The sequence below is a fragment of the Agromyces sp. GXS1127 genome, assembly GCF_050565425.1.
In the GTDB taxonomy this organism is placed as follows: Bacteria; Actinomycetota; Actinomycetes; order Actinomycetales; family Microbacteriaceae; genus Agromyces.
The window spans coordinates 57672-112859 of the sequence record NZ_JBOCIG010000001.1 but is presented as its reverse complement, the minus strand read 5'-3'; the positions used below and the strand labels follow the sequence as shown (position 1 = coordinate 112859).

The window sequence follows — 55188 nt, the reverse complement described above, 5'->3', positions numbered from 1 at the left end:
CGTCGAAGCCCGCCCGCACCGGCGTGACGGCGATCCTCCCGCGCGGTCGTGACGGCGTCGGCGTGCCGTGCGCCGCGGGCACGTACTCGCTGAACGGCAACGGCGAGCTCACTGGCCGCACCTGGATCGACGAGGTCGGCGCACTGTCGCTGCCCATCGCGATCACGAACTCGCACTCCGTCGGGGCCGTGCACCAGGGGGTCGACGAATGGGTGCACCGCACGCACCCCGAGGTCTCGGCGCAGTGGATGCTGCCCATCGTCGGCGAGACGTGGGACGGCTACCTCAACGAGATCAACGCCCAGCACGTGACCGCCGCGCACGCGGGCGAGGCGCTCGACGCCGCCGCCGGCGGTCCCGTCGCCGAGGGCAACGTCGGCGGTGGCACGGGCATGAACTGCTACGGCTTCAAGGGCGGCACGGGCACGGCCTCCCGCGTCGTACGCGACGGCACCGGCGACGGCGCCGCGCAGTACGCCGTCGGCGCGCTCGTGCAGGCGAACTTCGGCGAACGGAGCGAGCTCCGCCTCGCCGGCAGGCTGCTGGGACGCGAGTCGACCGCACCCAAGCCCATCGAGGACACCGACTGGTTCGAGCGCGACGGCGAGCGCGCCCGGCGCTCCAGGCCGGGCGCCGGCAGCGTCATCGTCGTCATCGCGACCGACGCGCCACTGCTGCCCGGCCAGTGCGAGGCGCTCGCGCGCCGCGTCCCGCTCGGCCTCGCCCGCACGGGCACCGCGGGCAGCCACTTCTCGGGCGACATCTTCCTCGCGTTCTCGACCGCGAACCCCGGCTCGATCACGTCCCGGTTCACCGACCTGGACGCCGCGGGCCCGCTGCCCGTGGAACGACTCGAGTTCCTGCCGTGGGGCCGCATCGACCAGCTCTGCACCGCGACCGTGGAGGCCGTCGAGGAGGCCGTGGCGAACGCCCTCGTCGCCGCGCGCGACATGGTCGGCCGCGAGGGCCACGCGAGCTACGCGCTGCCGCACGACGAGGTGCGCGCGGCCTTCGACGCACCGGCCGTGCACGCCGCGGGGTGACCCGGCCGCCGGCCCGGCGGCGCGTCACGTCGACGTGACCTCGCCGTCGCGGTCGGCCGGAACCCGGAGCGCGGCGACCGGCTCGAGTCGCGGGTGCGCCTCGTCGCCGCCGTCCACGACGCCCGTGTGCCAGGACAGCCCGAGCTCATCGGGCGCATCGACCAGCATCGCGAGGTTGTTGGCGAACCACGGGCCCTTGACGGTCCTCCAACGGAACGGCGCGTCGGGCACCTTGGCGGACCGGGCGGCCAGCCTCCCGACCGGCGTCGCCGCGCCGTACGACATCACCACCGAGAACCAGCGCATGACCCGCGGCAGCGGGTTGCGGATGGGGGAACAGACCGCCTGGAGGACCCGCGACCCCGGGACGTCATCGCGATCCACCTCTGCGAGGTAGGAGTAGTGCACGTCGCCCGCGAGGAACAGCACGTTCTGCGGGGCCGATCCGCGCTCGCCGCCGGCCAGTTCCCGGATCATCCGTGCGACCTTCTGGAACGTGTCCTGCCAAGCCGCCCAGTGCTCGAGGTCGACCGCCTGTCGCAGCACCTCCCCGGCCCGTGCGGCCCGACGACCCCAGGCGCCCTGGGAGATCGCCTCGTCCCAGGCCTCGACGTGGTGCAGCCCCATGGGCAGGAGGAACGGCAGCGAGGTCGCGATCAGCACGTGCCGGAACCCGCCGCGCAACTGCGCGTCGAACCAGTCGAGCTCGTCGGGGTCCAGGAGGGCGCGGGCGTCCGGGTCGAGCCTGCGGGCGGCGCGCGAGTCGACCACGACCAGCCGGATGTCGTCGAAGTCGCGGGTGTAGCTCCACCGCACGCTCATCGGTTCCCGGTCGCTTCGGTCGGCGAACGCGTCGACCTCGTCGGTGAGGTCGGGCTCGTCATCGCCGTCGTGACGGGCGATCCGCTGCCAGAGCTCGTCCCCGGCCCGCTCCTCGGCCGTGAGGTTGCCGAGGTGCTGGTACACCCAGTACGAGCCCAGCCCGGCGACGATGCGGCCATGCCACCACGAGGTGGCCTCCATCCGGCGCTTCCAGTCCTGCGAGGCGTTCCAGTCGTCGCGCACGTCGTGGTCGTCGAAGATCATCGCGCTCGGCACGGTGGAGAGCAGCCAGCGATTGGCGGGGTCCGACCAGGCCAGCCGGTACAGGTGGGCGTACTCCTCGTAGTCCTTCAGCTCCTCCCCGGGCTCCTCGTCGATGTCGCGCTTGTCGCGGATGAACTCCTGCATCTCCTGCGAGGTGATGTCGGCGTAGACCTGGTCGCCGAGGAACATCAGGAGGTCCGGGCGCTCGGCGGAGCCCTCGGCGAGCGCGAGTGCGAACGCACGCATCGCGTCGACTCCGTGCGTGAGGTTGCCCGCGAGGTCGTGCGGCACGCTCGTGCGGCACGACCCGTACGCCAGGCGAAGACGCCGACCGGACTCCCAGGTGGCGACGACGGATGCCGGGTACTCCGAGTCCGGTTCCGGCCAGGCGCGCTCGCCGTCGACGTCGACCTCGTACGGCAGCACGGCGCCGGGCTCGAGGCCGTCGAGCTCGACGAGCGCGTAGTGGTGGTCGTGCACGGCGAAGGTGCGCGCCTCCCAGGCACGGCCGCCGGCCCGCACGCGCACGCGCCCGGCGTCCTCGGTCTCGACCCAGATCGTCGCGGAGGTCTCGTCGACGTGGCGGAGCATCGGTCCGAGGATCAACGGGGAGGCCATCTCCCTGTTCTACCGCTCGACCCGTGCGGACGTCACGGGGTTGCGAGGCACCTCGGCGAGCGTCGAGCGGGGATCATGGGGGCGCCGCCCACGCGCGCCCCGGGGGCCGGAGGCGGAGCGATCAGGCGACGGCCGCGTCACCGGCCGCACCGGCCGACGGCGGATCGACGGTCTCGATCCGGAACGTGCGCGCGAAGCGCGCGACCCCGTCGGCATCGCCGGCGAGCACGGGCACCCCCGCGGCATCCGCCCGGCCTGCGACGAGGTCGCGCAGCGCGGACGGCGCGAGCGCGAACTCGACCGTCGCGGTCGCGGCATCCGCCGGGGTGGTCGGTCGGGGCTGCGGCACGGCGTCGGGGCCGATCGGCACCACCTCGAGCACCGGGCCGTCGACCACGGCCGCGACCGACGCCCTGCCGACGTGCAGCACGTACTCGGTCGGCGGCAGCGCCGCAGCGGCATCCGGACGGAAGGCCGAGCGCAACGCCATGGCGAGCGCCTCGTGGCTCATCGCCTCCGCGTCGCCCGGGTCGCCGAGCACCGACCACCCCCACCGCTCGAGCGCGAGCACCACCGGCTCGAGCTCGCGGCCGAGCGGCGTGAGCTCGTAGCCGCCGCGGACGATGGGAACGCGGCGCACGAGCCCGGCCTCCTGCAGTTCCCTGAGGCGGTCGCTCAGGATGTTCGTCGGGATGCGCGGCAACGCCGCCTTGAGGTCGCTGTAGCGGCGCGGGCCGACGAGCAGGTCGCGGAGGACGAGCAGCGCCCATCGCTCCCCGACCCGCTCGAGGGCCCGGGCGATCCCGCTGTACTGGCCGAAGCCGCGCGGGGATCGTGCCGCCACGACGTCAGGCGCCGGCCGCGGCCGTCGCCGCCTCCTGCTGCGCGAGGTACGCCTCGGGCCCCATCTCCGCCGCGGCGGGCTCCATGAACAGGAAGCCGAGGATGTTGCCGTCGGGGTCCTCGAGGTCGCGCGAGTACATGAAGCCGTAGTCCTGCGCCTCGCGCGGCTCGGTGCCGCCGGCCGCGAGCCCCTTGGCGAGCATGTCGTCGACCTCCTCGCGGGAGTCGCGGGTGAACGAGATGGCGGTCTGCGCCTGCGTGGTGGTGTCGATGATCTGCTTGTCGGTGAAGGTGCCGAGGTACTCGCGCGTGAGCACCATGAAGTAGATGTGCTCGTCGAGCACGACGCAGGCCGCGTTCTCGTCGGTGAACGCCGGGTTGATGGTGAAGCCGAGGGCCTCGTAGAACGCCTTGGACCGGTCGAGGTCGACGGTCGGCAGGTTGACGAAGATGCTGGTGGTCATGGTCTCCTCCCCTGGAGTGGATGGGCCGGTCGATCGGCCGGCCACCCTCAGCTTGCTCTTCGCAAGTAAACGTGTCAAGAACAAGTGAACGGATGCCGCGGCGGCGGTCTCAGCGCGCCCCGCTGCGCCGCACGAGCAGCGCGAGGTGCAGCGCCGTGAGGGTCTCCCCGTCGTCCAGGTCGGCGCCGAGCAGGTCGCCGATGAGCGCGAGCCGCTGGTAGAACACCGAGCGCGACAGGTGGCTCGCCTGGGCCGCCGCCGTGCGGTTGCCCGGGTGCGCGAGCATCGCCGCGAGCACGTCGAGCAGGTCGCCGCCGCGCGCGAGGTCGTGTTCGATGAGCGGCGCCAGCATGCGCTCGCCGAGCTCCTGCAGGCGGTGGTCGTCGCGGAGCGCGGTCACCAGGCGGACGAGCGGCCGGTCCTGCGAGCGGCGCACGATCGGCCCCCGCGCGCCGCGCGGGATCGGGCTGCGCGAGAGGTCGAGCGCCTCCTGCACCGAGACGAGCAGGCCGTCGAGGTCGACGGCGCCTGCGCCGATCGCGAGCGCGGCGCCCGAGGCATCCGCGGACTCGCCCCGCCGCGCGAGCAGCGCGACGAACCGTGCCGCGGCCTCGTCGTCGAACCGGGTGCCCGCCGGCAGCGAGAGCAGGAGCACGCGAGCGGATGGGGCCGCCCCGACGCCGACCGGACGGCCGTCGAGCGCACGGCCGCCGAGGCTCCGCGCCGCGGCATCCGCGTCGCCGTCGAGGCCGCGTCCCGTGGCGACGACGCCGTAGAGGTCGCAACCGCGCACGGGCAGCCCCGCCGCCTCGAGGCGTGCGACCGCACCGGCCGGTGTCGCGAACCGGCCCCCGAGCAGATGCTCGACGAGCCGCTGCCGGCCGATGCGCGCCCACGTGTCGTCGTCGCCGTCGGCCAGGCGGCCGAGCGCGAGCGCGATCGCGCCCTGCTCGAGCACGCTCGTGCGGCCCGCCGCGTGCGAGGGGCCGGGCAGTGCGATGAGGTGACCCCACCGGCTGCCGCGGGCCTCGACCGGCACGATCAGCCACGCGTCCGGACCGGCTCCCCCGCGGCGGTGCGCGTCGCGCGAGCGCAGCTGCCACCCCGCGAGCAGTTCCTCCTCGGACTCGGGCGGCAGGTCGGCGGCGACCACCTCGTGCGAGAGGTTCTCGAGCAGCACGGGCGCCGCGAGGGTCTGGGCCAGCTGCTGCACGATGTAGTCGGCCGGGGCACCGCGCAGGGTCAGCGCCGTGAAGCGCTCGCGCACCTCGTCGCGGGCGTGCAGGGCCGCGGTCTGCTCCGAGATGATCCGCCGGTGGACAGCTTGGGTCAGCCCGACGAACTTCACCTCGCGGTGCAGCGCGGCGAGCGCGAGGCCGTGCTCGGCGGCGGTGCGGTGCACGACGGCCGGCACGTACCGGTAGTGCGCGCCGAGCTCGAGCACGAGCCCCGAGACGCCGACCCCGACGAGGCCGGCGATGAACGTCCGGAGCTCGTCGGGCTCGGTCGGCCAGCCCGACCCGGTCGACAGGAGCAGTTCGCCGCCGTCGAGCAGGCGGGCCACTCCCGCGCTGTCCGACACGTGCACCCAGCGCACGCGCGCGTCGAGTGCGGCGTCGCCCACCAGCACCTCGGGGACGCCGGCGGCGACCGCGTCGAGCGCGAGGATCTCGCGGACCGTCGGCAGCGCGTCATCCGTCGCAAGCCCGCCGACGCCGTTCATCGTCGTCGTCGGAAGCCCCGGACGATCCGTTCGATCTACTTCGTCTTCGCGACGCTCTGGCATCGGCTGGGCCTCTCCAACTCTGTAAGACTGGGGAAACGCCAGCCTAGACGACGTCGGTCGATCTGTCCGGTCCCGACGACCGAGCGGCGATCTCCACCCCGCGACGCGGTGCCGAGGCATCCGTCGCCACGACCCACCGAAGGAACGCCATGAGCCTCACCGAGACCGCCTCGTCGCCCGCCGCGACCACCGACGTGCCGCAGATCGGGCACTGGATCGACGGTGCGCTGCGTGCGTCCGCCTCGGGGCGCACCGCGCCCGTGTACAACCCCGCCACCGGCGCCGTGCAGGCCGAGGTCGCCCTCGCCGACCAGGCCGAGATCGACGAGGCCATCGCCTCCGCGGAGCGCGGCTACCGCCTGTGGAGCGGGTACTCGATCGCGAAGCGCCAGAGCGTCCTCTTCGCGTTCCGCGAGCTGCTGAACTCGCGCAAGGGCGAACTGGCCGCGATCATCACGCGCGAGCACGGCAAGGTGCTCTCCGACGCGATGGGCGAGATCCTCCGCGGGCAGGAGGTCGTCGAGCTCGCGACCGGGTTCCCGCACCTGATCAAGGGCGCGTTCTCCGAGAACGCCTCGTCGGGCATCGACGTGTACTCGCTGAAGCAGCCGCTCGGCGTGGTCGGCGTCATCTCGCCGTTCAACTTCCCCGCGATGGTGCCGATGTGGTTCTTCCCCATCGCGATCGCCGCCGGCAACGCCGTCGTCCTCAAGCCGTCCGAGAAGGACCCGTCGGCCGCACTGTGGCTCGCCGAGCTGTGGAAGGAGGCCGGCCTGCCCGACGGCGTGTTCACCGTGCTGCAGGGCGACAAGCTCGCCGTCGACGGCCTGCTCACCTCGCCCGTCGTGCAGTCGATCTCGTTCGTCGGCTCGACCCCGATCGCGCAGTACATCTACGAGACCGCGTCGAAGCACGGCAAGCGCGTCCAGGCCCTCGGCGGCGCGAAGAACCACATGCTGGTCCTGCCGGACGCCGACCTCGACCTCGTCGCCGACCAGGCCGTGAACGCCGGGTACGGCGCCGCCGGCGAGCGGTGCATGGCGATCTCGGTCGTCCTCGCCGTCGAGCCCGTCGCCGACGAGCTCATCGAGAAGATCCGCGAGCGCATCGGTCGGCTCCGCATCGGCAACGGCGCCGGCGTCGACGGGGTCGAACCCGACATGGGCCCGCTCATCACCGACGTGCACCGCGACAAAGTGTCCTCCTACGTCGACCTCGCCGAGCAGGACGGCGCGACCGTCGTCGTCGACGGCCGCGGGTACACCGTCGACGGCCACGAGGACGGCTTCTTCTTCGGCCCCACCCTGCTCGACCGGGTGCCCACCACGAGCCGCGCCTACACCGAGGAGATCTTCGGCCCGGTGCTCTCCGTCGTCCGGGTCGCCTCGTACGACGAGGGGCTCGACCTCATCAACTCGGGGCAGTTCGGCAACGGCACCGCGATCTTCACCAACGACGGCGGCGCCGCCCGGCGGTTCCAGAACGAGGTGCAGGTCGGCATGATCGGCATCAACGTGCCGATCCCGGTCCCGGTCGCCTACCACTCCTTCGGCGGCTGGAAGCAGTCGCTGTTCGGCGACAGCAAGGCCTACGGCGTGCACGGCTTCGACTTCTTCACGCGCGAGAAGGCCGTGACCAGCCGCTGGCTCGACCCCGCCGCCCACGGCGGCATCAACCTCGGCTTCCCGCAGAACCACTGACCCGGCTCATCCCACCGAAGGCACTCACATGACCGACACGCTCATTCCCGAGGCACAGACGACGGATGCCGCGTCCGCGGCCTCGTACGTCGACCGCCGCGGCGCACTCCACACCCTCCCCGACGCGGCCGCCGAGGCGCAGGTGCGCGCCGACGACCGCGCCCACGTCTTCCACTCGTGGAGCGCGCAGGCGCTCATCGACCCGCTGCCCGTCGCCGCCGGCGAGGGCGCCACGTTCTGGGACTACCAGGGCAACGCCTACCTCGATTTCTCGTCGCAGCTGGTGAACCTCAACCTCGGCCACCAGCACCCCGACCTCGTCCGCGCCATCCAGGACCAGGCGGGTCGCCTCGCGACGATCCAGCCGTCGATGGCGTCCGACGTGCGCGGCGAGCTCGCCCGCCGCATCGCCGAGGTCGCGCCGGGCGACCTCGACAAGGTGTTCTTCACCAACGGCGGCGCCGACGCCAACGAGTACGCGGTGCGGATGGCGCGTGCCGTGACCGGCCGCCGCAAGGTGCTGTCGATGTACCGCAGCTACCACGGCGGCACCGCGACGGCGATCTCGCTGACCGGCGATCCGCGCCGCTGGGCGAACGAGCCGAGCGACGGCTCGGTCGCGCACTTCCTCGGGCCGTACCCGTACCGCTCGTCGTTCCACTCGGCGAACGAGGCGGAGGAGACCGAGCGCGCGCTCGCGCACCTCGAGCAGGTCATCACACTCGAGGGCGCGAACACGATCGCGGCGATCATCATCGAGACCGTGGTCGGCACCAACGGCGTGCTCGTGCCGCCGCCCGGCTACCTCGAGGGCGTGCGGGCGCTGACCGAGAAGTACGGCATCGTCTACATCGCCGACGAGGTCATGGTCGGCTTCGGACGCGTGGGCGAGTGGTTCGCGGTGAACCACTTCGGCGTGACGCCCGACCTCATCACCTTCGCGAAGGGCGTCAACTCGGGCTACGCGCCGCTCGGCGGCGTCGTGATCTCCGAGCGCATCGCGTCGCACTTCGACACGGTCGCCTTCATGGGCGGGCTCACGTACTCGGGTCACCCGCTCGCGTGCGCCCCGGGCGTCGCGACCTTCGAGGTGTTCGAGCGCGACGGCATCCTCGAGCGCGTGCGCGACCTCGGCGAGCGCGTCGTCGGCCCGCGCCTGCGCGAGATCGCGGCCGAGCACCCCTCGGTCGGCGAGGTGCGCGGCCTCGGCCTCTTCTGGGCGATCGAGCTCGTGCGCGACCGCGAGACGCGCGAGCCGCTCGTGCCGTTCAACGCGGCCGGTGCCGACGCCGCGCCGATGGGCCGCGTCGCCGCCGCGTGCAAGCAGGCGGGCCTGTGGCCGTTCGCGCACTTCAACCGCCTGCACGTCGCGCCGCCGCTCGTCATCAGTGAGGCCGACCTCGTGCGCGGCCTCGACATCATCGACGCGGCGCTCCACGTCGCCGACGCCGAGCTCGCCGGCTGACCTGCTCCGCTCCCGCTCGCCTCCCGACCCGCTCCGCGCACTTCTGCGGAGATGCGATCCGCCGGCCCGCGGAGTCGCAGAGCGGGCCGGGGCGGCGGATCGTCTCTCCGCAGAACGGAACGGCGCGGGCGCCCGCAGGCGAGGCGGGGGCGACGGCCCAGCCGGCGTGCCGGGCCGCGCGAGCCCGAGCGGCTAGCCTGAGGCACATGGACGCACGCGGGCCGGCCGGGGGGATGCCGCGACGCGCGTTCCTCGCCGCGGCCCTCGGCGGCGGATTCGCCGTCACGCTCGCCGCGTGCACGGACGGCGGCCCGACGCCGACGCCCACGCCGACCCGGGCACCGTCGCCGTCACCCACGCCGACCGCGGGCGGCGTGCCCGCCCCGACGGCGTTCCTCCGCTCGCGTTGGAGCCGCGACCCGTTCACCCGCGGCGCCTTCAGCTTCGACGCGGTCGGCTCGACGCCCGACCTCCGCAGCGCCCTCGCCGAACCCGTCGCCGACCGCCTCGTCATCGCGGGCGAGGGCACGTCGGCCGACGCGCCGGGCACGGTGCACGGGGCCTACGCCGAGGGCATCCGGGCCGCCCGGGCCATCGCCGACCTCGCCGACGAGGGCGACCGGATCGCCGTCATCGGCGCCGGTATCGCGGGACTCGCCGCCGCACGCACACTCGCCGACGGGGGCCACGACGTCGTCGTGGTCGAGGCGGGCACGACGCTCGGCGGGCGACTCCGCACCGTCGAGAGCGAGGACTTCGGCGGCCCCGTCGTCCTCGGCAGCGTGTTCGCGTCCGATGGCGCCGAGCTCCGAGCCGTGCTCGCCGAGGCCGGCGTCGCGACCCGCCCGTTCACGCCGGTGGTGCAGGCCCGCACGCCCGAGGGCGCCGTCGCCGAGCCGTCGCCGGCCGGCTGGGACGCGATCGCGACCGCGCAGGAGTGGGCCGACGGCAATTCGACCGACTCGTCGCTGACGAACGCGCTCGTCCGCTCCGGCGCCGTTCCCCTCTCGAGCGAGCCGGGGGCCGACGGCCTGAGCCCGCGGGACTGGCTCGTGAACGCCATCGCGACGGGGGTCGAGCCGACGACCGGCGCCGCCCCGACGCGCGTGTCGGCGCAGCGGTTCGACCCCGACCGGGTGTGGCGGCCGACGTCGCGCGTGGTGAGCGGCTGGACGGCCCTCGTCGACCGCCTCGCCGACGGGCTCGACATCGCCGGATCGAGCGTCGTCATCGAGATCGCCGTCGACGACGACGGGGTGAGCCTGCGCTTCGACACGGGCGAGTCGTTGCGCATGCACCGCGTGATCGTGACCGCGTCGATCGGCGTGCTGAAGACCGACACCATCTCGTTCGAGCCGCCGCTGCCGCTCCTGCACCAGCGCGCGATCGGCGTGCTCGGCATGGGCGCCTCCGACGTCGTCTGGCTCGCCTTCGACGAGCCGTTCTGGCGAGCGGATGCCGCGGCGCAGCCAGACGGCGACGACGAGCGCGTCGACGGCGCCGGCGAGACCGGGGCGACGCCCGACGGAGCCGACACCGCCGACCCGGCCGCCAACGTGTACACCCTGGTCGGCGCCACGCCGACGGTCGCCGCATGGCTCGACGTCGGCGTCGATCCGCGCCGCCCGGTCCTCCTCGGGATCATCGCCGCGGAGCACGCGCGCCGCATCGCGGAGCTCGACGACGACGCGGCCCGGGACGAGGTCCTCGCAGCGCTCGAGCCCTTCGCAGCGGGCTAGCCTCGCCGGCCGCGCTCACTCCGGCGTCGGACCGCGCACCACGTCCGTCGCCGCGCTGCGGCGCGAGTCGCCGCCCGCGATCGCCGCACGGCGGCGCGCCCACACGCGGCGCCGCACCCCGCGCAGCGCGAGGCGACGGTGCACCCCGACGAGCACCGAGGTCAGCCCGAGGAAGATCAGCAGGACCACGACGCAGTAGACCGCGACGCCGACGTAGCCCCCGACCTGGCTGGCGTCGAGGAAGAAGTACGGGTACCAGCCGATGTCGGCGCCGCGGATGAGCGTGTAGACGAGCCATCCGGAGGGGAAGACCAGCACGAGCCCGATCGTCGCCCACGGCACGGGCGGATTCACCGCGATGACGGCGTCCAGCGTCCAGGCGATGAGCGCGAGCACCGGCACCACGAAATGCAGCAGCGTGTCCGACCACGGCACCTCGAGCCGGTAGTCGCGGGTCGACGCCTGCAGCGCGATGATCCCGAAGACGATCCCCGAGACCAGCAGGTAGACCGTGACGATCGTCCGGAACGCCGCCAGCATGGGCGGATCCCGGTGCTGGGTCAGCGCGTAGCCGGCGCCGATCAGCAGGACGACGACCGCGAGCATCGCCGATTGGACGGTGAAGTAGCTGAAGAAGTTGACCGACGCGAAGAGCGGGAACTCGAGTACGTACTGGTAGTTGGCGATCAGCGCGACGATCTCGATGAGCGCGATCGCCAGCCGGAACACGCCGAGGCCCCGGCGCGCCCGCGAGGTCAGGACGAGCGCCGACGGCCCCCGCACGACCACGCGCCCACCGGAGCCCGCCCGAGCGGCCGCAGTCGCCCCGCTCGTGCCCGCCGCGCCCGCCGCGCCGCTCGCCTCACCGCCCGGTCCGTCGTCCGTCGCGGCCCGCGCCTCGGCGCTCGCCGCCCCCGGTGCGGAGCCGAGGACGCGCGCGGACATGCCCTCACGGTAGTCGCCCCGGCTCCACGCCCGACGGGGATACGCCGAGGGCGCGCGCCCTCAGTCCAGCGGCCGCAGGATGCGGTCGAGGAAGCGCCGCGTCCGGTCCTCGCGCGGGTTCGTGAAGATCTCCCCCGGCGCACCGCGTTCGACGATGACGCCGCCGTCCATGAACAGCACCTCGTCGGCGGCCTGTCGTGCGAACTGGAGCTCGTGGGTCACGACGACCATGGTCCAGCCCTCGTCGGCGAGTTCCTTGATGACGTGCAGCACCTCGCCGACGAGCTCCGGGTCGAGTGCGCTCGTGGGCTCGTCGAAGAGCAGCAGGTCGGGCTTCAGGGCGAGCGCGCGGACGATGCCGACGCGCTGCTGCTGCCCGCCCGAGAGCTGGTGCGGGTACTGGTCGCGCTTGTCCGCGAGCCCGACCCGGTCGAGCAGCGCCTCGGCCGATGCGAGCGCCTGCGCCTTCGGCACGCGCTGCACCCTGGTCGGCCCCTCGATCACGTTCTCGATCACCGTCATGTGCGGGAAGAGGTTGTGGTGCTGGAACACCATCGCCGACCGGTCGCGCATCGCGAGGCGCTCGGCCTTCGCGACCGGACGCGAGAAGTCGATCGCCGGTCCACCGTCGAACTCGAGGGCACCGCCATCCGGGGTCTCGAGCCCGTTGAGCGAGCGGAGCACGGTCGTCTTGCCCGATCCGCTCGGACCGATGAGCGTCACGACCTCGCCGCGGCGGACCGAGAAGTCGATGCCGCGGAGCACGTCGTTCGATCCGAACGACTTGCGGATGCCGCGTGCCGAGAGCAGCACGGCGGCATCCGTCGAGCCGGACCGGCGGGGCGCCAGCGGATCGCCGCCCGTCGGCGGCACGGGTGCGTCAATGGGCGACATGGCGTTCCAGCCTCTTCTCGAGCATCGACTGCCCGCCCGAGAGGACGAGGCAGAACAACCAGTAGACGAGCGCCGCCTCGAGGTAGACGAGCATGAACTCGAAGGTGGCCGACGCGATCTCCTGGGACACCCGGAACAGCTCGGTGACGAGGATCAGCGACGCGAGCGAGGTGTCCTTCACGAGCGAGATGAACGTGTTCGACAGCGGCGGCACCGAGACCCGGGCGGCCTGCGGCAGGATGACGCGGCGGAGCGTCGTCGCAGGCGACATCCCGATCGTGTACGCCGCCTCCCACTGGCCCTTCGGGACCGACAGGATGGCGGCGCGGATGACCTCGGCGGCGTAGCCGCCGACGTTCAGGGAGAAGGCGACGATGGCGCTCGGCCACGGGTCGATGACCACGCCGATCGACGGCAGGCCGTAGAAGATCACGAACAGCTGCACGAGCAGCGGCGTGCCGCGGATCACCGAGACGTAGAACCTCGCGACGTTCGAGACGATCCGGTTCTTCGACAGGCGCATGAGCGCCACGATCAGCGCGAGCACGAGTCCGATCGCGAACGAGACGAGCGCGAGCGGAATGGTCCCGCTGATCCCGCCCCACACGATCGGCCAGAACGACTCGAGGAACAGTTGCAGGCCCTCGTTCACGGAGTCACCGCCTTCCTGGGACGGCGACAGGCTACTCGGTGACGTCCGCGCCGAAGTACTTCTCGCCCAGTTCGGCGAGCGTGCCGTCGGCCTTCAGTTCGGCGAGCGCCTCGTCGATCGCCGCGACGAGCGCCTCCTTGTCCTGCGTGAGCGCGAACGCGCTCTCGGAGGTCTCGTCGGTCTCGGCGGCGACCTCGATCGCGGCATCCGGCGTCGTGTTGACGTAGTCGAGGAAGGTCAGCTCGTCGTTGACGGTCGCGTCGACGCGCCCCTGCTGCAGCAGCGCGACGGACTGCGCCCACCCCTCCACCGCTTCGACGTCGGCGCCCGACTCGGTCGCGAGCTCGTACCAGTTGCTCGTGAGCGACTGCGCCGTGGTCTTCCCCGCCAGGTCGTCGAACGACGAGATCGAGGTGTCGCCCTCGTTCACGACGATGACGCCGCGCGAGACGGTGTACGGCTCGCTGAAGAGGTACTGCTCCTCGCGCTCGGGAGTGATCGAGACCTGGTTCGCGATGACGTCGAAGCGTCCGGCGTCGAGGCCGGCGAAGATGGCGTCCCACTGCGTCTCGCGGAAGGAGATCTCGAGGCCCAGCTTCTCGGCGACGGCCTCGGCCACCTCGACGTCGTAGCCGATCAGGTCGCCGGAGCCGTCCTCGTGGTAGCTGAACGGACGGTAGGTGCCCTCGGTCGCGACCGTGAGCGTGCCGGCCTGCACGAGGCCGTACTCGTCGCCCGCGTCCGACCCGGTCGTCCCGCTGCCTCCCGACGAGCACGCGGCGAGCGCGAGGACGGCGGCGGACGCGGCGGCGAGGCCGAGCAGGTTGCGGGTGCGAGTCATGTGGTGGTGCTCCGTTCGTGACGTTCAAGGAGTGCCCGGCGGGATGGTGCCGGTCGCCCGGGCGGCAGTGCGCCCCGGCGGATGCAGAGAGTCCAGCACGGCCGGGGCCACGTGGTGAAACCGGATGACCCCGCGTTTCATTTCCGATCGGGCGGGATTCGCGGCAGATGTCGACCGCGATCCGGGCCGAGCGACCGGTTGCGTCGTACCGGACAGCGGGGCGGTCGACAGCGCATGCGCGCGCAGGCATACACGGTTCCGTGCCCCGCGCGCAACGGGCGGCGGCGCCGATTTCCGCGTGGCTAGGCTGGCGCGGTCGAGGGGCGGATCCCCTCGTCGCACTGCCCCCGCAGATCGAAGGAACCCGAAATGATCACGCTCTCCTGGCTCCTCCTCATCGCCCTCGCCGGCGGCGTCCTCGCGATCGTCGACGGCATCTGGCGCCTGCGCGCCCGCGGCGGATCGACGGTGATCGGCATCATCGAGATCATCGTCGCCGGCCTCTTCGTGCTCTCGCTGTTCCTGCCCGGCATCCCGTTCGGATCGCTGGTGCTCGGCATCGCGACGCTCGTCGTGCTCGTCGTCGCGCTCATCATGCGCGGGCGGCTCGGCATGACCCTGACGATCATCGCGCTCGTGCTCATCGCCATCTGGATCGTGCTCGAGAACCGCTGGCTCGTCATCCCCGGCATCAACAGCTGACCGCGCCGGCGCTGCGCGCCGCTCCGGCTCGTCCGAGGCCGGCACCCCACGGGTGCCGGCCTCCTCCGTGTCATCCGGAGAGGCGCGCCGGGCTCCGGCGCGCTAGAAGGCGCTGAGGCCGGTGAGCGCGCGGCCGATCACGAGCTGGTGGACCTCGTCGGTGCCCTCGTAGGTGCGGACGGACTCGAGGTTCGCCGCATGCCGCATGACCGGGAACTCGTTCGTGATGCCGTCGCCCGCGAGGATCGCGCGCGCCTCGTGCGCGACGCGCAGCGCCTCGCGCACCGAGTTGAGCTTGCCGACCGAGATCTGCGCGGGCGTCAGCGCGCCGCGCTCCTTCAGGCGGCCGAGGTGCAGCGCGAGCAGGATGCCCTTCTCGACCTCGACGAGCATGTCGGCGAGCTTGGCCTGGATCAGCTGGTTCGCGCCGATCGGCCTGCCGAACACCTCGCGCGTGATCGAGCGGCCGAGGGCGGACTCGAGGCACGACCGGGCCGCGCCCATGGCGCCCCAGACGATGCCGTACCGCGCCTCGTTGAGGCAGCCGAACGGGCCCGACAGTCCGCGTGCACCGGGCAGCATCGCGTCGGCCGGCAGGCGCACGCCCTCGAAGGTCACGTCGCACTGCACCGACGCCCGCATCGAGAGCTTGCCGTCGATCGGCGTCGCCGTGAAGCCGGAGGCCTCCGTGGGGACGAGGAACCCGCGCACCACGCCGTGGTCCTCGCCGCCCTCGTCGTCGACCTTCGCCCACACGACGGCGACGTCGGCGAGCGAGGCGAGCCCGATCCAGCGCCTCGCGCCGTCGACGACCCACTCGTCGCCGTCGCGGCGTGCGACGGTCGTCATCGCCGCGGGGTCGCTGCCGCCCTGCGGTTCGGTGAGCGCGAAGCATCCGACGAGCTCGCCCGCGGCCATGCCCGGCAGCCAGCGCTGCTTCTGCTCCTCCGAGCCGTACTTGTGGATGGCGCTCATGGCGAGCGAGCCCTGCACCGAGACGAAGGTGCGCCAGCCCGAGTCGGCGGCCTCGAGCTCGAGGCACACCAGGCCGTACGCGACGGCGCCGGCCCCGGCGCATCCGTACCCCGTCAGGTGCATGCCCAGGAAGCCGAGCTCGCCGGCCTCGCGCACGAGCTCGCGGCGGAACACCTTGTCCTCGAAGTCCTGCTCGATGACGGGTGCGATGCGCTCCTGCGCGAACCGACGGGCACGATCTCGCCACCCGAGCTCGTCCTCGGTGAGCAGCGCGTCGAGGTCGAAGACCGCATCGATGCGCGGCGCGGTCACGGTCGCCTCGGTCACGGTCGCCTCGGTCTCGGTGGCGGTCATGTCGATCCCTTCGTGTGGTCGTGGGTCCCTGCAGGGCGGTCGTCGGTGCGGTCGGATGGGGCGCGATCAGTCGCGCGGGAGCCAGTCGGCGCCGCGGTCGGCGTCGAGTGCGGGCGGCGCGGTGCGGTAGGCGGCCCCGCCCGCGGGCGCCGCCGCGGAACCGTCCCCAGACACCCCGAGCCGGATCGGATTCGCGATCGAACGGTGCGCGGGCGCCGCGGCATCGGCCTCGCGGGTCTCGGCGACGGGGTCGAGGCCGAGCGCATCGGCGAACGCGATCGCCTCGGCGACGTCGTTCACGAGCCCCGCGGGCACCCCGGCCGCGCCGAGCGCGTCGACCCAGTGCGCAGCGGATGCCGCGGCGAGCGCGTGCTCGATGATCGCCCGGAGCTCGTCGCGGTGTGCGACACGGTCGGCGTTGGCCCGGAACCGCGCGTCGTCAGCGAGCGCGGGCAGCCCGAGGGCGCCCGCGAGTGCGCGGAACTGGCGGTCGTTGCCGACCGCGATGACGAGCTCGCGGTCGACCGCGCGGAACACCGCATACGGCGCGATGCTGGGGTGCTGGTTGCCGAGCCGCCGCGGCGCCGCCCCCGTCGCGAGCGTCGAGGACGCCTGGTTCGTGAGCGCCGACAGAAGGCTCTGCAGGAGGTTCACCTCGACGAGCCGGCCCACGCCCGTGCGGTCGCGCTCGCGGAGCGCGAGCAGGATGCCGGCGACGGCGTTCTGGCCCGTGAGCACGTCGACGAGCGCCACGCCGGCCTTCGAGGGTTCGCCGTCGGGATCGCCCGTGATGCTCATGAGCCCGCCGACGGCCTGCACGAGCAGGTCGTACCCGGCGAGCGCGGCCCCGTCGCCCGTTCCGAACCCCGTGATCGAGCAGTACACGACGCCCGGGTTCGGCGCCCGCACGTCCTCGTAGGCGAGGCCGAATCGCGCCATGACGCCGGGGCGGAAGTTCTCGATCACCACGTCGGCGGACGCCGCGAGCCGACGCGCCTCGGCGAGCCCCGCGGCATCCGTCAGGTCGAGCGCGACCGAGCGCTTGTTGCGGTTCACGCCGCCGAAGTAGGTGGCGCGGCCGGTCGCATCGACGGGCGGCGACCAGTGGCGGGTGTCGTCGCCCGCGGGCGACTCGACCTTGATGACGTCGGCGCCGAAGTCGGCGAGCATCATGGTCGCGTAGGGGCCGGCGAGCACGCGCGAGAAGTCGGCGACGCGGATGCCGCGCAGCGCACCGCCCGCATCCCGGTCCGGCTCAGCCATCCGCCCTCCTCGGCGATCGGACCCGTCCCGATGCGGATCCTCCCGTCACCATACCCACGGGCCCGAACGGCCCGGTTGTACAGGACGTCGAACCATCGACCGGGATCCGCCATCGCGTCGATCGCGTCCTGATCGAGTCGGCTTAGGCTTGGAGACGGCGTGCACCGTCGTCGCCGACCGGCTGGCGAGTCCCGTGCACCAACACCCCAGAGGAGTCCCATGACGAACTACGCCGTCGTCAACCCGGCCACCGGCGAGACGGTCAAGACGTATCCGACCATCACCGACGCCGAGCTCGAGGCCGCGATCGCGAGCGCCGCCGAGGCGCACCGCACGTGGGCCAGGTCGACCACCGTCGAGGAGCGCGCCGCCCTGATCCGCCGCGTCGGCGAGCTGCACGTCGAGCGCCGCCAGGAGCTGGCGGAGATCATCGTGCGCGAGATGGGCAAGCCGATCGAGCAGGCCCTGGGCGAGGCCGACTTCGCCGGCGCCATCTACGAGTACTACGCCGACAACGCGTCCGAGTTCCTGAAGGACGAGCCGGTCGCGCTGCTGGACGGCGAGGGCTCGGCGATCATCCGCCGCAGCTCGCTCGGGCCGCTGCTCGGCGTGATGCCGTGGAACTTCCCGTACTACCAGGTCGCGCGCTTCGCCGGCCCGAACGTGATCATCGGCAACACCATCATCCTGAAGCACGCCGAGCAGTGCCCGGAGTCGGCCGCCGCGATCGAGCAGATCTTCCGCGACGCGGGCGCGCCCGAGGGCGTCTACGTGAACGTCTACGCCTCGCACGACCAGATCGCGACCGTGATCGCCGACCCGCGCGTGCAGGGCGTCTCGCTCACCGGCTCCGAGCGTGCCGGCGCGGCCGTCGCGGAGCTCGCGGGCAAGCACCTGAAGAAGGTCGTGCTCGAGCTCGGCGGCTCCGACCCGTTCATCCTGCTCTCCACCGACGACCTCGACGCGGCCGTGCAGAACGCGGTCGACGCGCGACTCGACAACAACGGCCAGTCCTGCAACGCGGCCAAGCGCTTCATCGTGATCGACGAGCTCTACGAGCCCTTCCTCGAGAAGTTCACCGCGAAGATCGCCGAGGTCGAGGCGACCGACCCGACCTCGTCCGACTCGGCGCTCGGCCCGCTGTCGTCGCTCAAGGCCGCCGAGGGCCTCGACGACCAGGTCAAGCGCGCGGTCGAGCACGGCGCCACGCTCGTGCACGGCGGTTCGCGCGACGGCGCGTTCTTCGAGACCACGGTGCTGACGGATGTCACGCCCGAGAACCCCGCCTCGAAGGAGGAGTTCTTCGGGCCGGTCGCGCAGGTCTACCGCGCCGCCGACGAGGCTGAGGCCGTCCGCCTCGCGAACGACATCCCGTTCGGCCTCGGCTCGTACGTCTACACGACCGACCAGGAGCAGGCCATGCGCGTCGCGGACGCGATCGAGGCCGGCATGGTCTTCGTGAACCTGGTGCTGGCGGATGGCGCGGAGCTGCCCTTCGGCGGCGTGAAGCGCTCCGGCTCGGGCCGCGAGCTCGGCCGCTTCGGCGCCGACGAGTTCGTCAACAAGAAGATGATCCGCATCGGCTGACGGCAGCCGGTCGAACCGGACCCGAAGCGCCCCGTGGCATCGCCGCGGGGCGCTTCGCCGTCTCCGCCTCAGCGGCGGCGGCCGGCCGCCGCCGCGTCGATCTCCTCGCGGCGCAGGCTCACGAGCCGCCGCACGGCCTCCTCGGGCAGCGGATGCTCCGGGGTGAACCGGACCGTGCCCTTGGTGCGGTCGAAGCCCTCGAGCACGTCGGCGGCCGCTTCGATCACGGCGGGGCTGAACGGGTAGAGCCCGATGTGCGCCCTCGCCTCCATGACCGCGAGCAGCGGCTTGCCCGCGTAGCGGAGCGCCGGCATCCCGTAGCTCCGCCCCTCCTCGGCGCCGGGCACGACCTCGCGCGCGACGAGGAACACGCCCTCGACGGCCGACCGCACCGGTTCGTGGAGCCCGGCGACGTACTCGGTGACCTCCCCCATGCCGGTCATCGTACGCGCGGGGCGCTGGCGCGGCATCCGTGCGCTCGTGCGGCACCCGGTCTACCCTCGTCGCAAGGGGGTCGCATGATCCGGCAGCGCGTCATCGTCCACGGCCGCGTCCAGGCGGTCGGCTTCCGGTTCAGCGCGCGCGTCGAGGCCCAGCGCCTGGGCGTCTCGGGCTGGATCCGCAATCGCAACGACGGCGCGGTCGAGGCCGAGATCGAGGGCGACGAGGCATCCGTCGACGCGATGCTCTCGTGGCTCGACGAGGGCCCGCCCGGCGCCGACGTGACCTCGCTCAGCACCGCCGACCTCGCGCCGACCGGCGAGCGCGGCTTCCGCGTTCTCAGCTGAGGACGACGAGCGGATGCCGCGGCCGCGTGCCGCACGTGGCCCGCACTGTCAACGCCTTCCGATCGTGCCCGACGGCGCCTTGACTGGCAGGAGCCGTCGCCGGACACGCAGCGCGGCGGAGGAAGGAGCCGGACGGATGGCGGACGGAGACGTCGAGACCCGCTCGAAGCGCGGACAGTGGGTCAACCGCGTGATCGGCGAGCCCGAGCTCTCGAAGAGCTTCCGGAGTCGCGAGGAGGCGGTCACCGCTGGTCGGCAACTGGCCGAGGTGCTCGGCACGCAGCACACCGTGATCGATGCCGAGGAGACCGGTGTCATCACGGACGAGGACGAGGACGACGAGGAGCAGGACGCATGACGGATCGACGCGACGACGAGACGATCGGCGAGGCCGAGGCCGTCCGCCGCGAGGAGCTCGCGGCCAAGCAGACGGTCGCGAACGACCCGGTGGCGGGAGACACCGTCCTCCCCGGCCGCGGTGACGGCAACGACGGCGAGACCGGCGGGGCGCCGCGTGAGGGGAGCCCGGTCTACGCGGAGAACGATCTCGCCGACGAGGAGATCGACCTCGACGACGCGCCCGACCGGCCCGTCGAGCCGGCGCGGCGCATCGACGACACCGACCGCGGAGACTGATCGGCGGGCGCCCGATCGGCGGGCGCCCGATCGGCGGGCGCTCCCGCGTGCGGTCGCCGCCTCGACCACTGGCGCAGGCACAGCCCGAGCATGATCGCCGAGGCCACCAGGTAGAAGGAATGCAGCAGCCAGATCGGCCCGACCGGCAGGCTGAACACGTAGAGCGAGTACACGGCGTTCGCGCCGTTGATCATCGCGATGCTCCCCAGGCTGTACGACCCCACGTCGTGGGTGCGGACCGCCTTCCACACCATCGGCAGGTTGGCGGTCGCGAACACGACGGCCGCGACCATCCCTGCGAGCACCGGAACATCCATGTGCGTGACGCTACGCGCGGCGCCGTGTCGGCCGCGTCGGGAGAAGCACGCAACGTCGCCGACCGCACCGATGGGTGGTTCTACCCATGCGCGTGCTGCGCGGGGCACCGCCTCACACGAGGTGGTGCTCGAACGCGTACGCCGTCGCCGCGGCGCGACTCGGCACGTCGAGCTTGGTGAAGATGTTGCTCAGGTGCCGCGCCACGGTCTTCTCGCTGAGGTGCAGCTCGGCCGCGATCTCGCGGTTCGTGATGCCGCGCGCGACCAGGCGGAGCACCTCGACCTCGCGGCCGGTGAGCGGCAGTCCCGTCCAGCCGAGGCCGCGCTGCCGGGCGAGCGCCGCGACCGCGACGGTCGCCCCGAGCTCGGCGAACGCCGACGCGGCGAGCTCCTCCTCGAGCTCCGCCGCCTCCTCCTCGTCGAGGTCGCGTCGTGCCCGCGCCATGAGCACCCGGCATCGCGCCACCTCGTAGGGCGCTCCGGCCTCCACCCACGCCTCGCGGGCGGCGCGCAGCCGCGTGAACGCCCCGGTCGGATCGCCCGCGGCGAGCCGCACCTCGCCGTCGGCGTACGCCGCGACGGCGCGGAGCATGCCCGAGGGGGTCGTCCGCTGCATCGCCGCGAGCTCGTCCGCGGCGGCGCGCGCCGCATCGAGGTCGCCGGCCGCCACCTCGATGCTCACGATCGCGGGCAGCAGGTGGCAACGCGTCGCGGGGTCGGCACCCTCGGCGCTCCCCCGGATCAGGCTCTGCGCGAGGGCCGCCCGTCCCTCGTCGAGGCGGAGGAGCGCAAGCCCCGGTTCGGGATCCCATCCCGTCTCCGCGGCCTTCGCGTACCGCACCTCCGCCTCCTCGAGCTCCCCGCGCAGGCGGAGCACCTCCGCCTGCTGGTACTGCGCGCCGAAGGCGGCCCCGACGTCGCCGGCGAGCAGCCCCTCCTCGGCGAGCTTCGCCGCCGCCATGGCATCGGCCCACGCACCGTGCAGGCGGAACAGTTCGGCCCGGTGCGCCTGGCACTGCCCGCTGAACGCGATGAGCGACGGCTGGTCCCGACACCATCGGTCGAGCGCCCGGGTCCACTCGACGGCACGCGCGAGCTCGAACGTCAGGTGGCAGTAGCCGATGACCGCGCAGTAGACGATCCCGGACGGCACGGGCCCCACCTCGCCCGCGGTGACCGAGACCATCACCTCGTCGAGCATCCGGATGCCGCGGGCCGGATCGCCCGCCATGATGGCGGCCTCTCCGCCGCCGAGCAGGGCGAAGGCGGCGACGTCCGGATCTCGGAAGCGCTCGGCGATCTCGCCGGCCCGCCCGAAGAGCTCGGCGGCACGTCCCGCGTCACCGGCGTACAGCGCGGCCAGCGCCTCAGGGATGAGCGCGAACCCGGCCGCCGCGCCGGGCTCGTCGAGTCGCGCGACGAGCCGCTGCGCGCGCGCGAGCCAGCCGGTCGCCTGGGAGTGACGGCCCGAGTTCATCGACTCGAGGCTCAGCCATGCTGCGGTGTACGCGGCCCGGTCCGGCCGGCCGGCCGCGAGATGGGCCTCGTGCGCGCGGGTCCCCAGTTCGATCGCGCGCTCGACGAACCCGACGAGGTCGGCCGCCGTCGCGAAGCGGTCGAGGTCGTCGCCCGAGAGCCCGTCCGCTCCGGCATCCGCTGCTCCGAAGCGGTCGACGGCATCGCTCCACCGGCGCTCCGTGAACGCGGTGCGCGCCTGCTCGAGACTCGTCGAAGCGACCATCGCCGTCAGGCCGTCCCGCGGGCCCGTCGTCCGTCGGGTGCCGGCCCTGTCCGCACGGTACCGCGCGGCCCGCAGGGCGGCAAGGCCGCGGCGCCGTCGCAGCGTCGCGCCGTCACGCCGGCCCGCGTCGCGGCGCCGTCACGCCATCACGCCGTCGCGTGCGCCGCGGCAGCCGGGGCGCCGGCATCGCCTGGCATGACGGGCGGGGTCGCGAGGATCCGCCGTGCGACTCGGCGCGCGTCCCCGCCGATGCCGACCAGCGTTCCCGAACCCTTCGAGTGCAGCAGGTGCTGCCCGAGCAGGTACACGCCGGGAGCCCCGTCGACGGCGCCGTGGTGATGCCCCGGGCGCCGCCCGTCGGCGGCTGCCCGCTCGGTCGGCCCGAGATCCAGGTCCGGTGCGTCCGCGAGACGTCGAGCGCGATCTCCGCCGCCGAGTTCCCGAAGCCGACGACGAGCACCCGCCCCGGCGCGAGCCGCCCGGGATCGCGGTACTCGTCGGAGTGCAGGCTCACGATGTCCGACGCGAGGCGGTCGGCGAACGGCGGACGTCGCGGTACCTGGTACGGCCCGGTGGCGATCACGACGTTCGGCGCGGCGAATCGCCGCCCGCCGTCGGTGGTGAGCAGGTAACGGTCCTCGGACGGGTCGAGCCCGATGACCCGCGCGCGCGTCACGACCGGCAGTCCATCGACCGCGGCGTACCGCTCGAGGTAATCGGCGAACTCGTCCTTCGTGGGGAAGGCGAGACCGTCATCCCCGATGGGCAGGCCGGGCAGGCCGTCGTACTTGGCCGGCGTGTTCAGCCGGAGCGAGTCCCAGCGGCGCCGCCACGCGTCGCCGATGCGCTCGTGCGCGTCCAGGATCACGACGTCCCGGCCCCGCGTCATCAGGAGGTGGCCGATCGTGAGGCCGGCCTGCCCGCCGCCCACGACGACGGTGTCGTGCTCCTCGATCCCGTTCACCGTCGCGTCGGCGGCGCGACGGGGCGTGCCCGCGGCATCCATGATGTCGTCTCCCTCCGGGTCCGGCGCGGACCGGCCCCCTCGGCGTCACGCTACGGATCCGTGCGGCGCCGTCGCGTCGGGAGGATCACCCATCCCGAGCGCGGCCGGATGGGCAGAACCACGCAGGCGCGACGGAGACGGCCCGGACCGCGCCGCGGGCCTCGGGCGGGACCCACCGTCCGGCCGTCGACGTCAGACGAGGCCGTGCTCGTAGGCGTACGCCGTCGCCGCGGCACGCGAGCCGATGCCGAGCTTGCCGAAGATGTTGCTCAGGTGGCGGGCGACGGTCTTCTCGCTGAGCGAGAGCCGCTGCGCGATGCCGCGGTTCGTCAGGCCCGTGGACACGAGCCGCAGCACCTCGACCTCCCGCTCCGTGAGGTCGCGTCTCCGGGGTTCGCCGAACCGGGCGGTCGCCTCGGCGAGGGTCGGTTCGGCGCGAAGCGCGAGGAGCACCTCCCGCCCCGCTCGGAACTCGGCCTCCGCGTCCTGCCGTTCCCCGAGCTCGTTCAGGACGACGGCGGCGAGCAGCCGCGCTCGCGCACCCTCGTACGGCACCTCGAGGTCGGCGAAACCGCGCGCCGCGTCGTGCGCCGACGCGAGCGCGCCGGGAAGGTCGCGTGCGGCGAGTCGGACGCGTGCGTCGGCGAGCGCGACCTCCGCCTCGAACAGCGGGGTCGACATCAGGTGCGCGGACCCGCGCAGTTCGTCGAGGGCCCGACCCGCCGCGTCGAGGTCGCCGGCCGCGACCTCGATCTCGACGGTCGCCGGCAGCACGAAGCGGCGCGTGAACGGATCGTCGCCCGCGAGCGCACGTCGGCTCTCGGCCTGCGCCAGTGCGGTCCGGCCCATCGCGAGCTGCAGCAGGGCCTGGCCGGGCTGGGGTTCCCACCCGGATTCCGCGGCCTGCCGGTACGAGTCGGCCGCGGCGTGGAACGCTCCCCGGAGCCGCTGCAGCTCGCCCGCCCAGTACGGCGCCCCGTGAGCGGCCCGGAAGTCGCCTGCTCGGAAGCCGGCCATGGCGGCCTCCAGCGATCCGGCCGCCGCGTCCCAATCGCCGTGGAGGATCTGGAGCCGGCCGCGCAGCGCATGCCGTTGGCCGCTGAAGGTCACGAGCGTGGGCTGGCTGCGGCACCAGCGGTCGAGGAAGCCCGCCCACGCACCGCCCCGGTCGAGGTCGCCGGCCTGGATCGCGTCGGAGACCACCGCGCAGCAGACGTCGCCGGTGTCGAACGGGCCGGTCCCGCCCGCCTCGACGATCGACATCGCGCGGTCGTAGCTCTCGAGGGCCCGGGACAGGTCGCCTCGGGAGATGAACGCCTTGCCGGCGAGGAGGCCGGCCTTGGCGGCCAGGTCGCCATCGCCGTGCCGCTCGGCGACCTCGCGGATCTCCTCGGCCATCCGCGCGGATTCCGCCGAGTCGCCGCTTCCGAGCTGCGCCATCGCCGGCCCCACGCGGACCGCCGCCGCGAGGAGCGGGTCGTCCGCGCGACCCGCGATCCGCATCGCGCGCGTCGACCAGGCCAGCGACTCCGAGAACTCGTCGAGTTCGACCAGCCGGAGCGCCATGACGCTCGCCCATCGGGCGGCGGCGGACGTCTCCGACTCGGCGAGGTACGCGGCGTAGGCTCGTGCGCCGACCGCCAGGGACGCGGCGGTGTCGCCCCGGAGGATGGCCGCGGTCGAGAGCAGTTCGAGGTCGGATGCCGCGAGCCCGCGCTCGGCGTCGGCCCGCGCGAGGTGTTCGACCGCGTCGGCCCAGCGCTGCTCCCGCGCCGCCGTCCGGCCGGCCTCGAGCGCGCTCGGCGACGTCATGCCACTCCTCGCGACCGACGGTCCGGACGAGCCCGGGCGCCTCCGCGGTCGTCGAGGCACAAGCTAGCGCCGCCTCGCCCGGTGCCGCAAGCGAGCGGGCCGGGAACGACGACGGGCCCGCCGGCGAACCGGCGAGCCCGTCGTGATCTCGAGTCGCGCTGCGCGCTCCTCGATCACGGAGTGTCTCAGATGGCGTTGACGTCCAGCGGGATGCCGGGGCCGAACGTGGTCGACACGGCGCCCTTCTGGATGTAGCGGCCCTTGGCGCTCGACGGCTTGAGGCGCACGACCTCCTCGAGGGCGGCCTTGATGTTGTCGTTCAGCTGCTCCTGCGAGAACGACGACTTGCCGACGACGAAGTGCACGTTGGCGTGCTTGTCGACGCGGAACTCGATCTTGCCGCCCTTGATGTCCTCCACGGCCTTGGCCGGGTTCGGGGTCACGGTGCCGGTCTTGGGGTTCGGCATGAGACCGCGCGGGCCGAGGACCTTGCCGAGACGGCCGACCTGGCCCATGAGCTCGGGCGTGGCGACGGCCGCGTCGAACGCGGTGTAGCCGCCGGCGACCTTCTCGATGAGCTCGGCGCCGCCGACCTCGTCGGCGCCGGCCGCGATCGCAGCCTCGGCGGCGGGGCCGGTCGCGAACACGATGACGCGAGCGGTCTTGCCGGTGCCGTGCGGGAGGATGACGGTGCCGCGCACCATCTGGTCGGCCTTGCGGGGGTCGACGCCGAGCTTCAGCGCGACCTCGACGGTCGAGTCGAACTTCGCCGAACCGGTCTCCTTCGCCAGGGCGACGGCGTCGGTCGGGGTGTAGTACTTGCCGGCCTCGATCTTCTCGGCCGCGGCCCGGTAGGCCTTGGACTTCTGTGCCATGTTGCTTCTCCTTGAGAGAGTGTGGTCATCGCGCCTGGCGGGCGCTGCCACGAATGAGAGTTCTGGTGAACGGATGCCGCGTGGCATCCGTACCCGGTGGTCGAGTGGGCGCGAAGCGCCGTATCGAGACCGGGGAGGTCTTACTCGACCGTGATGCCCATCGAGCGAGCGGTGCCCGCGATGATCTTCGACGCGGCGTCGATGTCGTTGGCGTTGAGGTCGGCCATCTTCGTCTCGGCGATCTCGCGGACCTGGGCGGGCGTGATCTTGCCGACCTTGGTGGTGTGCGGGACGCCCGAGCCCTTGGCGACGCCGGCGGCCTTCTTGATGAGCTCGGCGGCGGGCGGGGTCTTCAGGATGAAGGTGAACGAGCGGTCCTCGTAGACCGTGATCTCGACGGGGATGACGTTGCCCCGCTGAGCCTCGGTGGCCGCGTTGTAGGCCTTGCAGAACTCCATGATGTTCACGCCGTGCTGACCCAGGGCCGGGCCGATCGGCGGGGCCGGGTTGGCGGCGCCGGCCTTGATCTGAAGCTTGATCAGACCAGTGACCTTCTTCTTCGGTGCCATGATTTCTCTCTTCCTGTTTCGAACGCCCGGCGGCAGCGGCCGGGGCACTCTCCCGCGATCCCGGCGGTTCCGGTCGCGGTGGTGTGGGGAGTCGTGCGCGTGCGCACAACCTGTCAATGATAACGGAACTCCGCTGGTCGAGCAGCACGCGACGAAGTCGCGCCGTATCGAGACCCAGTACGCGGGTCTCGATACGGCGCTGGCGCGCCGACCCGACCAGCGGAGGAAGCTCGCTACAGCTTGGTGACCTGGTCGAAGCTGAGCTCGACCGGGGTCTCGCGCTCGAAGAGCGAGACGAGGACCGTGAGCTTGCCGCTCTCGGGCTTGATCTCGTTGATCGTGCCGGGCAGGCCCGCGAACGAGCCGTCCTTGATGGTGATCGTCTCGCCGATCTCGAAGTCGACCTCGGCGGGGATCTGGCGCGCGGCGCCGCCGACGGCGGCACCCTTCGCGCCCTTGGCGGGTGCGACGTCCTTGATGTCGACGAGGCTCTTCAGCATGTTGAAGGCCTCCTCGAAGCGGAGGGGAGTCGGGTTGTGGGCGTTGCCCACGAAGCCGGTGACGCCGGGAGTGTGGCGGATGACCGACCAGCTCTCCTCGTTGAGCTCCATGCGGACGAGCACGTAGCCGGGCACGCGCACGCGCGTGACCATCTTGCGCTGGCCGTTCTTGATCTCGACGACATCCTCCATCGGCACCTCGACCTGGTGGATGTAGTCGGCCATCGCCATGGTCTCGCGGCGCTGTTCGACGTTCGCCTTCACGCGACGCTCGAAGCCGGCGTAGGAGTGCACGACGTACCACTTGCCCGGAAGGAAGCGGAGCTCGTTGCGGAACGCCTCGTAGGGGTCGTGCTCCTCGTCCTCCTCGGTCACGGCCTCGACGGCCGCCTCCGCCTCGTCGGCCGAGTCGATCTCGAGGGCGTCGTCGACGACCGCGTCGGCCTCGGGGTCGCTCGCCTCGGCGATCGCGTCGAGGACGGCGTCGAGGTCGACGTCGTTGCCCTCGTCGTCGACCACGTGGACGGCGCGGTGCTCGGCGGGCTCGGCGGAGTTCTCGTCACGCTCGAGCGAGTTGCCCTCCTGCGCCTCGTCCTCCTCGGAGGACTGCTCGGCGGCGGTCGCCCAGTCGACGTCCTGTCGCTCGTTCTTCGACACTTCCTCAATCCTTCTTTCTGCCGTCCCGCCGGAACCCGGCGGGCAGGTGTCGGGCCGACGGCCCGATCAGACCCCCGGCGTTCCGAAGACGAACACGACCAGCCACGAGAAGAGTTGGTCGAGCCCATAGACGATCGCCATCATGATGGCCACGAAGACCAGCACCACCGCGGTGAAGCTCGCAAGCTCCTTGCGCGTCGGGGTGACGACCTTCTTCAGCTCGCCGATGACCTGGCGGATGAACAGGGCGATCCGGGCGAAGGGGTTGCGCCGCGCCGCGCTCTCGCGCTTGGCGTTGGCGACGACATCCTCGCTGGGTTCGTCGAGTACTTTCCGGGCCACCTCGTACACCTTTCATGGGCCGGCCATCGCCGGCCGGCTCGCAGGGCGGACAGGACTCGAACCTGCAACCTGCGGTTTTGGAGACCGCTGCTCTACCAATTGAGCCACCGCCCTCTGCGACCCGGCTGACCGGATCACATCGGGTCGAAGCCGCTTCGATCGACCTCGGCGACGAGCAGGTCACCCGTCTCGAAGGCGCGATTGATCTTGGCTGACTTCAACAACCTCACCAAGTGTATGCGACGTGCGAAGGTGCGCCAAACCGGCTGGCGGCATCCCGCGTCGCACCGACTCCGTCGAACCCACGGGACGAATGTCACTCGACGGGCACTCGATCGCCGTTACCGTTGCCTCCGTGGACTCGCCTCGTGCGATCCGCGCCGGTCTTCGGGAGCGCGCCTGTGGGGGCAGGCGCCGGACGCCGCGGCTCGGGGGAACAACCGCCGCGGCGTCCCTCTCGTCCGGTCCGGACGGACCGTCCGATCGGGCGTCCGTCAGCGGCCGGTCCCCCGCTGACGCGCGGGTCGTCGCGCCGTAGGCTTGGACGCGTGACCGATCAGCGCCGTCTCTCCGCACGCATCTCCGCCATCGCCGAGTCCGCGACCCTCAAGGTCGATGCGAAGGCCAAGGCCCTCCAGGCCGAGGGGCGGCCCGTCATCTCCTACGCCGCCGGCGAACCGGACTTCCCGACGCCCGCGCACATCGTCGACGCGGCGCTCGAGGCGGTCCGCGACCCGAGGAACCACCGGTACACGCCGGCGGCCGGCCTTCCCGACCTGCGCGAGGCCATCGCGGCGAAGACGCGCCGCGACTCGGGCCTCGACGCGGCCGCGAACCAGGTGGTCGTCACCAACGGCGGCAAGCAGGCCGTGTACCAGGCGTTCCAGGTGCTGCTCGACGAGGGCGACGAGGTCCTCGTGCCGACCCCCTACTGGACCACCTACCCCGAGGCGATCAAGCTCGCCGGCGGCACGCAGGTCGACGTCTTCGCCGGCTCCGAGCAGGGCTACCTCGTCACGGTCGAGCAGCTCGAGGCCGCGCGCACCGAGCGCACGCGTGCCCTGCTGTTCGTCTCCCCGTCGAACCCGACGGGCGCGGTCTACCCGCCCGAGCAGGTGAAGGCGATCGGCGAGTGGGCGCTGGAGCACGGCATCTGGGTGATCTCCGACGAGATCTACCAGAACCTGACCTATGCCGAGGACCCGGAGTCCGCGCCGGCCCGTGCCCTCTCGATCGTCGAGGCCGTGCCGGCCCTCGCCGATCAGGCGATCCTCGTCAACGGCGTCGCGAAGACGTACGCCATGACCGGGTGGCGCCTCGGTTGGATGGTCGGCCCGGCCGACGTCATGAAGGGCGCCGCGAACCTGCAGTCCCACCTCACCTCGAACGTCTCGAACATCTCGCAGCGCGCCGCGCTCGCGGCGCTCACCGGCCCGCAGGAGCCGGTCGAGGAGATGCGCCGCGCGTTCGACCGGCGCCGCCGGACGATCGTCGCCGAGCTGTCGAAGATCGACGGCATGTCGGTGCCGGTGCCCGAGGGCGCGTTCTACGTCTACCCGGACGTCTCGGGGCTCCTCGGTCGCGAGTGGGGCGGCGCGACGCCGACCACGTCGCTCGAGCTCGCCGACCTCATGCTCGAGCAGGCGGAGGTCGCGGCGGTCCCCGGTGAGGCGTTCGGTCCGAGCGGGTTCCTGCGGTTCAGCTACGCGCTCGGCGACGACCCCCTCCTCGAGGGCGTGCAGCGCCTGCAGCGACTGTTCGCCTGATCGCGGCGGCGACGATGGATCGCGCGGCGCGCCACACGCCGGAGCCCCGGAGCAGTGCGGACGTCGTCGGCGAGCACTCGCAGTTCCGGCTCGACCTCGAGCGCGTGCGCTTCTCGCCGTACTTCTCCCGGCTCTCCGCCGTGACGCAGGTGATCGGCCAGCCCGGCGCCGGCCCGCTCATCCACAACCGGCTGACGCACTCGATCAAGGTCACGGCGGTCGCGCGCGCGATCGCCGTGAAGATGACGGATGCCGCGTCCGCGACGCGCGGGTTCGCCCTCGCGCACGGCTGCGACGCGGTGGTCGTCCAGGCCGCCGCGAGCGCGCACGACCTCGGCCATCCGCCGTTCGGGCACCTCGGCGAGCGCGTGCTCGACCGCCTCGCCCGCGACACGCTCGGCCTTCCCGACGGCTTCGAGGGCAACGCCCAGACCTACCGCATCATCTCGACGCTCGACGTGAGCGAGGTCGCGCGACGCGGCCTCAACCTGACCGCGGCGGTGCGCAGCGCGGTCGCGAAGTACCCGTGGACCCGCCATGTGGACGTGTCCGCCCTCGGCGACGGACCACTGCCACGCGGCATCCGACGCACCGACCGCGGCGTCGAGGCGCTGAAGTTCTCGGCGTACGGGATCGACGCGGCCGACCTGTTCGCGGCGCGGAACGGGCATGCGCCGCTCCGGCAGTCGCTCGAGTGCTCGATCATGGACATCGCCGACGACATCGCGTACTCGATCCACGACGTCGACGACTTCCACCGTGCGGGCCTGCTCGGCCAGGGCGCGGTGGCGCGCGAGTTCCGGGGCTGGATCGAGTCGAGCCTGCAGCTTCGCGACCTCGACGGCGAGCAGCTCGCGCGGCGCAGCGCGCCGCCCGGCAGCGCGCTCGAAGCGCTTCGGCGGAAGCTGCACGCGAGCGATCCCTGGGTCGCCGGCGACGAGGCATTCCGCGCGGCGGTCGGCGTGGTCGCCGACGACCTCGTCGACGGGCTGCTCGCGAGCCCGTTCGACGGGTCGATCGCGGCCGAACGGGCCCTCTCGTCGTTCACGAACCGGTGGATCGACCACCTGCAGTCCTCGGTCGTGCCGGCGCCGGAGGGCGTGGTGCGGGCCGGGGTCGTGACGCTCGACGAGCGCGCGTGGCACGAGGTCGAGATCCTGAAGTTCGTGCACCGGCACTTCATCCTCGACCGGTCGGACATCGTGATGTACCAGCGCGGCCTCAGCCGGGTTATCACCCGCGCCGTCAAGGGCCTGACGGCGTGGCTGCGCGACGAGGACGACCGTGATCGCGTGCCGCTGCGCCTGCGCGAGCTCGTCGAGATCGCGACCGACGGGTACGACGCGTTGCGCACGACGCGGCCCGAGGGCGTGCCGGTGCCCGAGGCGTCGGAGGTTCGCGCGCTGGGGGTCGGCCGGGGCGTGGTCGACTACGTCGCCTCGCTCTCCGACGACCAGGCGCTCGCGGTCTCCGAGGCGATCGACGGGCGCCCCGACCGGCTGTGGGACATCGGCCAGAACCTCTGAGTCTCGACACGCCAGGTGACCGGCTCGACCGGTGACGGGTGACCGGCTCAGCCGGTCACGGGGCGCCGCGCGCCTCGAGCGCGCGTCGCGCGTCGCGGATGAGGCCCTCGGCGATCGCCTCGAGGAGCGGCGATCCGAGGTTCCACTGCTGCCAGTACAGGGGCACGTCGACGGGCGGCCCGCCGAGGGCGACGAGCCGGCCGTCGGCGAGTTCGTCATCGGACTGGAACCCCGGCAGGAGCCCCCAGCCGAGCCCGAGCTTGATCGCGGTCGCGAAGTCGTTCGATGCCGGCACGAAGTGCCGCGGCGGGTCCGCGGCATCCGCCCCGACCAGGCGCAGGTACTCGCCCTGCAGGTCGTCGCGCCGGTCGAAGTCGACGCGCGGCGCGGCCGCGAGGGACGCGGCATCCGCCCCGCCCGGGCACCACCTCGCCACCCATTCCGGCGTCGCCACGGCGGTGTAGCGCATGACCCCGAGCGGGCGGACGAGGCATCCGGCGACCGGCGTCGCCTGCGAGGTGACGGCGCCCATGACCGTACCGGACTCGAGCAGGCCCGCCGTGAAGTCCTGATCGTCGCGGTGCAGGTCGAACACGACCCCGTGGGTCTCGGCGATCCGAGCGAGCGCGGGCAGGAACCAGGTCGCGAGCGAGTCGGCGTTCACGGCCAGCGGCACGGTCGTGGGGCGAGCGGATGCCGCGTCATCGCCGCCGAAGGCGGCCAGCGCGTCGTGCTCGAGCAGCGCGAGCTGTCGCGCGAGGCGCACCACTGCGGCGCCCGCCTCGGTGGGGCGCACGGGCTTGGAGCGCACGACGAGCACGCGGCCGAGACGCCGCTCGAGCTGCCTGACGCGCTGCGAGACGGCGGACGGCGAGACGCGCAACTCCGCGGCGGCGGCCTCGAACGTGCCGCCGTCGATCACGGCGGCGAGCGTGCGCGCGAGGTCGAGCGGGATCTGCATGAAGGAATGCTAATGCTCGTGAAGAATCCTGAGCTGGTTTTCACCAACCTGCCGACGTAGCTTCGAGACGTGGATCTCTCCGTGCTCGCCGCAGGCCTCGGCCTCGGGTTCTCGCTCATCGTCGCCATCGGCGCGCAGAACGTGTTCGTGCTGCGCCAGGGCATTCGGCGGGAGCACGTGTTCGTCGTCGCGGCGATCTGCACCGTGTCGGACGCGGCGCTCATCGTCGCGGGCGTCGGCGGCATGGGGGCGGTACTGCAGGCGATGCCGTGGCTCGTGGGGGTCGCACGATGGGCGGGCGCGATCTTCCTCGTCGGGTACGCGGTGCTCGCGGCGCGGCGCGCACTGCGCGGGAGCGACGAGGGCCTGGTCGTCGAAGACGCTCAGCGAGGTGGTCTCGATACGGGCGCCGGCGCGTCCTACTCGACCACCGAGGTCCGAGCCCGGACTGCGGTGCTGCCCGTGGTGCTCACGTGCCTCGCGCTCACGTGGCTGAATCCGCACGTCTACCTCGACACCGTGGTCCTGCTCGGCTCGGTCGGGGCCACCCACGGCGACGCCCGCTGGACCTTCGCGCTCGGCGCCGCGATCGCGAGCGCCGTCTGGTTCTTCGGCCTCGCCTACGGGGCCCGCCTGCTCGGCGGCATGCTCGCGAGCCCGCGCGCGTGGCGCGCGCTCGACGGGATCATCGCGATCGTGATGCTCGCGATCGCCGTCTCGCTCGTGCTCCCCTCCTGAACGGGGGATTGCGGAGCCTCGCCCGACCCGTGCTAGCGTGTCCGCCATCGTGAGCATCAACACCTGTCGCTGCTGTCGCCGCTAGGCGATCGTCCTCCCCGACGATCCCAGGGCGCGATTCCTCACGCGCCGCCGACCGCAGCCCAGCTCACGCCGCATCCGATGCGTCCGCGTCAGCACCGCGGCATCCGCCTCGAAGTCCTCCCCCGCGAGCAGACCCGAACCGGATGCCTCGGAGCCGACGTCCCAGGATGCCGGGGCCGCATCGTCGGCGCACCACCATCCGGCACCTCGAAAGGACCACGCACATGTCCGGCATCCCCGTCCTCGACCTCTCCCTCCTCAACGGCACCCCCGAGCAGCAGGCGCAGTTCCGCGACGAACTCCGCCGCGCGACCCACGAGGTCGGCTTCTTCTCGCTCGTCGGCCACGGCGTGCCCGCCGAGCTCATCGACCGCGCCTACGAGGTCGCCCGCGCGTTCTTCGCGCTCCCCGAGTCGCACAAGCTCGCGATCGAGAACGTGAAGAGCCCGCACTTCCGCGGCTACACCCGGATGGGCGGCGAGCGCACGCTCGGCCGCGTCGACATCCGCGAGCAGATCGACATCGGCGCCGAGCGGCCCGCCGTGCCGGTCGGCCCCGACACCCCCGACTACCAGGTGCTCCAGGGTCCGAACCTCTGGCCCGAGGCGCTCCCCGAGCTGCGGGCGGTCGCCGAGGAGTGGATCACCCGGCTCGACGAGGTCGGCACGCGGCTGCTCCGCGCCTGGGCCGAGGCGCTCGGCGCGCCATCCGACACCTTCGATGCGGCGTTCGCGACGCCGTCGCCCTACATGAAGATCGTGCGGTACCCCGGGGTCGAGGCCGAGCAGCCCGCGCAGGGCGTCGGCGCGCACAAGGATCTCGGCGTGCTGACGCTGCTCTCGGTCGAGGAGGGCAAGGCGGGCCTCCAGGTCGAGAAGGACGGCGAGTGGATCGACGTCACGCCGCCCGCCGGCTCGTTCGTCGTGAACATCGGCGAACTGCTCGAGATCGCCACGGGCGGCTACCTCAAGGCGACCCTGCACCGGGTGGTCTCCCCCGCGCCGGGTACCGAGCGCATCTCGATCCCCTACTTCCACGGCCCGTCGCTCGATGCGCGGATCCCGACGATCGAGCTGCCCCCGGCCCTCGCCGCCGAGGCGGCCGGCGTCACGGACGATCCCGCCAACCCGCTGCACGCGGTCTTCGGCGAGAACTGGCTGAAGAGCCGCCTGCGCGCGCACCCCAACGTCGTCGAGGCGCAGCACCCGCACCTCCTCGTCGGCGCCTGAACGAATGGATGCCGCGTCCGCTCGCCGGATGCTCGATTCGGCAGACGTGTCGAAATCGGGTTCCGCCGTTCGTCGTACGTGCGTAGCGTGACCGAGAGAAGGGATTCCGTCATGGAGTACGCACTGTTCTACGCCGAGGGCGCCGATGCGCTCCCCTACGTGCCCGCCGACGACAACGTGGGCGAGTGGGTGGACGACGTCGAGGCGCGCGGCGTCTCCGAGTACGGCGAGCGGCTGCGGCCCGAGCAGGATGCCACGACCGTGCGCGTGCGCGGCGGCGAGGTGCTCGTGGTCGACGGGCCGTTCACCGAGTCGAAGGAGTCGATCGGCGGCTTCGACGTGATCGACGCCCGCGACCTCGACGAGGCGATCGAGATCGCGTCGAAGCATCCGGTGGCTTCGTTCGGCCGCGTCGAGATCCGGCCGTTCGTGCGCTGGCCCGACGCCGATCCCGACGCGCGGATCGTTCCGGACGGCTTCGCGCACGAGGCGCCGCGCGGACGGCGCTACCTCATGCTCGTGGTCGTCGAGCCGGGAGGGGAACGAGGCGACGAAGGCGACGCGGGCGTCGACCCCTGGGTGGACGAGATGGACGGACGCGGCGTGCGGCGGTTCGGCGAGGTGCTGCAGCCGCCGGCGGATGCCACGTTCGTCCGCCGGCGCCATGGCGAGGTGCTCGTGACCGACGGCGGGTTCGCCGAGGCGAAGGAGTGGGTCGCGGGCTTCGACCTCATCGAGGTGCGGGGCGGGCTCGCCGAGGCGATCGAGGTGGCGTCGAAGCATCCGATGGCGCGCGGCGGGGCGATCGAGCTGCGACCGCTGTGGCCGTTCGACGTGCACGAGGACCACGTCGCCCGCACCGAGCGCGAAGCCGCGGAGCGCGGCGTACGCCTCGAACCGGCGGCGGCCGAGGCGCTCGCGGGGGTCGTGCGCTGACGCGCCGAGCGGGCGACGCGGGCGACGACCGCCCGACGCTGCCGGGCGCGGGCGGAGCGGACCCGCTCGCGCCCGGAATCTCCGCGGGCCTGCGCGACGCGTACCGGTCCGACTGGGCGCGCGTGGTGGCGACGCTGATCCGGGCCACGGGCGACTGGGACGTCGCCGAGGAGGCCGCGGCGGGCGCGTTCGAACGCGCGGCGCTGACATGGCCGCGCGACGGCGTTCCGCGGAACCCGGGTGCGTGGCTCACCACCGCGGCCCGCAACCTCGCGCTCGATCGGCTGCGTCGGCGCGGTGTCGAGGCGGACAAGGTGAGGGAGTGGATCGCGATGCAGGAGGCCTCCGCGGGTGCCGACGGCCCGCCCGACCCGGCGGACGTCGTCGCCGACGACGAACCCGACTGGGACGACCGCCTCCGGCTCGTGTTCACGTGCGCGCACCCCGCGCTGCCGATGGAGGCGCGCGTCGCCCTCACGCTCCGCACGGTCGGCGGGCTCGACACCGGCGAGATCGCGCGCGCGTTCCACGTGCCCGAGCCCACCATGGGGCAGCGCATCTCGCGTGCGAAGCGCAAGATCCGGCACGCCGGCATCCCGTACCGCGTGCCATCCGCCGACCTGCTGCCCGAGCGCCTCGACGGGGTGCTCGCCGTGCTGTACCTCATCGCCAACGAGGGCTACCTCGCCTCGCACGGCGACGCCCTGCAGCGCCTCGATCTCGCCGAGGAGGCGATCCGGCTCACGCGGCTCGTCGTCGCCCTGCTGCCCGACGCCGACGAGGCACGCGCGCTGCTCGCCATGCTGCTGCTCCAGCACGCGCGCTCGGCGGCGCGCACGGACGCCTCGGGCGACCTCGTGCCGCTCCCCGAACAGCACCGCTCGCGGTGGGACGCCGCAGGCATCGCCGAAGGGCTCGCGCTGCTCGAGCGGACGCACCTCCCCGCGGCATCCGCGCCCGCCGGCCCGTACCGCCTGCAGGCCGAGATCCAGGCGGTCCACGCCCGCGCGCAGACCGCCGACGACACCGACTGGCGTGCGATCGTCGCCCGCTACGACGACCTCGCCATGCTCGCCGATTCGCCGTTCGTCGCCCTGAACCGGGCGATCGCCCGCGGCATGGCGTTCGGTCCGCGGGCGGGGCTCGACGATCTCGCGCTGCTCGAGGCATCCGGCCGACTCGACGGCTACCACCTGCTGCCCGCCGCCCAGGCCGACCTGCTCCGCCGGCTCGGCGAGACGGATGCTGCGGCCGCGCGGTACCGCGCCGCGATCGCGCTCGCCCGCACGGGCCCCGAGCGCCGCTTCCTCGAGCGCCGCCTCGCCGAGCTCTCCACCGGCTGACCGAGCGGCATCCATCGATCGGTGGAGGGCGGAATCGACCGCTCCACGGCTACCGGGCCGCCCGCACGAGGAGGACCATCGGGGCATGGACACCACCGCAGCAGTCAGCATCCGCGGACTCCGCAAGCAGTACGGCGACGTCGCGGCCGTCGACGGCATCGACCTCGACATCGTGCGCGGCGAGACGTTCGCCCTCCTCGGGCCGAACGGTGCCGGCAAGTCGACGACGATCGAGATCCTCGAGGGCTACCGCCTGCGCACCGGAGGCGACGCGAGCGTGCTCGGCATCGACCCCGCGCACGGCGGGCTCGACTGGAAGTCCCGCATCGGCATCGTGCTCCAGTCGGGCACCGAGAACATCGCGATGACCGTGCGCGAGCAGCTCGCGCACTTCGCCGGGCTCTACCCGCATCCGCGCGACGTCGACGAGGTGATCGCCGCCGTCGGGCTCGACGCCAAGGCGCGCACGCGCATCGCCAAGCTCTCCGGCGGGCAACGCCGACGACTCGACGTCGCCCTCGGCATCATCGGCCGACCGGAACTCCTGTTCCTCGACGAGCCCACGACGGGCTTCGACCCCGAAGCCCGACGCGAGTTCTGGAGCCTGATCCGCTCGCTGAAGCGCGAGGGCACGACCATCCTGCTCACGACGCACTACCTCGACGAGGCCGCACAGCTCGGCGACCGCGCCGGCGTCATCATCGGCGGCAGGCTCGTCGACGTCGGCCCGGTGCACGAGCTCGGCGGCGCCGAGGCGCGCGTTCCCATCGTCCGCTGGCGCGACGCCGACGGCACGCTGCGCGAGGAGCGCACCGACCGACCGGCGGAGCTCGTGGCATCCGTCGCCCGCCACCTCGGCGGCGAACCCGAGGACCTCGAGGTCATCAGACCGAGCCTCGAGGACATCTACCTGGACCTGGTCCGCGCCGCCGGCGCGGAGACCCGCGAGACCGAGGAGGCCCGCGCATGACCGCCATCGACCTGACCACCGGCCCGAGCAGCGGGAGCGGCAGCGCCGCCGGCATCCGTCGACCCGGACGCCTCTCGCTCGGCGTCTCCCGCATCGGCTACGAGGTGACGAGCTACTTCCGCTCCACCGACGCCGTGTTCTTCACCTTCCTGTTCCCGTTCATCATGCTCGGCATCTTCACGGCCGCGTTCAGCTCGGCGGGCGACATCCAGCCGGCGCCCGGCATGGAGGGGATCTCGGTCGGCGCCTACTACCTGCCCGGCATGCTCGCCGCGGGCATGCTGCTCTCGGGCGTGCAGAACCTCGCGATCGACATCGCGACCGAGAAGTCCGACGGCACCCTGAAGCGGCTCGGCGGCACGCCGCTCTCGCCGGTTTCGTACTTCCTCGGGAAGATCGGGCAGGTCTTCGTGACCGGCGTGCTGCAGGCGGGCCTGCTGCTCCTCGCAGCGGGCACGATCTTCGGCATCGCACTGCCCACCGAGCCCGAGAAGTGGGCGACCTTCGCCTGGGTGTTCGTGCTCGGCGTCGGGACCTCGGCGTTCCTCGGCATCGCGCTCTCGTCGGTGCCGCGGTCGGGCAAGTCGGCCGCGGCGGTCGTGATCCCGATCCTGCTCGTGCTCCAGTTCATCTCGGGCGTGTACCTGCAGTTCTACGCGCTGCCCGAGTGGATGCAGAACGTCGCGAGCCTCTTCCCCCTGAAGTGGATGGCGCAGGGAATGCGTGCCGTGTTCCTCCCCGAGGACTTCGCCGTGCTCGAGCAGAACGGCGCCTGGGAGCTGGGCTGGGTCGCGGTCGCGCTCCTCGCCTGGCTCGTGATCGGCCTCGTCCTCAGCCGCCTCACCTTCCGGTGGATCCGACGCGACGCGTGAGCGCTGCGCGGCACGAGACCCCTGTGGGAGCCTGATTCCATGCAGAACGTGCGGTGGTGGGATGCCGCGGCGATCGCGGTCACGGTCGTGATCGCCGCCATCTCGCTGCTCGACCCGCCGTTCGGCGCCGACGACGTCGGGACCTGGGCGGTCGCGGGGGTCTTCCTCGTGCTCCACCTGGCGTGGGGGCGGCGGTCCGTGCCCGTCGCGACGCCCCGCGCCCACCTCGCGATCTCGATCGCGTACGCCGTGCTCCTGGCGATCGGCACCGCGATCGAGCCGTCCTTCGCGATCCTGCAGGCGTTCCTGTACCCGTTCGTCTGGTCGACATCGCCGTCGACGCGCAGTGCGATCGTCGCGAACCTCGCCATCGCGGTCGCGATCGTCGTCGGCTACGCCGTGCGGGAGTGGCCCGCGGGTATCGTGGTCGGCGCCGTGGTGGCCGCGCTGTCGGTCGGCTTCAGCATCGCGCTCGGTCTCTGGGTCACGCGGATCGCCGAGTTCGGCGAGGAACGAGGGCGACTGCTCGCCGAACTGCAGTCAGCGCAGGGGCAGCTCGCCACGATGCACCGCGACGCGGGCGTAGCGGACGAGCGGGCGCGGCTCGCGCGCGAGATCCACGACACCATCGCGCAGAGCCTCACCGGTCTCGTGATGGTCGCCCAGCGCACCGAGCGGCGGCTCGCAGGCGTCGAGGGCGCGGACGCGGCATCCGCCCGCCGCGATCTCGAGCTCATGGAGCAGATGGCCCGCGAGGCGCTCACCGAGGCGCGCGGTCTCGTCGCGTCGCTCGCGCCGGTCGATCCCGAGGCGGGACTCGGCGAGGCGCTCCGCCGGCTCGCGAGCACGTTCGAGCGCGAGACGGGCGTGCGCGTGTCGGTGACGACGGATGCCTCGGGGCTCGACCGCGAACTGGAGGTCGTGGTGCTCAGGTGCGCGCAGGAGGGGCTCGCCAACGTTCGCAAGCACGCGCACGCGACGACCGCGTCGATCTCGGTGGCCGACGCGACGGGCGAGCTCGTGCTCGAGGTGCGGGACGACGGGGTCGGGCCCGGTGATCCGGCGAGGCAGGGCGACGGCGTCGGCGGCTTCGGGCTCGCCGGCATGCGCGACCGCGTCGCACTCGTCGGCGGACGGCTCGAGTTCGGCGCCGGGGAGTCGGGCGGCACGGCGCTGCGCGTCATCGTGCCCCGCGCCGATGCCGTGCGGCGGGTGGGAGGGGAACCATGAGTCAGCCGGTCCGCGTCGTCGTCGCCGACGACCACCCCATCGTCCGATCGGGCATCGTCGGGCTCCTCGAGTCCGAGCCGGGGATCGAGGTCGTCGGCGAGGCCGTCGACGGCGCCGAAGCGGTCGCCCTCGCCGCCGAGTTGCGACCCGACCTGGTGCTCATGGACCTCCGGATGCCCGTGCTCGACGGCGCCGCTGCGACCGAGCGGATCCTCGCATCGGCTGCCGGTGCCGCCGGCACGCGCGTGCTCGTCCTCACGACCTACGAGACCGACGACCACATCCTCGCCGCGATCGAGGCCGGCGCGAGCGGGTACCTGCTGAAGGCCGCGCCGCAGGAGGAGATCCTGGCCGGCATCCGCTCGGTCGCCGCGGGCGAGACCGTGCTCGCGCCGTCGATCGCGGCGAAGCTCGTCGCGCGCGTGCGCTCGGGTGCCGCCTCGGCCTCGGCGCCCGCCGGACCGACGCTCTCGCCGCGCGAGCTCGAGGTGCTCCGGCTCGTCGCCGGCGGCCGGTCGAATCCCGAGATCGGGCACGCCCTGCACATCGGCGAGGCGACCGTGAAGACGCACCTCATCCACGTGTTCGAGAAGCTCGAGGTCGGCGACCGTACGCGAGCGGTCACGAGGGCGATGGAGCTCGGGCTGCTGTGAGCCGCACGGCCGCCGCGGTGCGCCCGCCGAGACGGTCGACCCCCGTACGCTGAGCCGGTGGGAACAGGACGGGCGGCACCGCGGACGCGTTGCGTCGGACGAGCGCGGCGTGCACCGCGCGATCGGGCCGTCGCCGCCCCGGGGCGCGACCGCGCGCTTCCCGCGTCGCCCGACGGCGAGGGCGTCTTCGTCGTCCTCAACCCATCGGCCGGAACGAGCGTCGTCCGCTCCGACCCGGCGACCGTGCTGCGGGAGCGCCTGCCGCGCGCCGAACTGCACTTCCTCGATCCGGGCGAGGACCCGGCAGCCGCCGTCGCCGACGCCCTCGCGCGGCCGGCAGCGCCCCGCATCGTGGGCGTCTGCGGCGGCGACGGGTCGGTGGCCGCGGTCGCGCACCTGGCCCGCGGAGCGGGCGTGCCGCTCCTCGTCGTGCCGGGCGGCACGTTCAACCACTTCGCGCGCACGGCGGGCGTGACATCCGCCGACGATGCGGTCGATGCACTGCAGGCGGGCGAGGGCGTGCGAGCGGATGTCGCCGAGCTCGCGTTCGGCGAGACCGATCCGATCACGGTCATGAACGCCGCGTCCGTCGGCGTGTACCCCGACGTCATCGCGCTGCGCGAGCGGCTCCGGCCGCGGCTCGGGAAGTGGCTCGCGGGCGTCGTCGCCGCGGAACGCGTGCTGCGCCGCACCGACCCGGTCGCGGTCGTGATCGGCGGCCGCCGCGCCGAGGCCTGGGCGCTGTTCGTCGGGGTCGGCCGCAACGATCGCGGCATCCACGCGCCGTTGCAGCGACGCGAACTCGACGACGGCGTGCTCGACGTGCGCGTGCTGCACCGCGGCTCGCGGACGGGCGCGATCGCGGCGCTCGCGTTCGGCCAGCGCACGGCCTCCGTGCTGCGAACGCTCCGACTCGTCCCCGAGCGCGTCGAGGCGTTCACGACCACCGACCTCGAGGTCGACGTGCGCCCGCGGCACGGACAGCCGCCCGGGTTCGTGCACGACGGCGAGGTCGCGCTCGAGGCGCCGGCCGCGGCATCCGCCGACCTGTCGGCACCCGGCTATCGCACGCGCATCCGCGTGGTTCCGGGCGCGGTCGACGTCTACCGGCCCGCGACGCAGCCGCCCGCACGCTGAAGTCAGCTGAGGTCGACGACCGCGACGCCCACCTCGGCCGCCGCGCGGGCGAGCCGGTCATCGAAGGTCGCGAGCGGATGCCGCGTCGTCATGGCGGCGTCGAGCACGCAGCAGTCCGGCAGCTTCAGCCCGGTCTCGACGCGCAGTCGCGCAAGCCGGAACGCCCCACCTTCGCCGGGCGACCACTCCGCGATGCCGAGCGAACCGAGGTGCTGCTGGGCGACCGCGCCCCGCCCGACGCGGATCGGTCCAACGAGGACCTCGGTCAGCGTCATGGCATGCAGGAGGAACCCCTCGTCGGGGTGCTCCCGGAAGAACTGCGTGGCGTCGGCGTGGTGCGCGTCGTGCGAGGCGAGGTGCGCGATGACCACGCTCGCATCGAGCACGATCACTCGGGCCACTCCGCACGCAGATTCTCGAGGTAGCCCGGCTCGTAGGCGACGTCGAGGGCGCCCTCGGTGAGATCGACCGTGGCTCGCCACTCGCCCGCCCGGTCGCGCTCCTCCTGTTCGAGCGTCGCCGCGGCCCGCTCGAAGATGTGCGAGACCAGCTCGGCCCGGCCTGCACCGGGCCAGGCCCTCGCGGCGGCGCGCAAGGCGCGTTCGACCTCGGGGGTCTCGGTGACCTGGAATCGCGGCCGGAGGGTGGGCATGCCGCGAGTGTACCACCGCGCGATGCGGTGCAACACCTCGGATCAGAGGAGGCGGCGCGCGTTCGCCCAGGCGGTGAGCTCGTGCCGGCTCGAGAGCTGGAGCTTCCGCAGCACCGCCGAGACGTGGGTCTCGACGGTCTTCGTCGAGATGAAGAGCTCCGCGGCGACCTCCTTGTAGGCGTACCCGCGCGCGATGAGCCGCATGACCTCCTGCTCGCGTGCCGACAACCGGTCGAGCTCGTCGGGTGCGGCGGCGGTCTCGCCGACGGCCGCGCCGAACGCGTCGAGCACGAACCCGGCCAGCTTCGGCGAGAAGACCGCGTCGCCCTCGGCGACCGCGTGCACGGCGCGCGTCACGTCGGCGCCCGATGAGCCCTTCGTGATGTAGCCGCGGGCGCCCGCGCGGATGACGCCGACGACGTCCTCGGCCTTGTCCGACACGCTCAGGGCCAGGAACCGCGTCGCGGGCACGGATGGCGCCGCCCGACGGATCACCTCGGCCCCGCCGCTCGACCCGGCCGGCACGCCGACCCCGGGCAGGTGGACGTCGAGGAGCACCACGTCGGGCGCGGCATCCGTCACCGCCTGCACCGCGGACTCGACGTCGTGCGCCTCGCCGACCACCTCGATCGACGCGTCGAGGTCGGCCTTCAGGCCCGACCGGAAGATCGAGTGGTCGTCGACCACGACGACGCGGACGGACGCCTCAGCCACGCAGGTGCTCCGTCCCGATGCTCGCCACCCGCTCGACCGGGAACCGCAGCCGCACCTCGGTGCCGACCCCGCCCGCACCGGCGTGCACCTCGGCCGAGCCGCCGGCCCGGCGCATGCGCCCGATGATCGACTGCCGCACGCCGAGGCGATCGCTCGGAACCCCGCCGAGGTCGAAGCCCGCACCGCGATCGCGCACGAACACCTCGACGGCGTCGGGCGAGCCCTCGACGTAGACCGACACCTCGCCGCCCGCGTGGCGGGCCGCGTTCAGCATCGCCTCACGCGCCGCGGCGGCGAGCTCGCCGCTCGCGCGCTCGCCCGACGTTCCGACCGCGACCACGTCGACCGTCACGGGGTACTCGATCTCGAGCGCGGCCGCGAAGTCGCGGAGGTCGGTGCCGAGGTCGCTGTCGGGCGCGGCTTCGCCGTCGAAGAGCCAGTCGCGGAGCTCCCGCTCCTGCGCGCGGGCGATGCGGGCGACCTCGCTCGTCGCGCCCGCACGGTTCTGGATCAGCGCGAGCGTCTGCAGCACCGAGTCGTGCAGGTGGGCGGCGATCTCGCTGCGCTGCTCCTCGCGGATGCGCTTCGTGCGCTCCTCGGTGAGGTCGCGCCAGGCGGTCACGAGGGTCGGCGCGTAGACGAGCCCGATGCCGAGCACCGCGGCGAGCGCGACGAGGAACGTCGGCGCCGGGAACCACGCGGCCGTCTCGCCGAACACCAGCGCGGCGGCGGTCACCAGCAGCATCCCCGTCGCGACGAGCCGGATCGTGAGCTCGTGCCGGGGTCCGCGCTCCGGTTCGGGGCGATCGATGAAGCTCGCCCAGGCGGCGGATGCCACGGCGAGCCCGATGCCGGCGAGGACGACCCCGAACCACCACCCCGGCCCGACGGCGAGCGGGCCGATCGCACGCCCGCTCGTGAGCCACGCGACGCCGAGCACCGCCGCCGACCCCGCGACGAGCAGCCACGCCACCGGCGCGCTGCGCGTGGGCCGCGCCTCCCCCGGCTCCCAGGGCGTGAGCGCCCAGAGCCAGAGGTAGAGCAGGATGCCGGCGCCTCCGGCGAACGTCGCCACCACGAACGCCCCGCGGACGACGAGCACGGACCACCCGAGGTGCTCGGCGAGCCCCGCCGCGACGCCCGTGGCGACGCAGGCGCGCGGGCGCGACATCCTCGGTTCCATGGCTGCCATCCAAGCAGACGGGCGCCGCCCCGACCGCGCCCCGAGTGCCGTTCAGGGTCGAATCAGGGACTCACCCCATGGCGGGCCGATCGGCGCGGCTGGCAGCCTCGAGGCATGGAGACGAACCAGACCGCCCCGCCGACCGACCCAGCGCCGGACGGCGTGCAGGGGGACTCCGCGCAGGCCGGCCCGTCGGCTGCCGGGGCGGTCGGTTCGGCTCCTGGAGATCGGTCCTCTGGCGTCGGCGCCCCGGCCGGGCCCGACCACGACACGGCGGGCCCCGGCTTCTACGCCTGGCTCCGCCGCCTCGGGCTGCCCCGGCATGCCGGCTGGCTCGGCGGCGTGTGCGCCGGAGTCGGCACGCGTCTCGGCATCGACCCGGTCATCGTGCGCGGCATCGTCGCGGTGGTCGCCCTGCTCGGCGCGCCGTTCGTGCTGCTCTACGCGATCGCATGGCTGCTGCTGCCCGACACCGAGGGGCGCATCCACCTCGAGCGGCTGACGCGGGGCATCGTGGACCCCGCGGTCGTCGGCATCGCGGTCATGGCCGTGCTCGGATTCATCCCGCTCATCCAGGGCGGCTGGTTCGGCTGGCGCATGTGGGACGACTCGGAATTCCTCGCCGTCCCGATGTTCGGGTTCGACCTCTCCGTGCCGCTCCGCGTGACCTGGACCGTGCTCGTCGTCGGCGGCGTCGTCGCGCTCGTCGTCTGGCTCGCGAAGCGCGCCTCCCAGAACCCACCGACCGGCGGCGACACCCGCATCTCGCGTGCGGAGGCCGCATCCGCAGTGATGACGGATGGCTCGTCCGCTCCTCCCGCCGACGCCGAGCCCGTCGCCGACCCGGGCGCGGCCCCCGCGACATCCGACACCGCCCCGACCACCGAGCCGCCCGCGCCCGCCGCGGGCCCCGACGCCGCAGCGGTCGCCGAGTGGCGCGAGCAGCACGAGGCGTGGCGCATCGCACACGCCGAGTGGAAGACGGGGCAGGACCAGGCGATGCGCGCGGCGAAGGCGCAGGCCGCTGCCGAGAACCGCGAGAAGGCCCGCGCGTTCGCCGCCCAGGCCGAAGCCGCGCGCGCCGCGCGCCGCCGCAGCCGCCCTCGCGCGAGCGCCGCGTTCGTGTTCACGATGCTCGGTCTCGCCCTCGTCATCGGCGCGGCGGTCGCCCTGTGGGCGCTCGGAGGCCCGGACGTCGGCGCGTTCACGGTGCCGGTCGCGCTCGCCGCGGCGACCCTCGTGCTCGCGCTCGGTATGGTCGTCGCCGCCCTGCGTCGACGACGCAGCGGAGCGCTCGCGTTCTTCACGCTCATGACGGTTCTCGCGATGCTGGTCGGCGTCGTCGGCGCCGCCATCGGCACGCAGGGCCGCCTTCTCCTCCCCGGCCAAGGCGTGGCCGTCGGCAGCTCGTCGCAGCGGATCGTGCAGCCGATCGGCGACACCTGGGTGAGCGTCACACCGCTCGATGCCCCCGGCCCACGCATCGAACTCACGCAGTGGCTCGGGAACGCCTGGATCTCGGTCGAGCGCGACGCGGTGCTGCTGCTCGACGCGAGCGACGCCGGGGCCATCGACATCGTGTCGTACGACGCCGACGGCATGGTCTCCCGGCGGCAGATCGGGGGCCTCGACCGGGGCGCGCTCGTCATCGACAGCACCGGCGTTCGGGCCCTCCACCCGGGCGAACGGGCCGACGGAAGCGTGGACGCGTCCCTCGACCTCACGCAGCACAACGGCGACGTCTACGTCCAGACCTACGAATGAGCGAGCACATGACCGAGAACAGCGAACGACCCACCACCACCGGCCCGACTGCACCGATCGAGACGGATGCCACGGGCCCGCTCTTCGCCGAGCCGGCCGACGCCGCAGCACCCGTCGCCGACTCGGTGTACGCGGCATCCGCTGCCGGGGATGCGGCCGGGGCCGGGGCCGACCCGACGACGCGACCGACCATCCGCTGGGGCGCGCTCGTGTGGGCGCTCGTGTTCGGCGGAACGGCCGCGCTCACGCTGTGGATCCTGGTCGATCCCACGCGCCAGGTCGCGACTGCGGAATGGCTCACGACGCTCAGCCCGTTCGCCGCTGCGCTCTACGCCCTGATCGCGGTCGGCGTGCTCGTTGCGCTCTTCGGCATCGTCGGGCTCATCCGCCGCGGCGAGCGCGCCCGCGCCCCGCAGGACGCGTCGACGTCGCCCGCAGACGGCCCGCGCACTCCGGTGCACCACGGCGCGCGCCGCGCCTGAACCCGATCGCGCGAACGAACGCGACGCAGCCGACGCCGCGAGCCGCGGCATCCGTCACCTCGCCCTAGAGCTCGACGCCGACCAGCACCGGCTCGGGGTGCAGCACGATCCCGAACTCGGCCTGCACGCGGCCCTGCACGAACCGCGCGAGCTGCGCGAGCTCCTCGGCGCTCGCGCCGCCCCGGTTGGTGAGGGCGAGCGTGTGCTTCGACGAGATCGCCGCCCGGGAGCCCGGCAGGGCGAACCCGCGACGGATGCCGCTGTGCTCGATGAGCCACGCGGCCGAGAGCTTCACGAGCGGCTCCGACGGGTCGGCGCGGCTGTGCGCCTCGGCCGCCTCGACCTCGGCCTGGTGGGCGAGGAAGGCGTCGAGCGGTGACTTCGCCTCGAGCTCGGCGAGCGGCACGACCTCGTCGGGCTCCTCGGGCTCGACGTACCAGCGCGGCGCGTCGCCGGGCAGCGTGCGCGCGACGCGCTCCGAGACGATCGGGTTGGTGAAGAACGAGCCGGCGCTCACCGAGTCGGGGTCGTCGGGATCGAGCACCATGCCCTTGCCCGAGCGGAGGGCGAGGACCGCCTCGCGCACGTCGGCGATCGGCACGCGGTCGCCGAGCTGCACGCCGAGCGCACCCGCCAGCTGCGCGTACGCGACTGGGGTGCCGAGCGCCTGGCCGAGCACCTCGCGCTCGGCGGTCGTGTCGTGCAGGGCGATCTCGATCGAGACGACGACGCCCGCGAGGCCCTGCTTCAGCACCGAGGTGCGGTACCCGAGCTCGAGCTCGTCGGCCGACATGCGGCGCGACCGGTCGGCACCCTCGTCGAGGAACTCGATCGCGACGAGCACGTCGGAGAGCTCCTGGCCGTAGGCGCCGATGTTCTGCACGGGCGCCGCGCCGACCGAGCCGGGGATGCCGCTGAGCGACTCGAGCCCCGAGAACCCGCGCTCGACCGCGAACGCCACGAGCTCGTCCCAGACCTCGCCGGCCTGCACGCGCAGGTGGACGCTGCCGGGCTGGGCGCCGGGCAGCACCTCGATGCCCCTCGTCGCGATCCGGATCACGGTGCCCTGGAAGCCCTCGTCGCCGACGAGCAGGTTCGACCCGCCGCCGAGGACCATCCATCGGCCGCCCGACGCATCGGCCTCCCGCACGAGGTCGACGAGCTCGGTCGACGTCGTCGCCGTGACGAGCCGGCCGATCGGGCCGCCGACGCGCAGCGTCGTGAGGTCGGCGAACGGGATGTCGTGCTGCTCGCTCATGTCAGGCGAGCACCACGCGCACCTGCGCCTTGCCGAGCACGGTCGCACCCTCGAAGCTCACGGTGAGGTCGACGCGCGCGGCGCGCGCCTCGACGTCGAGCTGGCCGACCTTGGCCGACACCGAGACATCCGCCCCCGCCTCGGGATCGACGACCACCGGCCGGGTGAACCGGACCTGGTAATCGGCGACGCGCCCGGGGTCGCCCGCCCAGTCGACGACGGGCTGCACGGCGAGGCCCATGGTGAGCATGCCGTGCGCGAGCACGCCCGGGAGGCCCACCGACGCGGCGACGTCGTCGCGGTAGTGGATCGGGTTGAAGTCGCCCGAGGCGCCCGCGTAGCGGACGAGCGAGTCGCGGGTCAGGTGGAAGTCGCGCTCGGCGACCACGTCGCCGACGGCGAGCGCGTCGAAGTCGGGGGCCGCGGGGGCGGCGACGGTCTCGGGCATCAGTCGTCTCCTCGCACGACGAGGGTGGAGATCGCGGTGACGACGTGCGCGCCCTCCGCGTCGGTGATCACGGACTCGGCGGTGACCATCGAGTGCGCGCCGAGCGTCTTGACGCTCGAGACGGTCAGGGTCGCGGTGAGCTCATCGCCTGCGACGATCGGCCGCGTCGAGGTGAACCGCTGGTCGCCGTGGACCACGCGCGAGAAGTCGATGCCCGCGTCGGGCTCGGCGAGCAGCTGCGCGAGCGTGTGCTCCTGCACGACGACGGCGAACGTCGGCGGCGCGACGATGTCGGCGTGGCCGGCGGCGCGCGCGGCGTCGACGTCGTGGTTGATCGGGTTGGCCGCGAACACGGCGCGCGCGAACTCGCGCACCTTCTCACGGCCGACGAGGTACGGCGCGGTCGGCGCGAACACGCGCCCCTGCAGCTCGGGGTTCACTGGCACCGTGCCAGTCTACGCAGCGCGCTTCGCGCGGCTTCGTCGAGGGCGGGCGAGCGGATGCCGCGGGCTCGAGCCCGCGCGACGCCTCAGCGCTTTCCGCCCCCGAGGAGGCCCCCGAGCAGGTCGCCCAACCCGCCGAGGCCGCCGAGGCCGCCGGTCGATCCGCCCGTCGCTCCCGACCCGCCGGCCGCGCCGCCCAGCAGCCCGCCGAGCAGGTCGCCGATGCCGCCGCCGCCGCCCGTCGACGTGTCGGGCGACGACCCCTGCGTGCGCTTGGTGAACTGCGACGCCAGGAAGCTCAGCACGATCGGCGCGAGGATCGGCAGCAGTTTCTGGATGAGCCCGGGCTCGGCCTTCCCGCCGCTCGATCCGAGCTTCTGCACCACCTCGTCGGTGTTCGCGCCGAAGACGTTGTGCACGATCTTGTCGCCGTCGTCCTCGTCGACCTCGTCGAGGTTCACGCCGCCCTCGAACAGCTGCGGCGGATGGTGCTGCACGGCGCGTTCGAGCGAGGCCGCGCCCGCGGCATCCTGCGCGTTCGCCCCCATGCCGCCGAGCAGCGCCGGCAGCGCCTGGTCGACCGCCGCCCGCGCGGTGGCCTCGTCCACGCCGAGCCTCGATGCAAGATCGGCGATCGGGATGTTGGCGATGATGTCGTCGTACGAGGCCACGGCCCGTCCTTCCCCTGTCGCCCGCCGTCGGGCGCCCACGCTCACGGTATCCGCCGCTGCCCGCGCGTGGAACCCCGGCGCGGGCGCGTGCCGCCCGGCCGACCCGCATCGAGACGTCGCGGATGGTCGGGGCAACTCGCCATCTGCGACCGCTCGGCAGCTCGAAACGCCGGCGGAGTGCCGGCCGGACCATTCCTTCGGTATTGACTTATATAAGTAACAGCTGAATAATAGCTGCCATGCACGCGCTCGACATCCTGGGGGACCCGGTCCGCCGCCGGATCCTCGAGGTGCTCGCCGACGGCGAGCTTGCGGCAGGCGACGTCGGGCGGATCGTGCAGGCCGAGTTCGGCATCAGCCAGCCGGGCGTCTCGCAGCACCTGCGCGTGCTGCGCGAGTCCGGGTTGGCGACCGTGCGCGCCGACGGCACCCGCCGGCTCTACGCGCTCGACCCCGAGCCGCTCGCCGAGGCGGCGCAGTGGTTCACGCCCTTCGAGCGGTTCTGGACGCCGCGACTGGACGCGCTCGGCACCGAACTCGCACGCGGCCGCCGGCAACGCCGACTCGAGGCATCCGCTGCCGCAGCATCGCACCCACCCGAGCAGGAGCACTGACATGGACATCCGAGCACAGATCGACGCCGTCGACCGCGGCGTCGCGACCGAGGAACGCGACGGCGAGCGCATGCGCGTGCAGACCCTCGCCCAGACCTACCCCTCGCCGATCGACGACGTGTGGGACGCGCTCACGACGGCCGAGCGCATCCCGCGCTGGTTCCTGCCCGTGAGCGGCGACCTGCGCCTCGGCGGTCGGTACCAACTCGAGGGCAACGCCGGCGGCACCGTCACCGCGTGCGACGCGCCGAACTCGTTCACCGCGACCTGGGAGTACGGCGGCGGCACGACGTGGATCACCGTCCGGCTCACCGAGGTCGACGCGGAGCGCACGCGCTTCGAACTCGAGCACGTCGCGCGCGCCGCCGACGTCACCGACGAGATGTGGGCGCAAATGGGCCCCTCCCCCACCGGCATCGGCTGGGACGGCGCGCTGCTCGGCCTCGCACTGCACTTCACCACGCGCGAGATCCGGCCCGACAACTCGGCGGAATGGCTGCAGACCGACGATGGCCTGGCCTTCATGCGACTGAGCGCCGACGCCTGGGCGCGAGCGGATGTCGCGGCCGGCGCCGACCCCGCGACCGCGGCGGCCGCAGCCGACCTCGTCTACGGGATGTACACGGGCGCGACCCCGGCACCCATGGACGAGTAGCCCGGCGGGCCGCCCACCGCACCGCACCGCACCACCTGGTGCCGGGCATCGAGAAGTCGTAGATGCACGGCCGCACCCTGCATCCGCGACCTCTCGAGCACGCGGGCGAGCGCGAGGCACGGGGCGCGGCGCCCGGCGCGGCAGTCCGCAACGCCGAACCGCCCCGCCGGGTGTCGCCGGCGAGGCGGTTCGCGTTCACGTGGGGGCCGGCACGGTGAGGACACCGGCCCCGCACGGGTTCAGTCGGCGGACGCCCGCGAGAGCACCTCGCCCCGGAAGAACGCCGGGCGCTTGATCGCCTGCCAGATCATGATCACGACGCCAGTGAGCAGCACGACCATGCCGAGGATGAACACGAGGCCGACGCCGCCGATGTTCGAGCCGCTGCCGTAGTCGGGGTCCATGCTGTCGACGAGGGTCGTCACGAAGAGCACCGACAGGATGACGCCGCCCACGAGCGGGAACAGCAGCGTGAAGAAGAACTCGCGCACCGAACGGAACCAGGTCTTGCGGAAGAACCACACCGCCGCGAACGCGGTGATGCCGTAGTAGAAGCAGATCATCATGCCGAGCGCGGTGATCGTGTCCCAGAGCACGTTCTCGCTGACGAACCGCATGACCGCGTAGAAGACGGATGCCACGACCGCCGAGACGATCGTCGCGTACCCGGGCGTGAAGAAGCGCGGGCTGACCTGCGCGAACTTCGGCGGCAGGGCGCCGTAGTGGCCCATCGCGAGGAGGGTGCGAGCGGGCGAGACGAAGGTCGACTGCAGCGACGACGCCGACGACGTGAGCACCGCGAGCGACACGAGCACCGCGAGCGGGCCGAGCACGGGTCCGGCGAGCGCGAAGAACACGTTGTCCTGGATGTCGGGGTTGCCGAGGCCGAACTCGCCGGTGCCGACGCCCGCGAACGAGATGAGCGAGACCGAGATGAGCAGGTAGAGCGTGACGATGATGAGCACCGACAGGGTCGCGGCGCGACCCGGCGTCTTCTCGGCGCCCTTGGTCTCCTCGTTCATCGTGAGGGTGACGTCCCAGCCCCAGAAGATGAAGATCGACAGCGACAGGCCCGCCGCGAGCGCGCTGAAGTCGCTCACCGCGAACGGGTTGAACCAGCTGAGCTCGATCGGCGTCGCGTCGAACGCGTTGCCGTTCGCGACCTCGACGAGCGCCGCGACCGAGAACAGCACGAGCACGGCGACCTGGAAGCCGACGAGCCAGTACTGCAGCTTCTGCGTGGTGCGCATGTCGCGGTACGAGATCATCGTCGCGCCGAGCATGAACAGCAGGCAGACCACGACGTTCACGAACGGGTTCGCCGCGATGTCGGCGATCTCGGGGTTGCCCGCGACCTGCGAGATGAGCAGGAAGAGGAAGTCGACCGCGATGCCCGCGAGGTTGGAGAGCACGAGGATCGTCGCCGCGACGAGGCCCCAGCCCGCCATCCAGCCGATCCATGGGCCGAAGGCACGCGTCGCCCAGGTGAACGAGGTGCCCGAGTCGGGCATCCGGCGGTTGAGCTCGCGGTAGCCGAATGCGACGAGCAGCATCGGGATGAACCCGAGCAGGATGATCGCCGGCACCTGTGTGCCGACCTCGGAGACGGTCGGGCCGAGCGCGGCGGTCAGCGTGTACGCGGGCGCGATGCACGAGATGCCGATGACGATCGCGCCGATCAGGCCGACGGATCCGGCGGACAGGCCCTTCTTGGTGATGCCGTGCTCGGCCGAGTCGACCGCGCGGGTCGCCTCGGTGAGGGGGGCCTGGTCAGGGGTGTGGTGCGACATTGCAGGTCTTTCAGGAGCGGGTGGTGCGCGGCACCACGATCATCGGTGCCGGGAGCTCGCGCAGCATCTTCGCCGCGGTCGAACCCAGGAACAGGTGGCGCGGCGCCGCGAGGCGGCTCGAGCCGACGAGCACGAGCTCGCCCTGGTGCCAGTCGAGGGCGCGCACGGCGTCCTCGATGGTCTCGCCCGTCGCGGTCTCGACGGTCGCCTCGATGCCCTCGGGGAGCGCCTGGCGGGCTTCGTCGAGCACCTCCTCGGCGTGCACCGAGCTGGTCAGCGCGGCGAGGTCGGCGTCGAGGCCGGCGGGGAGGTCGATGGGCACGAGCGAGAGCAGGCGCAGCGGCGCGTGCGTGGCACGGGCGAGGCGGATGGCCGCCTCGAGGAGCGCGTCGGCGCCGGGCCGGGTGCCGACCGCGGCGGTGATGCGCGTGATGCCCTGCGATGCAGGCACCTCGCGCGACCCGGATGGCGCGAGGAGCACCGGCACGTCGGAGGAGTGCAGCAGCTCGTTCGCGACCGAGCCGATGCGCGAGCGGCCGAGGAGGCCCCCGCGCGCGGTGCCGATCACGATGAGGCGCGCGTCGAACTCGTGCGCGGCCTCGATGAGGCCCTCGGCGAACGACTCGGCGTAGCGGAGGTGCAGCTTCGACGCGACATCCGCCCCCAGGTGCTTGGACGCCGCTTCGAGCCACTCGCGCGACTGCGCGCGGAGGTACCGCTCGTAGCCGGCGTCCGCGGGGACGCTGGAGTTGCCCACCTCGGACGGCAGGACCATGACGACCTCGAGCGGCGCGTCGGCTGCGGCCGCGAGCCGGCTCGCGACGGCGAGCGCGTCGGCGCCCGCGGCGTTCGCGGTGTAGCCGACCAGGATGCTGGTCGCGGTCACGCGCGCACCCCGAGCGCCTCGAGAGCCTGCGACGCGACGAGCCGGCCCATGCGGATGGCGCCGTCGACGTGCTGGTAGCCCTTGCCGGCCATGTCGGAGCAGGCGAAGCGGATCGGGCCGACGGGCGTGCGGAGGTCGGCGCCGTAGCGCGCGAGGCCGCCCATGTCGAAGCTCGCGGCGTACGCGCCGCGGGTCCACTCCTCCGAGCCCCAGTCCGACTCGTAGTAGACGACCGGGTGCAGCGCCTCCTCGCCGTAGTAGTGCGAGAGCGACTCGAGGATGCGCTCCTTGCGCTCCTCGGCCGTGAGTCGGAAGACCTCGTCGGCCGCCTCGTCGGACACGAACCCGACGAGCGTGCCGCGGGTGTCGCCGTGGTTGGTGTTGTCGTACGCCTCGTGCGAGAGCTCGTACGGGCTGAACGCGGTGCCCGACAGGCCCTGCTCGCGCCAGAACGGCGTCTCGTAGACGGCGTGCACCTTGATGACGAAGCCCATCGAGACGTGCTGGTGCATCTGGTGCTGGAGGCGCGGCAGCGGCGGCTCGTACGAGATGCGGTCGTAGAGGATCGGCGCGAGCGCGAGGACGACCTGCTTCGCGTGCACCTCGAACCCGTCACTGATCACGGTGACGCCCGCCTCGGGCGCCTCGGGGTTCCAGCGGATGGTGCGCACCGGCTGGCCGAGCTTCACGGCGTCGCCGAGGCGCTCCGCGAGGCGCAGCGGCAGCTGCTGGAGGCCGCCGACGACGCGCTTGTCGAGGATGAAGTCGGCGTCGACCAGGTTCGAGAACGAGCCGGCGGAGGCCGCCATGAGCAGCGCCTGCAGCGCCGAGAACGCGTGCGTCGGCTTCGTGAGCATCGCACCGGCGATGAACATGCCGATGTTGAGCTTCGCCTCCTCGTCGTCGGTCTGGGTGCCGAGCCACTCGGCGAACGAGATCTCGTCGAGCTCCTTGGCGCGCGGATGCGCCCACGGCGCCTCGGGGTCGATCTCGGCGACGAGGCCGTCGAGCTTCTCGATGAGACCGACGATCTCGCCCTCGGTCTGCGCGGGCACCGGGAAGATCTCGCCCTCGAAGAGGCGGCGCTCGCCGTCCTCCGCGATGTAGACGTTCCGGCCCTCGCGGTAGCGCTCGTACGTCTCGAGCCCGAGCTCGTCGAGCGTCTCGATGAGCGCGTCCTGGTCGGGCGAGACCCACTGGCCGCCGATCTCGAGCATGGCGCCGTCGACGTCGCCGGTCCAGAGGCGGCCGCCGACACGGTCGCGGGCCTCGAGCACGACGACGTCGCGCCCCGCCTTCACGAGCTCGGTCGCGGCCGTGAGGCCTGCGGCGCCTGCGCCGACGATGACGACGTCGGTCTCGATGCGTTCCATGGTGCGAGTGCTTTCTGTGCGTGGTGCCGGCGCTCCGGATCGGAGCGGAGAGTGGGCGGATGCCGCTGCTCGCGGCGCGCGTGCGGCGCGGGCCGCGGCATCCGTCGACCCGGTCGGCCGGGAGCGTCCCGGGCGGGCCGGGACGGACCCGGTCAGGCCGGGATCAGGGTGTACTTCGTGTCGAGGAACTCGTGGATGCCCTCGAAGCCGCCCTCGCGGCCGATGCCCGACTGCTTGACGCCGCCGAAGGGGGCGGCCGCGTTCGATACGAGGCCCGTGTTCAGGCCCATCATGCCGGTGTCGAGGCGGTCGATCATGCGGTGACCGCGGGCGAGGTCCTGCGTGAACACGTAGGAGATGAGGCCGTACTCCGTCGAGTTGGCGAGGCGCACGGCCTCGTCCTCGTCGGCGAACGTCGTGATGCCGAGCACCGGTCCGAAGATCTCCTCGCGGAGCAGGCGCGCGTCGGAGGACACGTCGCCGAGCACGGTCGGCGCGTAGAACGAGCCGGCGCCGTCGATCGCCGAACCGCCGGCGAGCACGGTCGCGCCCTTCGAGACCGCGTCCTGCACGAGCTCGTCGGTCGAGGCGACCGCGTCGGCGTCGATGA

55 protein-coding genes and 1 tRNA gene (2 of these 56 running past the window's edge) are annotated in these 55188 nt (G+C 72.9%); 24 read left to right on the top strand and 32 right to left on the bottom strand.

Going from position 1 to position 55188, the window contains the following annotated elements; genetic code table 11:
* Positions 1-1043: the 3' portion of a P1 family peptidase gene (locus ACQ393_RS00510; RefSeq protein ID WP_430644857.1), read on the top strand. 148 nt of this gene lie to the left of the window's left edge; the window shows 1043 of its 1191 coding nt (coding positions 149-1191); its start codon lies off the left edge, out of view; the stop codon is at positions 1041-1043.
* Positions 1044-1067: 24 nt separating this feature from the next.
* Here the strand turns inward: ACQ393_RS00510 and ACQ393_RS00505 are convergent, their stop codons facing one another.
* From ACQ393_RS00505 to ACQ393_RS00490, 4 genes are all read right to left on the bottom strand, one after another.
* Positions 1068-2747, bottom strand: a complete 1680-nt coding sequence (locus ACQ393_RS00505; protein ID WP_430644856.1) for an alkaline phosphatase D family protein — start codon at positions 2745-2747, stop codon at positions 1068-1070.
* Positions 2748-2868: 121 nt separating this feature from the next.
* Positions 2869-3591: a winged helix-turn-helix transcriptional regulator gene (locus tag ACQ393_RS00500; protein ID WP_430644855.1), complete on the bottom strand. Its 723-nt coding sequence runs from the start codon at positions 3589-3591 to the stop codon at positions 2869-2871.
* Between the two features lie 4 nt (positions 3592-3595).
* Positions 3596-4054, bottom strand: coding sequence for a VOC family protein (locus ACQ393_RS00495; RefSeq protein WP_430644854.1), 459 nt, complete (start codon positions 4052-4054; stop codon positions 3596-3598).
* Between the two features lie 109 nt (positions 4055-4163).
* Positions 4164-5777 (bottom strand): PucR family transcriptional regulator, encoded by a 1614-nt coding sequence (locus ACQ393_RS00490; RefSeq protein ID WP_430644853.1) that lies wholly within the window; start codon positions 5775-5777, stop codon positions 4164-4166.
* Between the two features lie 212 nt (positions 5778-5989).
* Between ACQ393_RS00490 and ACQ393_RS00485 the strand changes: the two genes are divergently transcribed.
* The 3 genes from ACQ393_RS00485 to ACQ393_RS00475 all read left to right on the top strand — a co-directional run bounded on the left by ACQ393_RS00485 (position 5990) and on the right by ACQ393_RS00475 (position 10744).
* Complete coding sequence (locus ACQ393_RS00485) at positions 5990-7540, top strand: CoA-acylating methylmalonate-semialdehyde dehydrogenase (RefSeq protein ID WP_430644852.1); 1551 nt, start codon at positions 5990-5992, stop codon at positions 7538-7540.
* 28 nt (positions 7541-7568) lie between these two features.
* Positions 7569-9005 carry an aspartate aminotransferase family protein gene (locus ACQ393_RS00480; RefSeq protein ID WP_430644851.1) on the top strand — a complete coding sequence of 479 codons (1437 nt, stop codon included), beginning with the start codon at positions 7569-7571 and terminating at the stop codon, positions 9003-9005.
* A gap of 206 nt (positions 9006-9211) precedes the next feature.
* Positions 9212-10744, top strand: a complete 1533-nt coding sequence (locus tag ACQ393_RS00475) for an FAD-dependent oxidoreductase (RefSeq protein ID WP_430644850.1) — start codon at positions 9212-9214, stop codon at positions 10742-10744.
* A gap of 15 nt (positions 10745-10759) precedes the next feature.
* On the opposite strand, the gene ACQ393_RS00470 is transcribed toward ACQ393_RS00475, so the two are convergent.
* The 4 genes from ACQ393_RS00470 to ACQ393_RS00455 are packed head-to-tail and all read right to left on the bottom strand — an operon-like array spanning position 10760 to position 14076.
* Positions 10760-11689, bottom strand: a complete 930-nt coding sequence (locus ACQ393_RS00470; RefSeq protein ID WP_430644849.1) for a Pr6Pr family membrane protein — start codon at positions 11687-11689, stop codon at positions 10760-10762.
* A gap of 60 nt (positions 11690-11749) precedes the next feature.
* Complete coding sequence (locus ACQ393_RS00465) at positions 11750-12583, bottom strand: amino acid ABC transporter ATP-binding protein (protein WP_430644848.1); 834 nt, start codon at positions 12581-12583, stop codon at positions 11750-11752.
* Positions 12570-13235, bottom strand: a complete 666-nt coding sequence (locus ACQ393_RS00460) for an amino acid ABC transporter permease (RefSeq protein ID WP_430644847.1) — start codon at positions 13233-13235, stop codon at positions 12570-12572. Before ACQ393_RS00460 ends, ACQ393_RS00465 begins: the two co-directional genes overlap by 14 nt.
* A gap of 31 nt (positions 13236-13266) precedes the next feature.
* On the bottom strand, positions 13267-14076 hold the full coding sequence (locus tag ACQ393_RS00455) for an amino acid ABC transporter substrate-binding protein (RefSeq protein WP_430644846.1): 810 nt from the start codon (positions 14074-14076) through the stop codon (positions 13267-13269).
* A 369-nt stretch (positions 14077-14445) separates the two neighbouring features.
* Between ACQ393_RS00455 and ACQ393_RS00450 the strand changes: the two genes are divergently transcribed.
* Positions 14446-14778: a hypothetical protein gene (locus ACQ393_RS00450; protein WP_430644845.1), complete on the top strand. Its 333-nt coding sequence runs from the start codon at positions 14446-14448 to the stop codon at positions 14776-14778.
* A 102-nt stretch (positions 14779-14880) separates the two neighbouring features.
* On the opposite strand, the gene ACQ393_RS00445 is transcribed toward ACQ393_RS00450, so the two are convergent.
* Positions 14881-16107: an acyl-CoA dehydrogenase family protein gene (locus ACQ393_RS00445; protein WP_430644844.1), complete on the bottom strand. Its 1227-nt coding sequence runs from the start codon at positions 16105-16107 to the stop codon at positions 14881-14883.
* 66 nt (positions 16108-16173) lie between these two features.
* Positions 16174-17370, bottom strand: coding sequence for a CaiB/BaiF CoA transferase family protein (locus ACQ393_RS00440; RefSeq protein WP_430644843.1), 1197 nt, complete (start codon positions 17368-17370; stop codon positions 16174-16176).
* A 219-nt stretch (positions 17371-17589) separates the two neighbouring features.
* Between ACQ393_RS00440 and ACQ393_RS00435 the strand changes: the two genes are divergently transcribed.
* Positions 17590-18957 (top strand): NAD-dependent succinate-semialdehyde dehydrogenase, encoded by a 1368-nt coding sequence (locus ACQ393_RS00435; RefSeq protein ID WP_430644842.1) that lies wholly within the window; start codon positions 17590-17592, stop codon positions 18955-18957.
* A gap of 68 nt (positions 18958-19025) precedes the next feature.
* Here ACQ393_RS00435 and ACQ393_RS00430 read toward each other — a convergent pair whose 3' ends face one another.
* Positions 19026-19391: an iron chaperone gene (locus ACQ393_RS00430; RefSeq protein WP_430644841.1), complete on the bottom strand. Its 366-nt coding sequence runs from the start codon at positions 19389-19391 to the stop codon at positions 19026-19028.
* Positions 19392-19475: 84 nt separating this feature from the next.
* Between ACQ393_RS00430 and ACQ393_RS00425 the strand changes: the two genes are divergently transcribed.
* The 3 genes from ACQ393_RS00425 to ACQ393_RS00415 all read left to right on the top strand — a co-directional run bounded on the left by ACQ393_RS00425 (position 19476) and on the right by ACQ393_RS00415 (position 20381).
* Complete coding sequence (locus ACQ393_RS00425; RefSeq protein WP_430644840.1) at positions 19476-19745, top strand: acylphosphatase; 270 nt, start codon at positions 19476-19478, stop codon at positions 19743-19745.
* Positions 19746-19881: 136 nt separating this feature from the next.
* Positions 19882-20103 (top strand): DUF2188 domain-containing protein, encoded by a 222-nt coding sequence (locus tag ACQ393_RS00420; protein WP_430644839.1) that lies wholly within the window; start codon positions 19882-19884, stop codon positions 20101-20103.
* Entirely contained in the window at positions 20100-20381 is a 282-nt protein-coding gene (locus tag ACQ393_RS00415) for a hypothetical protein (protein ID WP_430644838.1), read from the top strand. The genes ACQ393_RS00420 and ACQ393_RS00415 overlap by 4 nt, the downstream gene beginning before the upstream one ends.
* 429 nt (positions 20382-20810) lie before the next feature.
* Here ACQ393_RS00415 and ACQ393_RS00410 read toward each other — a convergent pair whose 3' ends face one another.
* The 8 genes from ACQ393_RS00410 to ACQ393_RS00375 all read right to left on the bottom strand — a co-directional run bounded on the left by ACQ393_RS00410 (position 20811) and on the right by ACQ393_RS00375 (position 28314).
* Positions 20811-22439 (bottom strand): response regulator transcription factor, encoded by a 1629-nt coding sequence (locus tag ACQ393_RS00410; RefSeq protein WP_430644837.1) that lies wholly within the window; start codon positions 22437-22439, stop codon positions 20811-20813.
* Positions 22440-22551: 112 nt separating this feature from the next.
* Positions 22552-23445 (bottom strand): flavin-containing monooxygenase, encoded by an 894-nt coding sequence (locus ACQ393_RS00405; protein WP_430644836.1) that lies wholly within the window; start codon positions 23443-23445, stop codon positions 22552-22554.
* 192 nt (positions 23446-23637) lie between these two features.
* A complete protein-coding gene (locus ACQ393_RS00400; protein ID WP_430644835.1) occupies positions 23638-25257 on the bottom strand; it encodes a LuxR C-terminal-related transcriptional regulator in 1620 nt (539 codons plus the stop codon).
* Between the two features lie 185 nt (positions 25258-25442).
* On the bottom strand, positions 25443-26132 hold the full coding sequence (rplA, locus tag ACQ393_RS00395) for a 50S ribosomal protein L1 (RefSeq protein ID WP_430644834.1): 690 nt from the start codon (positions 26130-26132) through the stop codon (positions 25443-25445).
* A gap of 140 nt (positions 26133-26272) precedes the next feature.
* A complete protein-coding gene (rplK, locus tag ACQ393_RS00390; protein WP_155050323.1) occupies positions 26273-26701 on the bottom strand; it encodes a 50S ribosomal protein L11 in 429 nt (142 codons plus the stop codon).
* Positions 26702-26934: 233 nt separating this feature from the next.
* Positions 26935-27858, bottom strand: a complete 924-nt coding sequence (nusG, locus tag ACQ393_RS00385; protein ID WP_430644833.1) for a transcription termination/antitermination protein NusG — start codon at positions 27856-27858, stop codon at positions 26935-26937.
* Positions 27859-27924: 66 nt separating this feature from the next.
* Positions 27925-28200, bottom strand: a complete 276-nt coding sequence (secE, locus tag ACQ393_RS00380; protein ID WP_400995471.1) for a preprotein translocase subunit SecE — start codon at positions 28198-28200, stop codon at positions 27925-27927.
* A 41-nt stretch (positions 28201-28241) separates the two neighbouring features.
* Positions 28242-28314, bottom strand: a tRNA-Trp gene (locus ACQ393_RS00375).
* 434 nt (positions 28315-28748) lie between these two features.
* Here ACQ393_RS00375 and ACQ393_RS00370 point away from each other — a divergent pair.
* Together ACQ393_RS00370 and dgt are read left to right on the top strand one after the other, a co-directional pair.
* The gene (locus tag ACQ393_RS00370) at positions 28749-29966 is read left to right on the top strand and encodes a pyridoxal phosphate-dependent aminotransferase (protein WP_430644832.1); all 1218 of its coding nucleotides are present in this window, start codon (positions 28749-28751) and stop codon (positions 29964-29966) included.
* Between the two features lie 14 nt (positions 29967-29980).
* Positions 29981-31492, top strand: coding sequence for a dGTP triphosphohydrolase (gene dgt / locus ACQ393_RS00365; RefSeq protein WP_430644831.1), 1512 nt, complete (start codon positions 29981-29983; stop codon positions 31490-31492).
* A gap of 55 nt (positions 31493-31547) precedes the next feature.
* Here dgt and ACQ393_RS00360 read toward each other — a convergent pair whose 3' ends face one another.
* Positions 31548-32453, bottom strand: a complete 906-nt coding sequence (locus tag ACQ393_RS00360) for a LysR family transcriptional regulator ArgP (RefSeq protein WP_430644830.1) — start codon at positions 32451-32453, stop codon at positions 31548-31550.
* Between the two features lie 69 nt (positions 32454-32522).
* On the opposite strand from ACQ393_RS00360, the gene ACQ393_RS00355 reads away from it, so the two are divergent.
* The 9 genes from ACQ393_RS00355 to ACQ393_RS00315 all read left to right on the top strand — a co-directional run bounded on the left by ACQ393_RS00355 (position 32523) and on the right by ACQ393_RS00315 (position 41645).
* On the top strand, positions 32523-33191 hold the full coding sequence (locus tag ACQ393_RS00355) for a LysE/ArgO family amino acid transporter (protein ID WP_430644829.1): 669 nt from the start codon (positions 32523-32525) through the stop codon (positions 33189-33191).
* A 308-nt stretch (positions 33192-33499) separates the two neighbouring features.
* Positions 33500-34504: an isopenicillin N synthase family dioxygenase gene (locus tag ACQ393_RS00350; protein ID WP_430644828.1), complete on the top strand. Its 1005-nt coding sequence runs from the start codon at positions 33500-33502 to the stop codon at positions 34502-34504.
* A 111-nt stretch (positions 34505-34615) separates the two neighbouring features.
* Positions 34616-35440: a YciI family protein gene (locus ACQ393_RS00345; RefSeq protein WP_430644827.1), complete on the top strand. Its 825-nt coding sequence runs from the start codon at positions 34616-34618 to the stop codon at positions 35438-35440.
* Between the two features lie 125 nt (positions 35441-35565).
* Positions 35566-36783, top strand: coding sequence for an RNA polymerase sigma factor (locus tag ACQ393_RS00340; RefSeq protein ID WP_430644826.1), 1218 nt, complete (start codon positions 35566-35568; stop codon positions 36781-36783).
* 85 nt (positions 36784-36868) lie between these two features.
* Positions 36869-37753 (top strand): ABC transporter ATP-binding protein, encoded by an 885-nt coding sequence (locus ACQ393_RS00335; RefSeq protein ID WP_430644825.1) that lies wholly within the window; start codon positions 36869-36871, stop codon positions 37751-37753.
* Positions 37750-38625, top strand: coding sequence for an ABC transporter permease (locus tag ACQ393_RS00330; protein WP_430644824.1), 876 nt, complete (start codon positions 37750-37752; stop codon positions 38623-38625). The genes ACQ393_RS00335 and ACQ393_RS00330 overlap by 4 nt, the downstream gene beginning before the upstream one ends.
* Before the next feature lie 39 nt (positions 38626-38664).
* Positions 38665-39855 carry a histidine kinase gene (locus ACQ393_RS00325; RefSeq protein ID WP_430644823.1) on the top strand — a complete coding sequence of 397 codons (1191 nt, stop codon included), beginning with the start codon at positions 38665-38667 and terminating at the stop codon, positions 39853-39855.
* A complete protein-coding gene (locus ACQ393_RS00320) occupies positions 39852-40508 on the top strand; it encodes a response regulator (RefSeq protein WP_430644822.1) in 657 nt (218 codons plus the stop codon). Before ACQ393_RS00325 ends, ACQ393_RS00320 begins: the two co-directional genes overlap by 4 nt.
* 57 nt (positions 40509-40565) lie before the next feature.
* On the top strand, positions 40566-41645 hold the full coding sequence (locus tag ACQ393_RS00315; RefSeq protein ID WP_430644821.1) for a diacylglycerol/lipid kinase family protein: 1080 nt from the start codon (positions 40566-40568) through the stop codon (positions 41643-41645).
* Positions 41646-41647: 2 nt separating this feature from the next.
* Here the strand turns inward: ACQ393_RS00315 and ACQ393_RS00310 are convergent, their stop codons facing one another.
* From ACQ393_RS00310 to ACQ393_RS00295, 4 genes are read right to left on the bottom strand one after another with little or no spacing between them, the layout of a single operon-like run.
* Positions 41648-42046: a type II toxin-antitoxin system VapC family toxin gene (locus ACQ393_RS00310; protein ID WP_430644820.1), complete on the bottom strand. Its 399-nt coding sequence runs from the start codon at positions 42044-42046 to the stop codon at positions 41648-41650.
* Positions 42034-42297, bottom strand: a complete 264-nt coding sequence (locus ACQ393_RS00305; protein WP_430644819.1) for a hypothetical protein — start codon at positions 42295-42297, stop codon at positions 42034-42036. The genes ACQ393_RS00310 and ACQ393_RS00305 overlap by 13 nt, the downstream gene beginning before the upstream one ends.
* A 42-nt stretch (positions 42298-42339) precedes the next feature.
* On the bottom strand, positions 42340-43011 hold the full coding sequence (locus ACQ393_RS00300; protein ID WP_430644818.1) for a LuxR C-terminal-related transcriptional regulator: 672 nt from the start codon (positions 43009-43011) through the stop codon (positions 42340-42342).
* Positions 43004-44194: an ATP-binding protein gene (locus ACQ393_RS00295; RefSeq protein ID WP_430644817.1), complete on the bottom strand. Its 1191-nt coding sequence runs from the start codon at positions 44192-44194 to the stop codon at positions 43004-43006. Before ACQ393_RS00295 ends, ACQ393_RS00300 begins: the two co-directional genes overlap by 8 nt.
* A 114-nt stretch (positions 44195-44308) precedes the next feature.
* Between ACQ393_RS00295 and ACQ393_RS00290 the strand changes: the two genes are divergently transcribed.
* Positions 44309-45958 (top strand): PspC domain-containing protein, encoded by a 1650-nt coding sequence (locus tag ACQ393_RS00290; RefSeq protein ID WP_430644816.1) that lies wholly within the window; start codon positions 44309-44311, stop codon positions 45956-45958.
* An 8-nt stretch (positions 45959-45966) separates the two neighbouring features.
* The gene (locus tag ACQ393_RS00285; protein ID WP_430644815.1) at positions 45967-46440 is read left to right on the top strand and encodes a hypothetical protein; all 474 of its coding nucleotides are present in this window, start codon (positions 45967-45969) and stop codon (positions 46438-46440) included.
* A gap of 64 nt (positions 46441-46504) precedes the next feature.
* Here the strand turns inward: ACQ393_RS00285 and ACQ393_RS00280 are convergent, their stop codons facing one another.
* From ACQ393_RS00280 to ACQ393_RS00265, 4 genes are all read right to left on the bottom strand, one after another.
* Entirely contained in the window at positions 46505-47698 is a 1194-nt protein-coding gene (locus tag ACQ393_RS00280; protein ID WP_430644814.1) for a UDP-N-acetylmuramate dehydrogenase, read from the bottom strand.
* A 1-nt stretch (position 47699) separates the two neighbouring features.
* Positions 47700-48146, bottom strand: a complete 447-nt coding sequence (locus ACQ393_RS00275) for a MaoC family dehydratase (protein WP_430644813.1) — start codon at positions 48144-48146, stop codon at positions 47700-47702.
* On the bottom strand, positions 48146-48592 hold the full coding sequence (locus ACQ393_RS00270) for an FAS1-like dehydratase domain-containing protein (RefSeq protein ID WP_430644812.1): 447 nt from the start codon (positions 48590-48592) through the stop codon (positions 48146-48148). The genes ACQ393_RS00275 and ACQ393_RS00270 overlap by 1 nt, the downstream gene beginning before the upstream one ends.
* Positions 48593-48675: 83 nt before the next feature.
* On the bottom strand, positions 48676-49260 hold the full coding sequence (locus ACQ393_RS00265) for a DUF937 domain-containing protein (RefSeq protein WP_430644811.1): 585 nt from the start codon (positions 49258-49260) through the stop codon (positions 48676-48678).
* Positions 49261-49499: 239 nt separating this feature from the next.
* Between ACQ393_RS00265 and ACQ393_RS00260 the strand changes: the two genes are divergently transcribed.
* Both ACQ393_RS00260 and ACQ393_RS00255 read left to right on the top strand, forming a co-directional pair.
* Positions 49500-49874 carry an ArsR/SmtB family transcription factor gene (locus tag ACQ393_RS00260; RefSeq protein WP_430644810.1) on the top strand — a complete coding sequence of 125 codons (375 nt, stop codon included), beginning with the start codon at positions 49500-49502 and terminating at the stop codon, positions 49872-49874.
* A gap of 1 nt (position 49875) precedes the next feature.
* Positions 49876-50529, top strand: coding sequence for an SRPBCC family protein (locus tag ACQ393_RS00255; RefSeq protein ID WP_430644809.1), 654 nt, complete (start codon positions 49876-49878; stop codon positions 50527-50529).
* Between the two features lie 239 nt (positions 50530-50768).
* On the opposite strand, the gene ACQ393_RS00250 is transcribed toward ACQ393_RS00255, so the two are convergent.
* The 4 genes from ACQ393_RS00250 to ACQ393_RS00235 all read right to left on the bottom strand — a co-directional run.
* On the bottom strand, positions 50769-52319 hold the full coding sequence (locus tag ACQ393_RS00250) for an APC family permease (RefSeq protein WP_430644808.1): 1551 nt from the start codon (positions 52317-52319) through the stop codon (positions 50769-50771).
* A 10-nt stretch (positions 52320-52329) separates the two neighbouring features.
* Positions 52330-53205 carry a universal stress protein gene (locus ACQ393_RS00245; RefSeq protein WP_430644807.1) on the bottom strand — a complete coding sequence of 292 codons (876 nt, stop codon included), beginning with the start codon at positions 53203-53205 and terminating at the stop codon, positions 52330-52332.
* Entirely contained in the window at positions 53202-54578 is a 1377-nt protein-coding gene (locus ACQ393_RS00240; protein ID WP_430644806.1) for a flavin monoamine oxidase family protein, read from the bottom strand. Before ACQ393_RS00240 ends, ACQ393_RS00245 begins: the two co-directional genes overlap by 4 nt.
* Positions 54579-54730: 152 nt before the next feature.
* Positions 54731-55188, bottom strand: partial view of an NAD-dependent succinate-semialdehyde dehydrogenase gene (locus ACQ393_RS00235; RefSeq protein WP_430644805.1) — the end only. Its footprint extends 1009 nt past the window's final position; only the last 458 of its 1467 coding nucleotides appear in the window; its start codon lies beyond the right edge, outside the window — the gene reads right to left on this strand; it ends in the stop codon at positions 54731-54733.

Excerpts from the sequence above, each read along its gene's own strand:
- ACQ393_RS00505 (WP_430644856.1), bottom strand. The coding sequence starts at position 2,747 with ATGGCCTCCCCGTTGATCCTCGGACCGATGCTCCGCCACGTCGACGAG.
- ACQ393_RS00495 (WP_430644854.1), bottom strand. The coding sequence starts at position 4,054 with ATGACCACCAGCATCTTCGTCAACCTGCCGACCGTCGACCTCGACCGG.
- ACQ393_RS00490 (WP_430644853.1), bottom strand. The coding sequence starts at position 5,777 with ATGAACGGCGTCGGCGGGCTTGCGACGGATGACGCGCTGCCGACGGTC.
- ACQ393_RS00485 (WP_430644852.1), top strand. The coding sequence starts at position 5,990 with ATGAGCCTCACCGAGACCGCCTCGTCGCCCGCCGCGACCACCGACGTG.
- ACQ393_RS00480 (WP_430644851.1), top strand. The coding sequence starts at position 7,569 with ATGACCGACACGCTCATTCCCGAGGCACAGACGACGGATGCCGCGTCC.
- ACQ393_RS00475 (WP_430644850.1), top strand. The coding sequence starts at position 9,212 with ATGGACGCACGCGGGCCGGCCGGGGGGATGCCGCGACGCGCGTTCCTC.
- ACQ393_RS00470 (WP_430644849.1), bottom strand. The coding sequence starts at position 11,689 with ATGTCCGCGCGCGTCCTCGGCTCCGCACCGGGGGCGGCGAGCGCCGAG.
- ACQ393_RS00465 (WP_430644848.1), bottom strand. The coding sequence starts at position 12,583 with ATGTCGCCCATTGACGCACCCGTGCCGCCGACGGGCGGCGATCCGCTG.
- ACQ393_RS00455 (WP_430644846.1), bottom strand. The coding sequence starts at position 14,076 with ATGACTCGCACCCGCAACCTGCTCGGCCTCGCCGCCGCGTCCGCCGCC.
- ACQ393_RS00450 (WP_430644845.1), top strand. The coding sequence starts at position 14,446 with ATGATCACGCTCTCCTGGCTCCTCCTCATCGCCCTCGCCGGCGGCGTC.
- ACQ393_RS00445 (WP_430644844.1), bottom strand. The coding sequence starts at position 16,107 with ATGACCGCCACCGAGACCGAGGCGACCGTGACCGAGGCGACCGTGACC.
- ACQ393_RS00440 (WP_430644843.1), bottom strand. The coding sequence starts at position 17,370 with ATGGCTGAGCCGGACCGGGATGCGGGCGGTGCGCTGCGCGGCATCCGC.
- ACQ393_RS00435 (WP_430644842.1), top strand. The coding sequence starts at position 17,590 with ATGACGAACTACGCCGTCGTCAACCCGGCCACCGGCGAGACGGTCAAG.
- ACQ393_RS00430 (WP_430644841.1), bottom strand. The coding sequence starts at position 19,391 with ATGGGGGAGGTCACCGAGTACGTCGCCGGGCTCCACGAACCGGTGCGG.
- ACQ393_RS00425 (WP_430644840.1), top strand. The coding sequence starts at position 19,476 with ATGATCCGGCAGCGCGTCATCGTCCACGGCCGCGTCCAGGCGGTCGGC.
- ACQ393_RS00420 (WP_430644839.1), top strand. The coding sequence starts at position 19,882 with ATGGCGGACGGAGACGTCGAGACCCGCTCGAAGCGCGGACAGTGGGTC.
- ACQ393_RS00415 (WP_430644838.1), top strand. The coding sequence starts at position 20,100 with ATGACGGATCGACGCGACGACGAGACGATCGGCGAGGCCGAGGCCGTC.
- ACQ393_RS00410 (WP_430644837.1), bottom strand. The coding sequence starts at position 22,439 with ATGGTCGCTTCGACGAGTCTCGAGCAGGCGCGCACCGCGTTCACGGAG.
- ACQ393_RS00405 (WP_430644836.1), bottom strand. The coding sequence starts at position 23,445 with ATGGATGCCGCGGGCACGCCCCGTCGCGCCGCCGACGCGACGGTGAAC.
- ACQ393_RS00400 (WP_430644835.1), bottom strand. The coding sequence starts at position 25,257 with ATGACGTCGCCGAGCGCGCTCGAGGCCGGCCGGACGGCGGCGCGGGAG.
- rplA (WP_430644834.1), bottom strand. The coding sequence starts at position 26,132 with ATGGCACAGAAGTCCAAGGCCTACCGGGCCGCGGCCGAGAAGATCGAG.
- rplK (WP_155050323.1), bottom strand. The coding sequence starts at position 26,701 with ATGGCACCGAAGAAGAAGGTCACTGGTCTGATCAAGCTTCAGATCAAG.
- dgt (WP_430644831.1), top strand. The coding sequence starts at position 29,981 with ATGGATCGCGCGGCGCGCCACACGCCGGAGCCCCGGAGCAGTGCGGAC.
- ACQ393_RS00360 (WP_430644830.1), bottom strand. The coding sequence starts at position 32,453 with ATGCAGATCCCGCTCGACCTCGCGCGCACGCTCGCCGCCGTGATCGAC.
- ACQ393_RS00350 (WP_430644828.1), top strand. The coding sequence starts at position 33,500 with ATGTCCGGCATCCCCGTCCTCGACCTCTCCCTCCTCAACGGCACCCCC.
- ACQ393_RS00345 (WP_430644827.1), top strand. The coding sequence starts at position 34,616 with ATGGAGTACGCACTGTTCTACGCCGAGGGCGCCGATGCGCTCCCCTAC.
- ACQ393_RS00335 (WP_430644825.1), top strand. The coding sequence starts at position 36,869 with ATGGACACCACCGCAGCAGTCAGCATCCGCGGACTCCGCAAGCAGTAC.
- ACQ393_RS00330 (WP_430644824.1), top strand. The coding sequence starts at position 37,750 with ATGACCGCCATCGACCTGACCACCGGCCCGAGCAGCGGGAGCGGCAGC.
- ACQ393_RS00325 (WP_430644823.1), top strand. The coding sequence starts at position 38,665 with ATGCAGAACGTGCGGTGGTGGGATGCCGCGGCGATCGCGGTCACGGTC.
- ACQ393_RS00320 (WP_430644822.1), top strand. The coding sequence starts at position 39,852 with ATGAGTCAGCCGGTCCGCGTCGTCGTCGCCGACGACCACCCCATCGTC.
- ACQ393_RS00305 (WP_430644819.1), bottom strand. The coding sequence starts at position 42,297 with ATGCCCACCCTCCGGCCGCGATTCCAGGTCACCGAGACCCCCGAGGTC.
- ACQ393_RS00295 (WP_430644817.1), bottom strand. The coding sequence starts at position 44,194 with ATGGAACCGAGGATGTCGCGCCCGCGCGCCTGCGTCGCCACGGGCGTC.
- ACQ393_RS00290 (WP_430644816.1), top strand. The coding sequence starts at position 44,309 with ATGGAGACGAACCAGACCGCCCCGCCGACCGACCCAGCGCCGGACGGC.
- ACQ393_RS00285 (WP_430644815.1), top strand. The coding sequence starts at position 45,967 with ATGACCGAGAACAGCGAACGACCCACCACCACCGGCCCGACTGCACCG.
- ACQ393_RS00280 (WP_430644814.1), bottom strand. The coding sequence starts at position 47,698 with ATGAGCGAGCAGCACGACATCCCGTTCGCCGACCTCACGACGCTGCGC.
- ACQ393_RS00275 (WP_430644813.1), bottom strand. The coding sequence starts at position 48,146 with ATGCCCGAGACCGTCGCCGCCCCCGCGGCCCCCGACTTCGACGCGCTC.
- ACQ393_RS00260 (WP_430644810.1), top strand. The coding sequence starts at position 49,500 with ATGCACGCGCTCGACATCCTGGGGGACCCGGTCCGCCGCCGGATCCTC.
- ACQ393_RS00255 (WP_430644809.1), top strand. The coding sequence starts at position 49,876 with ATGGACATCCGAGCACAGATCGACGCCGTCGACCGCGGCGTCGCGACC.
- ACQ393_RS00250 (WP_430644808.1), bottom strand. The coding sequence starts at position 52,319 with ATGTCGCACCACACCCCTGACCAGGCCCCCCTCACCGAGGCGACCCGC.
- ACQ393_RS00240 (WP_430644806.1), bottom strand. The coding sequence starts at position 54,578 with ATGGAACGCATCGAGACCGACGTCGTCATCGTCGGCGCAGGCGCCGCA.